Below are 41,791 nucleotides of genomic sequence, written 5' to 3'. Positions count from 1 at the left end.
CTTCCGGTAATGGCAAGGGGCAGATCTTCGTGAAGGGCGAGGTCATCAAGACCGTGCCGGAGTCGAAGATCGTGGAGACCCTGATCGAGGAAGCCCTGAAGATCGCCGAGCAGATGGAGAAGGACGGGGTGGCTTCGGGGGAGCCTTCGGTGGCGGTCGCGGGCTGAGTCCCGCCGCGTTCGTGGCAGGGCCCCTCCCTCTCCCCACCACCCGGTGCGAGGCCCCTCCCCCACCTCCACCGCACAAAAAACGAAACTAGCCCCCACCCACCGCCCCTCGCGCCCCCTGTGGATAACCGCGATTCACGCCATGCGCCCCTGCCCCTCGCTCCGAGAGGGGCAGGGGCGCATCGCATGGACGCGAGGTACAGTGCCTGGACCTGCTCTCTTACGGCCCCGGCCCCGTCACGGTGAGGCAATCCGACACGTGCTGACGACCACCACGAAGGTCCTTGAGCCCGGGGAGCTCGACGATGCCCTCGCGGTCCTGGACCGCGACCCGGTCGCCAACGCCTTCGTCGCCGCCCGGGTCCAGGTCGCCGGGCTCGACCCCTGGCGGCTCGGCGGCGAGATGTGGGGCTGGTACGACAACGGCCGGCTGGAGTCCCTCTGCTACGCGGGAGCCAACCTCGTCCCCGTCTGCGCCACCCCCGACGCCGTACGCGCCTTCGCCGAGCGCGCCCGCCGCCAGGGCCGCCGCTGCTCCTCCATCGTCGGCCCCGCGGCCCCCACGGCCGAGCTGTGGTCGCTGCTGGAGCCCGCCTGGGGCCCCGCCCGGGAGATCCGCGCCCACCAGCCGCTGATGGTCACCTCGAAGCCCGCGGCCGACGTCGCCCCCGACCCGTACGTCCGTCGCATCCGCAAGGACGAGATGGACCTGATCATGCCCGCGTGCGTGGCCATGTTCACCGAGGAGGTCGGCATCTCCCCGTTGGCGGGCGACGGCGGGCTGCTCTACCAGGCCCGGGTCGCCGAACTGGTCGGCGCCGGCCGCTCCTTCGCGCGCGTGGAGGACGGCAAGGTCGTCTTCAAGGCCGAGATCGGCGCCGCCACGCTGCGCGCCTGCCAGATCCAGGGCGTCTGGGTCGCGCCCGAGTACCGCGGCAAGGGCCTCTCCGAGACCGGCATGGCGGCCGTCCTGCGCTACGCCCTCGCCGACGTCGCGCCCATCGTGAGCCTGTACGTCAACGACTTCAACACCGCGGCGCGTGCCGCGTACCGGCGGGTCGGCTTCGAAGAGGTCGGCGCGTTCATGAGCGTGCTGTTCTGACCTGCGCGGCTCGCCCGCCAGCGGGGGACAGGCGGTCGGCACACCGGGGTGACCCGGCGTCTCCCGGCCGAGGTGTCCGGTCCGATCGTGTTCACCGCCCGGGCTGTGTACCCTCCCGACCATGGATGACGTCGTGGTCGGACCGCTCGACCTCGCTGCCCGCGTGGACGAGGCACTGGTCGTGCAGGCGCTCGCCTTCGGCCTGACCGACGACGAGATCGGGGTGCGCCGACACATCGTGCTGCGTCACCTCACCACCCCCGGAGCGCGCGCCCTGGGCGCCACCACGTCCGAGGGCCGGCTGGCCGGCTTCGTGTACGGCCTGCCCAACGACCGCTCCCACTGGTGGTCCAGCGTCGTCGAGCCGTACCTGCGCAGCACCGGGCAGGACTTCTGGCTGGACGACTCCTTCGTCATCACCGAGCTGCACGTCCACCCCGCGTACCAGAAGCGCGGCATCGGCCGGGCGCTGATCACGCGTATCACCGACGAGGCGCCGTACCCGCGCAGCATCCTCTCCGCGATCGACACCGAGAGCCCGGCCCGCGCGCTGTACCGCTCGCTCGGCTACCAGGACCTCGCCCGCCGCGTGATCTTCCCGAGCGCCCCCGCGCCGTACGCCGTGATGGGCGCCCCGCTGCCACTGGCCCGTTGAGCGGGCCCTTCGCGGGGGCTGCCGTCCGCGTCAGGCATGCCGTCCGGGCCGGGAGTGCCGCTCACGGCGAGGCCCGCTACGGGGCGCGGCGAGGCCCGCTACGGGGTGATTCGAACGCCCCTGACCCCCTGGTCGGGGGGTACCCGACTACGCTGCGTCACAATCGCCGCGATACCCATTTCCGTGGGCGAGGTCCCGCCCGATAACCTCGCCCCAGTCACCTTTCTTACGCAGGAGAATCACCATGGCCCAGGTCCAGCGCATGTCCCGATTGATGATCAAGACGCTGCGCGACGACCCGGCCGACGCCGAGACCGCCAGCCACAAGCTGCTCGTCCGCGCCGGGTACGTCCGCCGCACCTCCGCCGGCATCTGGACCTGGCTGCCGCTGGGCAAGAAGGTGCTGGAGAACGTCTCGCGCGTGGTGCGCGAGGAGATGGACGCCATCGGCGCCCAGGAGGTCCTGCTGCCCGCGCTGCTCCCCAAGGAGCCGTACGAGATCAGTGAGCGCTGGGAGGAGTACGGCGACCTGCTCTTCCGTCTGAAGGACCGCAAGGGCGCCGACTACCTCCTCGGCCCCACGCACGAGGAGATCTTCACCCTCACGGTCAAGGACCAGTGCACGTCCTACAAGGACCTGCCGGTCATGCTGTACCAGATCCAGACGAAGTACCGGGACGAGGCGCGTCCCCGCTCCGGTGTGCTGCGCGGCCGCGAGTTCCAGATGAAGGACTCGTACAGCTTCGACACCACGGACGAGGGCCTGGCGCAGTCGTACGCGCTGCACCGCGCGGCGTACCAGAAGATCTTCGCGCGGCTGGGTCTCGACTACCGCATCGTCTCGGCCGTCTCCGGCGCGATGGGCGGCTCCGCCTCCGAGGAGTTCCTGGCCCCCGCCGCGGCCGGTGAGGACACCTTCGTCGACTGCCCGCAGTGCGACTACGCGGCCAACACCGAGGCCGTCACGGTCAAGGTCGAGCCCGTGGACGCCACCGGCGTCGGCGAGCCGGAGGAGCTGGACACTCCCGACACCCCGACCATCGAGTCCCTCGCCGAGTACTTGGACGTCCCGGCCTCCGCCACGCTGAAGAACCTCCTGATCAAGGTCGACGGCGAGATCGTCGCGGTGGGCGTACCGGGCGACCGCGAGGTCGACATGGGCAAGCTCGGCGAGCACCTCGCCCCGGCCGTCGTCGAACTGGTCACCGCCGAGGACTTCACCGGCCGCGAGGACCTGGTCCGCGGCTACGTCGGCCCGCAGGGCCTGGCCGGCAAGGCCTTCCGGTACATCGCCGACCCGCGCGTCGCGCCCGGCACCTCCTGGGTCACCGGTGCCAACAAGGAGGGCAAGCACGCCCGGAACGTCGTCGCCGGCCGTGACTTCGAGGTGGACGACTACCTCGACGTGGTCGTCGTCGAGCCGGGCGACCCCTGCCCCAAGTGCGGCGCCGGGCTGGTCATCGACCGCGCCATCGAGATCGGCCACATCTTCCAGCTGGGCCGCAAGTACGCCGACGCGTTCGAGCTGGACGTGCTCGGCCAGAACGGCAAGCCGGTGCGGGTCACGATGGGCTCGTACGGCATCGGCGTCTCGCGTGCGGTGGCGGCGCTCGCCGAGCAGACCTTCGACGAGTCGGGCCTGTGCTGGCCGCGTGAGATCGCCCCGGCGGACGTGCACGTCGTCGCGGCGGGCAAGGCCAAGCAGACGGAGCTGGCGCTGGAGGTCGGCGACAAGCTGGGCGCGGCGGGGCTGCGCGTGCTGGTCGACGACCGGGCCGGGGTCTCCCCGGGCGTGAAGTTCACCGACGCGGAGCTGATCGGTGTCCCGAACATCGTCGTCGCGGGCCGCCGCGCCGCCGAGGGCGTCGTCGAGGTCAAGGACCGGCGTACGGGCGAGCGCGAGGAGATGACGGTCGAGGAGGCCGTGGCGCGGCTGAGCGCGTAGCGCGCTCGGTTTTTCCGACGGTTGTGGCGGGCCCGCGCGGTGACGTGCGGGCCCCTAGCCGCGCCCTGTGCGGGGGCCCGTGCGGTGACCGTGCGGGACCTGCCCCTCGCCCCGTGTATCGCGGCCCGGCGGGCGCTCGTCCTCAATCTCCCCCGGCTACCGCTGGGAGGTGCCCCCAGGACGGGCTGATGTCGGCGGAAGTGCGTCCTTGCCTGCCGGCCGGCCGGGCCGCATGCCCGGCACTACAGCCAGGTCGCGAATTCCAGTAGCAGCTCACCGCGGGGGCGGTCGTCCGCCGCGACGGAACGGAGGCCCGCTTCCACCGCGCCGATGAGTGTCCAGCCGCGGAGGCGGTCGCGGTCGACGTCGAGGGAGTCGGCGAGCTTGGTGACCCGGCGGCGGGCCGCTGCCGCGGCGCCGGTGCCGGCGGCCAGGTCCTCCATGCGGTCCAGGACGAGCCCGACCAGGTCGTACGCGCGTTCCCCGAGCACGGGGCGCGGGCCCACGGCGAGCCAGGGCGTGCGGTGCCCGGCCAGCACCTTGCCCTGGCGGAACGCGCCGTGCAGGAGGACTTCTTCGGGGGCGTCGGCGGGCAGTGCGCGGCGCAGTTCCACGGCCTCGTCGACCAGCGGGGCCGCGGACGGGACCGCCGCGCCGCGCTCCCGCAGGAGGTCCGCCGCGGCCTCCGTACGGGCGGCCAGCGTCTCGAAGGGATGGCCCTCGGTGGGCGGTACCCAGAGTCGGCGGACCGTCCCCGCCGCCTCCAGCAGGGCCTTCGCCTCGGGCAGCGAGCGCAGCGAGACGCCGCCGCGGAGGCGTTCGAGGAGCAGCGCGCCGCTGTCCTGGTCGGCGCGGAGCAGCCGTGCCGCGCCCCAGCCGTCCCAGCGCGTCAGGGCCGCCGCCTCGGCCTCGGCGCCGGGCCGGCCGGGCAGCGGGAACTTCAACGCGGCGGGCGTGCCGTCCTGCTGGGTGACGAGGACCAGGAGGCTGGCGCGGCCGCCGGGCTCGTGCACCCGCTCAAGGGTCAGCTCCCATGCCGCCAGCCGCTCCGCCACGCGGTCCGGGAGCGAGTCCAGCCAGGCGCGCGCGGGGCTTGCGGGGTCGTCGCCGATCGCGCGCACCAACCGTCTCGGCGGTTCGATGGGTGGCGTTGCCATGCTGGAGCTGTCCCTTTCTTCGGCGGTACCGGGGTGACCGGTGAGCCCGTGCGGCCGCGGCGCGCTCAGAGCGCGTCGGCGGATCCGGTCGCGGTGGGCGACGGGCTGCCGGCCGAGGTCCGTTCGGCGAGCCCAGGGAAGGCTACGCCGCCGCCGCGCCAGCGCACCGCACGCACCGCTGCCTCGCGGAGCGATCCGGCCGCCGCGCGCCGCCGGGCCCCGGCGGAGGCGCGTACGAGGTCCGCGTACGCGCCGGCCACCCGGTCCTCCAGTTCGGCCGCGAGCCGGACGGCCGCCGCCGCGTCGGGCACGGGGAACGGCAGGGCGTACGCCGCGGCCGCCGCCTTCGGCCGGCCGCCGAGCGCGGTCACGCGGCGGCTCAGTTCGTCCCGGCGCGCACGGTGGGCGTCGTAGCCTTTCTGCGCTTCCTCGCGCCGTCCGTCGTCGACCCGCGCCCCCACAACGCCGTACCCGTAGAGGGCGGCGTGTTCGGCGGCCAGGGCGTTCTGCAGGGCGTCCAGCTCGGCCTTCCGCTCCGGGTTCTCGTGCTTCTCCGCCGGCATCAGGCGTTCTTCCCGTCCTTCTCGTCGTGCTCGTCGCGCGCTTCGAGCAGGTGGGCGTGGGCGGCGCCGGCCGCGGCGACCGAGGCGAGCAGCCGCGCGACCTCCGGCGGGGCGCTCACCAGCGCGGCCGTCCGCAGGTCGGCGGTGTGCCGCTCGGCCTCGGCCAGCGCGGCGAGGGCCTTCTTCTCCGTGCCGGGCACCTTCGGCGCGCGCTGCTGCCGGTGCGGCGTACGGGACGGCGAGGCGGTCGCGGAGGGCGTGGCGGTGGGGGAGCCGGTGGCCTCGGGATGCTCGAACGCCGATATGTGCCGGGCGACTTCGTCCCGCAGGGGGCGCACTCGCCGTTCCAGGGCGGGGTGCGCGGTCAGCGTCGCGTCGTAGCGGGCCAGCAGCGCGCCGCTGTCGCGCGCGCCCCTGTCGAGCAGGGTGCGACCGGCCGCGCTGTCCATGTCGTCCGACGCGGCGGACTCCTCGGAGCAGCCCGCGAGCAGCGCCGCGCTTCCGAGCGCGGCGCCCGCCAGCAGGGTCCTTCTCCTCAGGTGCGTACTCGGGTGCGTACTCGGCTGCGGCACGGTCCTCTTCCCGGGGGTCTGCGGGTGGTGATCTGGTGATCACCGCAGGCGAGCGTAACCGCGCCCGCGCACGGAATCGTCAGTACCCCGCCGGAACAGATAGGCTTTGGCCAGACACGCGACCATCCCACAACAGCACACGCGGCCGAGGAGTCACCCGGATGAGCACCACCCAGAGCGAGAGGCTGCGCGGACTGCTTGAACCGCTGGTCGCCGCGCGAGACCTGGATCTGGAAGAGATCGAGGTGACCCCCGCGGGCAAGCGGCGTGTGCTGAGGATCGTGGTGGATTCCGACCAGGGCGTCCAGCTGGACGAGTGCGCCGAGCTGAGCCGCGAGATCTCGCAGGCGCTGGACGACGCGGACGCCATGGGGGACGTCGCGTACACCCTGGAGGTCACCTCGCCCGGCGCCGAACGCCCGCTCTCCGAGCCGCGGCACTACCGCCGGGCCACCGGCCGCCTGATCAAGGCCCAGTTGCACGAGGGCGGCGAGCTGGTCGCACGGATCATCGCCGTCGACGACGAGGGCCTGGACCTCGAAGTACCGGGCGTGAAGGGGCGCAAGCCCACCGCCCGCCGGGTCGCCTTCAGCGAGATCGCCAAGGCGCGCGTGGAGATCGAGTTCAACCGCAAGACCGCGCCGGGCGCCGCCGAGGACGCGGCCCCCGCGGAAGACGACACCAACGACGAGAGCCAGGAGGAGGCGTAGCCGTGGACATCGACATGAGTGCCCTGCGGGGTTTGGTGCGGGAGAAGGAAATCTCCTTCGACCTGCTGGTGGAGGCCATCGAGTCGGCCCTCCTCATCGCCTACCACCGCACCGAGGGCAGCCGCCGTCACGCGCGCGTGGAGCTGGACCGCAACACCGGTCATGTGACCGTGTGGGCGAAGGAGGACCCGGCCGATCTGGAGGAGGGCGAGGAGCCCCGCGAGTTCGACGACACACCGTCGGGTTTCGGCCGGATCGCGGCGACCACCGCCAAGCAGGTCATCCTGCAGCGGCTGCGGGACGCCGAGGAGGAAGTGACGTTCGGTGAGTACGCCGGACGTGAGGGTGACGTCGTCACCGGCGTGGTCCAGCAGGGCAAGGACCCCAAGAACATCCTGGTCGACATCGGCAAGCTGGAGGCCATCCTGCCGGTGCAGGAGCAGGTCCCCGGCGAGGACTACGCGCACGGCACGCGCCTGCGCTCGTACGTGGTCCGCGTCGTCAAGGGTGTCCGCGGCCCGTCGGTCACCCTCTCGCGCACCCACCCGAACCTGGTGAAGAAGCTCTTCGCGCTGGAGGTCCCGGAGATCGCGGACGGCTCGGTGGAGATCTCCGCCATCGCCCGCGAGGCCGGTCACCGCACGAAGATCGCCGTGCGTTCCACCCGCTCCGGGCTGAACGCCAAGGGTGCCTGCATCGGCCCGATGGGCGGCCGCGTCCGCAACGTCATGGCCGAGCTGAACGGCGAGAAGATCGACATCGTGGACTGGTCGGACGACCCGGCCGACCTGGTGGCGAACGCGCTGTCGCCGGCCCGGGTCTCCAAGGTCGAGGTCGTGGACCTGGCCGCGCGCTCCGCGCGGGTCACCGTCCCCGACTACCAGCTGTCACTGGCCATCGGCAAGGAAGGGCAGAATGCCCGGCTCGCCGCCCGGCTCACCGGGTGGCGGATCGACATCCGCCCGGACACCGAGGTGCCCGACCGGCAGGGCTGAGCCGGAGACGCCGGCGGCGGGTGCCGTCGGCGTCATGGCCGGCCACGGTCGGTTGCCGGCCATGGTCGATTGTCAGCCACGAAGGAATATGAGCGGCCGTTCGGTCCTTACCCCATAGGGGTGAGACCGCTACGGGGAGGTAGACTTAAGCAGTGTCTGGCCGGACGCATGCCCGCGCATGCCCTGAGCGATCGTGTGTGGGATGCCGGGAGCGAGCGGCCAAGGGCGATTTGCTGCGCATCGTGATGATCGATGGTGAGTGCACCCCCGATCCTCGCGGTACGCTGCCCGGCCGGGGTGCCTACGTGCACCCCACACTGGTCTGTCTCGACCTGGCGGTGCGCCGCCGGGCGTTCCCCAGGGCCTTCAGAGGACCGGGACCGCTCGACACCGCGGCCTTGCGCCAGTACGTCGAGCAGACGACACCGTAAGACAGCACGTCGCACGGAAAACCGTGCGGTCAGGTACCTCGCGAGTCGGAAGTAGGTCGAGATTGCGATGAGCACTCGATGAGTACGCGATGAGTACGCCCATGAAGTAGCGACGGTCCGGTGGACACCCGGACCTAGAAGGAGCGAAGTGGCTAAGGTCCGGGTATACGAACTCGCCAAGGAGTTCGGAGTTGAGAGCAAGGTCGTCATGGCCAAGCTCCAAGAACTTGGTGAATTCGTCCGTTCGGCGTCCTCGACGATCGAGGCGCCGGTTGTTCGCAAGCTGACCGACGCTTTCCAGGCAGGCAACGGCAACGGCCGTGCCGCCGGCAAGCCCCAGGCGCGCAAGAGCACGCCTGCCAAGCCGTCCGCGCCCTCCCCGGCGCAGGCTGGGGGTACCTCCCGCGCAGCGGGGGAACGTCCTGCTGCCCCGAAGCCGGGCGCTCCCAAGCCGGGCCCCGCGGTTCCGGCGGCCCCCGAGGCCCCGAAGGCCCCCGAGGCCCCCGAGGCGCCGAAGAGCAGCAGCACCCCCTCCGCGGCGCCCGCTCCGGGCCCGCGCCCCGCACCCGGCCCGAAGCCCGGCCCCAAGCCCGCTCCGGCCGCGCCCGCGCAGCCCGAGTTCCAGGCTCCGCCGGCCGCTCCGGCCGCGCCCAAGCCCGGCGCCACCCCCGGCCCCCGTCCGGGCGGCCGTCCCGGCCAGGACCGGCAGGACCGTGGCCAGGACCGTGGCCAGGGCCGCGGCGACCGTGGCCCGCGTCCCGGCGGTGACCGCCAGGGTGCGCCGCGTCCCGGTGGCAACCGCCCCCAGGGCCCGCGTCCGGGCAACAACCCCTTCACCTCCGGCGGCTCCACGGGCATGGCCCGTCCGCAGGCCCCCCGTCCCGGCGGCGCGCCGCGCCCCGGCGGCCAGGGCGGCCCCGGTGGCCCGCGTCCGCAGGGCGCCGGCCAGGGCGGTCCCCGTCCCCAGGCGCCGGGTGGTAACCGTCCGACGCCGGGCAGCATGCCCCGTCCGCAGGGCGGCGGCGCCGGCCAGGGCGGTCCCCGTCCCGGCGGCGGCGCGCGTCCGAACCCGGGCATGATGCCGCAGCGTCCGGCGGCCGGCCCGCGTCCGGGCCCCGGCGGCCGTGGTCCCGGCGGCGGTGGCCGTCCGGGTGGCGGCGGCGGTCGTCCCGGCGGTGGCGGCGGCTTCGCCGGCCGTCCCGGTGGTGGCGGCGGCGGTCGTCCGGGTGGCGGCGGCGGTTTCGCCGGTCGTCCCGGTGGCGGCGGTCCCGGTGGCGGCTTCGGCGGCCGTCCGGGCTTCGGCGGTCGTCCGGGTGGTCCCGGTGGCCGTGGCGGCACGCAGGGCGCCTTCGGCCGTCCCGGCGGTCCGGCGCGTCGTGGCCGTAAGTCGAAGCGGCAGAGGCGCCAGGAGTACGAGGCCATGCAGGCCCCGTCGGTGGGCGGCGTCATGCTGCCGCGCGGCAACGGTGCGACGGTTCGCCTGTCGCGCGGTGCCTCGCTGACCGACTTCGCCGAGAAGATCAACGCCAACCCGGCGTCGCTCGTCCAGGTCATGCTGAACCTGGGTGAGATGGTCACCGCGACGCAGTCCGTCTCCGACGAGACGCTCACGCTCCTCGGCGAGGAGATGAACTACGTCGTCGAGATCGTCAGCCCGGAGGAGGAGGACCGCGAGCTGCTCGAGTCCTTCGACATCGAGTTCGGCGAGAACGAGGGCGGCGAGGAGATGCTCGTCGCGCGTCCGCCGGTGGTGACCGTCATGGGTCACGTCGACCACGGTAAGACGCGACTGCTGGACGCGATCCGCAAGACGAACGTCATCGCGGGCGAGGCCGGCGGCATCACGCAGCACATCGGTGCGTACCAGGTCGCGACCGAGGTCAACGACGAAGAGCGTCGCATCACCTTCATCGACACCCCGGGTCACGAGGCGTTCACCGCCATGCGTGCCCGTGGTGCGAAGTCGACCGACATCGCGATCCTCGTGGTGGCGGCCAACGACGGCGTCATGCCGCAGACGATCGAGGCGCTGAACCACGCCAAGGCGGCCGACGTGCCGATCGTCGTCGCGGTCAACAAGATCGACGTCGAGGGTGCCGACCCGACCAAGGTGCGCGGTCAGCTGACCGAGTACGGCCTGGTGGCCGAGGAGTACGGCGGCGACACCATGTTCGTCGACATCTCCGCGCGCCAGGGCCTGCACATCGAGGAACTGCTGGAGGCCGTGGTCCTCACCGCGGACGCCTCGCTCGACCTGCGGGCCAACGCCGAGCAGGACGCGCAGGGTATTGCGATCGAGGCCCACCTCGACCGCGGCCGCGGCGCCGTGGCCACCGTGCTGGTCCAGCGCGGCACGCTGCGGGTCGGCGAGACGATGGTCGTCGGCGACGCCTACGGCCGGGTCCGCGCCATGCTCGACGACAAGGGCAACAACATCCAGGAAGCGGGTCCCTCGACCCCCGTCCTGGTGCTGGGTCTGACCAACGTGCCGGGCGCCGGCGACAACTTCCTGGTTGTCGACGAGGACCGGACCGCGCGTCAGATCGCCGAGAAGCGCGCGGCGCGCGAGCGCAACGCCGCCTTCGCCAAGCGCACCCGTCGCGTGTCCCTGGAGGACCTGGACAAGGTGCTCAAGGCCGGCGAGGTCCAGCAGCTCAACCTCATCATCAAGGGCGACGCGTCCGGTTCGGTCGAAGCCCTGGAGTCCTCGCTGCTCCAGCTCGACGTGGGGGAGGAGGTCGACATCCGCGTGCTGCACCGCGGCGTGGGTGCGGTCACCGAGTCCGACATCAACCTGGCGTCCGGCTCCGACGCGATCGTCATCGGCTTCAACGTCCGCGCCGAAGGCCGCGCGACGCAGATGGCCGAGCGCGAGGGCGTCGACGTCCGGTACTACTCGGTCATCTACCAGGCGATCGAGGAGATCGAGGCGGCCCTGAAGGGCATGCTGAAGCCGGAGTACGAGGAGGTCGAGCTCGGCACGGCGGAGATCCGCGAGGTCTTCAAGTCGTCCAAGCTGGGCAACATCGCGGGTGTTCTCATCCGGTCCGGCGAGGTCAAGCGCAACACCAAGGCGCGCCTGGTCCGCGACGGCAAGGTCATCGCGGAGAACCTCAACATCGAGGGTCTGCGCCGCTTCAAGGACGACGTCACCGAGATCCGCGAAGGCTTCGAGGGCGGTATCAACCTCGGCAACTTCAACGACATCAAGATCGACGACGTCATCGCGACGTACGAGATGCGCGAGAAGCCGCGCGTCTGATCACGCGAGCACTGCCCGCACGCGGTCCGGCCGCCAGTACGGCGGCCGGGCGGCGAGCGGGACCGGGGCCGGTCGGCGGAGGAAATCCGTCGATCGGCTCCGGCCGTTCCGTGTACGGTTCCAGTGACCGGACGCCCCCAGCTACCGCTGGGGGGACCCCCAACGCCCCCCGGGTGGCTCAACCCGAACCGCATGTACGTAGGGACGCTGTCCTTCGACCTCCTCCTCGGCGACGTACGGTCGCTGAAGGAGAAGCGCTCCGTCGTCCGCCCGATCGTCGCCGAGCTGCACCGCAAGTACGCGGTCAGCGCGGCGGAGGTCGGCGACCAGGACCTCTACCGCAGGGCCACGATCGGCCTGGCGGCGGTCTCCGGGGACGCGGGGCATCTCACAGACGTACTGGACCGCTGCGAGCGACTGGTCGCCGCGCGTCCCGAAGTGGAGCTGCTGTCGGTACGGCGGCAGTTCCACGGCGACCACGACGACTGACGCGGCGGCCGGCCGGGTATCCGGCCGGCTGTGCGGGCCGTCGGCGCCGCAAGCACCATGGTGGAAAGAAACCAGAAGGAGAAGACCAGTGGCCGACAATGCGCGGGCGAAGAGGCTGGCGGACCTCATCCGGGAGGTGGTCGCCCAGAAGCTGCAGCGCGGTGTCAAGGACCCGCGGCTCGGTTCCCACGTGACCATCACGGACACCCGGGTCACCGGCGACCTGCGGGAGGCGACGGTCTTCTACACGGTCTACGGCGACGACGAGGACCGGGCCAGCGCCGCCGCCGGACTGGAGAGCGCCAAGGGCATCCTGCGCTCCGAGGTCGGGCGTGCGGCGGGCACCAAGTTCACGCCGACGCTGACGTTCGTGGCGGACGCCCTCCCCGAGAACGCCAGGACCATCGAGGACCTGCTGGACAAGGCGCGGGCCTCCGACGCCAAGGTCCGGGAGGCGTCCTCGGGCGCCGACTACGCCGGTGAGGCCGACCCGTACCGCAAGCCGGGCGAGGACGACGACGAGGACACCGCCGCCGAATGAAGCAGAAGGTCAACGTGCCGGACGGACTTGTCATCGTCGACAAGCCGGCCGGCTTCACCTCGCACGACGTCGTGGCGAAGATGCGCGGCATGGCCCGTACCCGCCGGATCGGGCACGCGGGCACGCTGGACCCGATGGCGACCGGTGTGCTCGTCCTGGGTGTCGAGCGCGCCACGAAGCTGCTCGGCCACCTCGCGCTGACGGAGAAGGAGTACGTCGGCACGGTCCGGCTGGGCCAGTCCACCGTCACGGACGACGCCGAGGGCGAGATCACGGAGTCCGCGGGCGCCAAGGAGCTCGGCAGGGACGCCGTCCAGGAGCAGATCGACGCGCTGAGCGGCGACATCATGCAGGTGCCGTCCAAGGTCAGCGCGATCAAGATCGACGGCAAGCGGTCCTACGCCCGGGTGCGCGGCGGCGAGGACGTGGAGATACCGGCCCGCCCGGTGACCGTCTCCTCGTTCGTGCTGCACTCCGTGCACGAGACCGAGGCGGAGGACGGCACCCCCGTCACCGACCTGCTGGTCTCCGTCGAGTGCTCCTCGGGCACCTACATCCGCGCCCTCGCCCGCGACATCGGCGCCGGCCTCGGTACCGGCGGGCACCTCACGGCGCTGCGCCGCACCCGCGTCGGCCCGTACAAGCTCGACAAGGCCCGCACGCTGGAGCAGCTCCAGGCGGCCGTGGACGAGCCCGAGGGCGCCGGGCTGCCGATCATGCCGATCGGCGAGGCGGCGGCCGCGGCGTTCCCGCGCTGGGACGTCACCGTGCAGCAGGCCAAGCTGCTCGGCAACGGCGCGCGCATCCCGATGCCGGTCTTCGACACGGAAGGCCCGGTCGCGGCGTTCTCGCCGGACGGGACGTTCCTCGCCCTGCTGGAGAACAAGGGCGGCAAGGCGAAGAGCCTGGCGGTCTTCGTCTGACAGCCGGACGCCGGACGCACGACGTGTCCCGTGGGCCCACGCGGCCCACGGGACATCTCTCTTTCCGGGCGCGGCTGCGGAGTGCGGCCGGCCTGCTGTCTTTCCGGGTGCGGCCGGTCCGCTTCCTTTCCGAGTGCGGCTGGTCCGTGCGGCTGGTCCGTTCGAGTGCCCCTCCCGCCGTATCCCTCGCGCGCCGCTCTTTCATCCCTTCGGCCGGGCGCTCGGAGCGAACCGCGGGCGTGGAGAGGGGCGCTTTCGCCGTGCGCCCTGTCCAGGACGATCACCGGCTGCCTACGGTCGAAATGACCCGGTACGCGGTGGCGGGGTCGACCGGCGACAGCGGGAGGTACGGCGATGGTGGTGCAGGCGGCCGACGCGGCGGAAGCGCTGGTGCGCATCCGCGACCTGGCGGGGCGGCCGCGTGGCACGGGCTTTGTCGCCGCCCCCGACGGCACGGTGCTGACCAGCCACGAAGCCGTCGACGGCCTGGCCCGCCTGGTCCTGTACGGGGCGGGCGGCCGGAGCTGCACCGTAGGCGCCGACGCCGTCGTCCCACTCCCGGAGACCGGCCTCGCCCTCGTCCGCACCGCCGGCCTCGGCGTCCCGCCGCTGCCGGTCGCCGCCGGCCGTCCCCGGCCGGGCGCGGACGTACGGCTGTACGCGGGCCGGCACACGGAGGGGGAGCGCGGGGAGCGGTACGGCGCGGCCGACGAACTGCCGGGCCGCATCGTGGGAACCACCGCCGTCACGTACACGGCGACCGACCGCCACCACCGCCTCGCGGAGGCGGTCGAGCTGGCGGTGCGCGGCCCGGGCGGCGAAGCGCTGCGGCTGGGCGGGGCGGCCGCGGGCGGACCGGTGACCGACGCCGGGACCGGCGCCGTGCTGGCGGTGATCGGCACCGCACTGCACCGCGGCGCGCGTACGGGCGCCGGGACCGGGACCGGGACCGGGACCGGCCTGCGTACGGGGGCGGAGAGTGGCCCGCATACGGGCTCCGCGATTGGCCGACCCGCAGGTGGCGGGACCGGTCCGGACGGTTTCGCGATCCCGCTGCATGCCGCGGCCGAGGCGTTCCCGAGGGGCCCGCTCGCCGGGCTGCTGGCCCGCAACGCCGCCACGGTCCCCGCGTACGGCCCCGACCTCAACCTCGCGGGCGCGCTGACCCTCACCACGACCGCCATGGGCACGGCAGGCGGCCCCGGCCCCTGGCGCGATCCGGTCGAACGCCCCGACGTGGCGGAGGAGTTCACGGCCTTCGGCGTGCACGAGGCGGGCGGCACCCCGGCAGAGGGCGGTGGGCCCACAGGCGGTGGTGGGCCGACGGGCGGTGGCCGGCTGGCAGGCGGTGGTGGCGGGCCGGGGCCGGCGGCACGGGTTCTGGCCCTGGTCGGCGATCCCGGCACCGGGCGCAGTACGGAACTGGCGGCGCTCGCCGTCCACCGCGCGCGGGCCGCCGCTCCCGCCCCGACCGTCCGGCTGCGCGGCGCCGACCTGCGGGCCACGGACCGCGGGCTGCGGGACGCGGTGGGGCGGGCGCTGCGGTCGGCGGGGCGCGTGCTCAGCGCCTCGGGAACGGCCCCGGGCGATCCCGCAACGGCGACGCCCGACGAGGTGGCCGGGCTCGCGCGGGCGGCCGGACGCGCCCTCCTCGTCCTGCTGGACGGCCCCGAGGAACTGCCGCCCGGCCTCGCCCACCGGCTCGCGGACTGGACCCGCGACACGGCCGAGTGGCTGCACGGCACCGGGGCCCAGCTGATCGTCGCCTGCCGCCCCGAGTTCTGGGAGACGGCCGGGACCCTCTTCCCCGCCGCCGTCCTGCACCGGCCGCGCCACCCGGCGGTGACCGCGCCCGGCGCACCGGCCGGGGCGCTGCCGCCCTGCGTACGCCTGGGCGACCTGCCGCCGCGCCAGGCCGCCCGGGCCCGGGCCCGGTACGGTCTGCCGGCCGGCGCGCTGACCGCCGCCGACGCCGGGCATCCGCTGGCCCTGCGACTGCTGGCCGAGGTACGGACGTCCGTCGTGGCGGCCGGCGGTGACGCGAAGGCGCTGGGCACGCCCCACCGCCACGAGATCTTCGGCGCCTCCCTGGACCTGCTCTGCCTGCGCGTGGCGGAACGACTGGCGCATGCGGCGCCGGCGGAGGAGCGGACGGGGCCTGCGGGGAACCGGGCGGCCTCGGCGGAGGGCCGGGGCGCCTCGGCAGGGGAGCGGGCGACGCCGGGAGAGGTGCGCCGAGCGGCCGCGCGGGTCGCCGGGCGCGCCCACGAGGCGGCCCGCCGCTGTCTCGGCCTCGGCCAGGGGGAACTGGACCGGGCGTCGTTCGACGAGCTCTTCCCCTGGCGCACGGGCTGGGCGTCCGCCGTGCTCGCCGAGGGGCTGCTGGTGCCCGCGGGAGCCGGCTACCGCTTCCCGCACGAGGAGTTCGCCGACTGGCTCCAGGGCGCACACGTCTACGTGGACGACACGCTGGACGCCCTCGTGCACCGGCCGGCACGCGGCCACGCCGCGCGGCTGCCCGTCACCGCCGCGCCCGGGGCCGGAGCGGCACCGGCGGAACCGGGCACGCCCGTCGTACCGCGGCACCGCATCGGCCCGGTGGTCGAGGCCCTGCTGCTCCTCGGCCGCCGGGCCGGCCCCGAAGCGCTGGGGCGTCGCCTGGAGGGGCTGGTGGCGGTGGTCACGGGCGTGAGCGCGGGGCCCGGCGCGCGGGCCGGTGCTCCGGCCGGGGTGACGGGTGCGGGAACGGTGAGTACCGGGGTGGCGAGTGCCGGAGCAGCGGGCGCCGGAGCAGCGGGCGCCGGAGCGGCGAGCGACGCCCGGTGGTGGGCGGAGCATCTGCTCGGCGAGGTCCTGCTGCGGCTGCCCGACGCGGTTCCGTACGCGCGGGTGCTGCATCTGCTCGCGGCCCGCGTGACGGACCGCTCGGCGCTGGCGGGCGGCTTCGACCGGACGGGCCTGGACGCGTTCGGCCCCTGGTTCTGGGAACGGCTGCCACTCGACCCGGCAACCCGCCTCGACCTCGTCCGCCGCCTCCTCCCGGCGGACGGCCCGCCATCCGAGTCGGCGGCGGCCAGTACCAGTAGGGGAACGGGTACCGAGTCTCCCGTGTCGTCGGCGGCGGACGGTGGGGGAGCGGGCACCGCGTCTCCCGAGCCGGCGGCCGGCCGCGGGGGACCGGACACTGCGGCGTCGGCGCCCGCGCCCACCCTGCTCTCGGCTCCCCCCACCCAGGCGGTCTCCGACCGTCACATCACCCCCACGGCGCCCGGCGAATCCGGTGTACGTGCCACCTCCGCAGGGCCGGACGAGCCCGGTGTACGCGCCGCCTCTGCGGGGCCCGGCGAATCCGGCGTACGCACCGCCTCCGCTGTCCCGGGCGGGCCCGGCGTACGCGCCACCCCCAGGGCGCCCGTCGAGCCCGGCGTGCGCGGTGCCGCCACGGAGCCGGGTGCACAGCCCGGCGCACCGGCCGTCCCCCGCCCGCCCCGCTTTCTCGGGCTCGCGGCGGCGCTGCTGTGCGCCGATCCCCGGCGGGCGCAGCCGCTGCTGTGCCGCTGGTTCGACGACGAGCGTCCGCTGCAGCGCGGGCGGAGCGCCGTACGGGCCGGGGCCGGCGAAGCCCACGGGCCCGGTGGCGTCCCGCCGCAGGAGCCGACCGTCGCCGCTGCCGCCCAGGCGCTGCTGCACACCCATCGCCGCCGCGCGACCGACGCCCTCACGGAGGCGCTTGCCGCCGCCGCGCACCCGCGCGCCGACGAACTCCTCACCGCCCTCGCCGAGGACGAACCCGCCGCCCTCTGCCGCGCCGTGGACCGCTGGTCCCGCGACGACCGGCCCGCGCGCCGGGCGGCCGCCGCCACGTACGCGCTCGCCGTGACCGGGCACGCCGCCGCCGAGGCGGACCGCGAACTGCTGCGCCGGGCAGCCTGCACGCTGCTCGACCGGCCGGGCGACCCGGGCATGCACGGGCGCGCGCTGGCCCTGCTCGTGGCCGACCGGGCCACCCGTTCCCGGTACCTGGACCGGGCGCTGGCCCGCTTCACGGCGGGCGATCCCGGGCTGCCGCCCGCCGCCTTCGCCGCCGCCCTGACCAGCCACCCCGAACCGGTACTCGCCGCCTTCCAGACCCGCCTGCGCCGCTCGCCCACGACCGGCGGCGCGGAGGCCGACGACGCCGACGCCGCCGCCGAGGCCGTGCTGCGCACCCTCGCCGGCGTCTCGACCCCCGCACTCGCCCGGCGGGCCGCCGCCCTCGTGGACGAGTACGCCATCCGCTTCCCGTGGACGGCGGCCCGTCCCGTCGCGGACTTCGTGGCCGGCCGCCTGGAGGCGGGACCCGGCGCCCGTACGGTGCTGCGGCCGCTCGCCGTACGGCTGCTGACGGCGCACGCCGCGCCCGTACGGTGCGCGCTCGTGCCCGTACTGGCCGGTGCGGGCAGCACCGCCTCCCGCCCGCTCCGCCAGGAGTTGCTGGACGTCCTGCTGGAGCGCGAGCACAACGGTGCCGGCCGCGGCGGGTGCCCGGCCGCCGCGCCCGACCCCACCGTGCTGGACGCGCTGCTGTGCGCGGCCGCGCAGGGCGCCGCGCACCGCCCCGAAGCACGGACCCGGGACCTCGTGCACCGCACCGGCATGCTGCACGCGCGGACGACCGAGGGCGCGGCCCGCTTCGACCGGCGCCTGGTCGAGCTGGGCCGCCTGCTGCCGGAGTTCGCCGCGATGGTGCGGACGTGGCTGGCCGAAGCGCCCGCGGAGTGGGCCGCCGTCGTGGGCCCCAGCGCCCGCGCCATGCTCGGCCCCCGCCACCCGGCGGACCTGCCGCCGCCGCTCTCACCGCCGTCCGCCGCGCCGTTCCCGCCACCGCCCCGGGCACCGTCGCCGTCGCCGTTCCTGCCACCGTCCCCGTCCCCGGTATCGGCACCGGCATCAGGGCCGGGACCGGCAGCGGCACCGGCACCGAACTCGGCGGCCTCCTCCGCGCGGCCCCCCAAGGGCTGCCTCACGCGCTCCGCGGCGCACGGCGCCCTTCGTACGCCTGTCCAGGGCGCCCCGCATCCGGCCTGAGCTCCCGTCCGACATCCGCCCCCACACCCGGCCCCGCCTGCGCGCATCGGCCGCTCCCCGCGCGACCACCCGAGGTGAGCCCACCCTTCGCGCGAACCACACCCCCCGGCATGGCAGTCTTAGACCTGCGCAATGCCGTATCGGTGTAGTGAACAGACAAGAGTTCGGGCAAGGAGCGGGCACAGTGCAGCGCTGGCGTGGCTTGGAGGACATCCCCGAGGGCTGGGGGCGCAGCGTCGTCACCATCGGCTCCTACGATGGCGTACACCGCGGGCACCAGCTGATCCTGGGCAAGGCCGTGGCGCGCGCCCAGGAGCTGGGCGTACCGGCCGTGGTGGTCACCTTCGACCCGCACCCCAGCGAGGTGGTCCGGCCCGGCACCCACCCGCCGCTGCTCGCCCCGCACCACCGGCGCGCCGAGCTGATGGCCGAACTGGGCGTGGACGCCGTGCTGATCCTCCCCTTCACGAAGGAGTTCTCGAAGCTGGCTCCCGCCGACTTCGTGGTGAAGGTGCTGGTCGACAAGTTGCACGCCAAGCTCGTCGTGGAAGGCCCCAACTTCCGCTTCGGTCACAAGGCCGCGGGCAACGTCGACACCCTGGCCGAGCTCGGCCGCACCTACGACTACGACGTGGAGGTCATCGACCTCTTCGAGCGCGGCGAGGCGGGCGGCGGCGAGCCGTTCTCCTCCACGCTCACCCGCCGGCTGGTCGCGGCCGGCGACATGGCCGGCGCCGCCGAGGTGCTGGGCCGTCCGCACCGCGTCGAGGGCGTCGTCGTACGCGGTGCGCAGCGCGGCCGCGAACTGGGTTTCCCGACCGCCAACGTCGAGACCCTGCCGCACACCGCCATCCCCGCCGACGGCGTGTACGCGGGCCATCTCCACGTCGAGGGCGAGGCGATGCCCGCCGCGATCTCGGTCGGCACCAACCCGCAGTTCGATGGCAAGATCCGCACCGTCGAGGCGTACGCCATCGACCGCGTCGGGCTCGACCTGTACGGCCTGCACGTCGCCGTGGACTTCGTCGCGTACATCCGCGGCCAGGAGAAGTTCGACACCCTCGACGCGCTGCTGGAGCGGATGGCCCTGGACGTCAAACAGGCCCGCGCACTGGTGAGCCAGGACCCGCCCACGGCCCCCTGACCACACCTCGAAACCCCGCACACATACGAGTGAACCCCCTTGCCCAGCAAGGGGGTTCACTCATTTCGCAGCGCCGCGCGCCGTGACTACTGCGACTGCGACTGCAACTGCTACCGCTACTGCTGCGGGGGCTGCTGCCACGCGGGCTGCGGCCCGGGCTGCCCCGGCTGCCCCTGCGGAGCGGACTGCGGGGGCTGCCCCTGCTGGGGCGCCTGCTGGGGGTAGCCGTAGCCGTACGGCCCGCCGGACTGCGGGTTCTGCGGCGGCTGTTGCTGCGGCGGGTACTGCTGCGGAGGCTGCTGCTGCCACCCCGGCTGCGGCCCGGGCTGCCCCGGCTGACCGGGGTACTGACCCGGCTGTCCCGGCTGACCGGGGTACTGGCCGGGCTGCCCCGGCTGTCCCGGCTGACCGGGGTACTGGCCGGGCTGCCCCGGCTGTCCCGGCTGACCGGGGTGGTGGCCCGGCTGGCCCGGGGCCGCCTGGCCCGGTCCCTGCTGGTAACCGCCGGGCATCGGCGGCGCGGCGTTCGGCGGCTGGGTGCCGCCCTGCTGCTGGGTCCACAGCCCCTGTGCCTGCTGCGCCCGCGAGAAGTCCTCGGCGACCATCGCCGAGAGGTTGAAGTACGCCTCACGGGTCCGCGGCCGCATCATGTCGAGGTCGACCTCGGCACCCGCCGAAAGGTGCTCGTCGAACGGCACGACGACCACGCCGCGGCAGCGCGTCTCGAAGTGCGACACGATGTCCTCGACCTTGATCATCTTGCCGGTCTCGCGCACCCCGGAGATGACCGTGATGCTGCGCGAGACGAGGTCGGCGTAGCCGTGCGCCGAGAGCCAGTCCAGCGTCGTACTGGCGCTGCTCGCACCGTCCACCGACGGCGTGGAGATGATGATGAGCTGGTCGGCGAGGTCCAGCACCCCGCGCATCGCGCTGTAGAGCAGGCCCGTACCGGAGTCCGTCAGGATGATCGGGTACTGCTGGCCCAGGATGTCGATGACGCGGCGGTAGTCCTCGTCGTTGAAGGTCGTCGAGACGGCCGGGTCGACGTCGTTGGCCAGGATCTCCAGTCCGGACGGCGCCTGGGACGTGAACCGCCGGATGTCCATGTAGTTGTTGAGGTACGGGATCGCGGTCACCAGGTCGCGAATGGTCGCCCCGGTCTCCCGTCGCACGCGGCGCCCGAGGGTGCCGGCGTCCGGGTTCGCGTCGATCGCGATGACCTTGTCCTGCCGCTCGGTCGCCAGCGTGGCACCGAGCGCGGTGGTGGTCGTGGTCTTGCCCACGCCGCCCTTGAGGCTGATCACCGCGATGCGGTAGCAGGAGAGCACCGGCGTACGGATCAGCTCCAGCTTGCGCGCCCGCTCGGCCTCCTCCTTCTTGCCGCCGATCTTGAACCGCGAGTTGCCGGGCTGGTTGGCACCGGGCTTCCGCGCCTTCTGCTTGCCCTTGATCAGCCGTTCCGAGGACAGCTCCACGGCAGCGGTGTACCCGAGCGGCGCCCCGGCCGGGCCGTGACCGCCCTGCCCCGGGCCCTGGCCCTGCTGCTGTCCCTGGCCCGGCCCCTGGCCCTGGGCCGGCCAGCCACCGGCCCGCGGGTCGCCACCCTGCTGAGGGGCCCCCTGAGCACCGGGGTAACCCTGCGGCCCCGCCTGCTGCCCGTGCGGCGGCTGACCGGGCACACCGGCCTGACCGGGACCGCCGGGCTGACCGGGACCACCGGGCTGGCCGTACGGGTTGGGTCGAGCATTCGGCTGCGCTCCGGGCGGGCCCTGCTGAGCGTTGGGCTGACCGGGCTGACCGGGCTGACCGGGCTGGCCCTGCGCGGGCGGCTGCGGATATCCGTAACCGGACTGCTGCGGGTATCCGTACCCCGACTGCGGCCCGGGAGCACCGGGCACGGCACCGGGCTGTCCACCCGGCTGGCCGTGCGGCTGCGCGCCGGGCTGCCCCGGCTGAGCGGCGCTCGGCTGCCCGGGCTGGCCCTGCCCAGGCTGCGGGCCCGGCTGCGCGCCCGGACCGGCGGTACCGGGGGCAGCCTGCCCGCCCTGTCCCTGCCCCGGCATGGACTCCTGCCCCGGGGCCGGGTAGCCGTAACCACCCTGAGCGTTCGGCTGCCCCGGAGCCGGGTAACCGTAGCCCCCCTGCTGGGCCGGCTGCCCGGGCTGAGCCTGCGCCGGGTAGCCGTAACCACCCTGCTGCGCGGCCTGGTTCGGGAGGGGTGCCTGGTTCGGAACGGCGGCCTGAGGCGGTACGCCCGGCGCCCCGGGACCCGACGCGGGCTGGGCCCCGGGCCCTGCCTGCTGCCCCGGCACGGCCCCGGTCGCCGGCGGGAAGCCGTACCCACCCTGGGCCGCACCCGGCGCCCCGGCCGACCCCTGCCCCTGGTCCTGGCCCTGGTCCTGGCCCTGCGAGGGCCACGCACCGGCCGACGGCGTACCGGACGACGGCGCACCGGGCCCCGTGGGCGTGTTCTGTGCCTGCGGGCTCTGTGCCTGCGGGTCGGCGGGCTGGAACTCCGGCGGAAGCGGCGGCAACGAAGCCGCGGGCCCCTGCGGCGGGCCCGGCGACCACGCCCCGGCCGACGGCGCACCGTGCGGCGGCGTCGGAGGCGCGGCGTCCGCGCTCAACGGCTCGGGCTGCCCGACAACCGGCTCCGAGCCCCCCTCACGACCACCGGCACCGGCACCAGCGGCACCGTCACCCCACTCGCCCCCGGCAGCACTCTCGGCCGAGGTCTCCTTCGCCCCGCCCTGCTCCCGGTCCTGCGAGCCGCTACCGTCGCTCGCCGCAGCGAAGCCCTCCGCCCCGGCCGTACTGGTAGCCGCCCCGTCGCCCGGACCCCCGCCCGAACTCGCGGCCTCATCGCTGCCCGCGCCACGGCCCCCCGACTCGCTCGTCGGCGCCGGCGCCGGAGCCGACTCGGGCATCGACGGCGTCACCACCGGAGGGAACAGCGGCTCACCCAGCGGCGGCGGAGGCGGCGGCACCGCACCGGCACCGGCCCCACTCCCTGCACCGGCACCGGTCCCCGCACCGGCACTGGTCCCCGCACCGGTCCCGGCCCCGGCGCCCGCCCCCGAATCCGAGTTCTGCGTGTACCAAGCAGGCGGGGTGTAGTCGATGGTGAACTCACCCGTCATTTCGGGATCCGCGTCGGACTGATCCTCGCCGGGGGTGATGCCGCCCGTGCGGATCTCGTCCCGATCGCTGCTCACTACGCCTCCTGCTGTGGTCTGGTACCTCTGAATCCCGCGACGCGACACCTTTCCTGCGCATCGCCGACACGCCTGCGCCGCATCGCCGGATCCCCCTGACACGCCGGGCGTTCCCGTGGGGTCCCCTGTCGCTTGGACCCAAGCCTAAACGCCACCGCCGACAGCCCGGCAGGCCCGTCTTTGCCCGATACCTGTCTGTTGCCTCAGATTACGCACGTCCCCCGCACGCCATAACCGCGAAGAAAACAACGAGCCGCCCCCCGAAAAAACACCGCCCCTAATCCCTCACGAAATACCCCACTTATCCCGAGTCTCACAATCCCCTCGAACGCCGCACATCACGCGCGACCCACCCACATCCACCCCGAAGCACGCCCCCTCGGACCACACCCGGCCCACCGGCGGAAGCCAGCCCTGGGCCCGGCCCCCACATACTGCCGGGCCTGCTCGTCGCCGCACCACAGAATGATCCCGTCGCCGGTCGTCGACCAGGCGGATACATCCGTCCGCCACAGCCGGCTCCACCTTGTTCGTTCAACCCCATCTTGTTCGCTCAGCCCCCACCTTGTTCGTTCCCGCAAGGGGGTCGCTGCTGCCTTGGGGGCCGACGGTCACTGAACTCCTGGAAGGCTTCGACCTGTTGGTCTCTTCCTGTCCGTGCATCGCCGTAGGGGACGAGTGCATGGTGCTGCAGGGAACTGCATAGACTCCTGTGGCTGTCGGGGCGTCCGGCTGCCGTATGCCTGCCGGGCACGTGTGGGAGAGGGTATGAATCCGTTGCGCCAGGACGACCCGCGGAAACTGGGTCCGTACCACGCCGTCGCCAGGATGGATCCGGCGGACCGGGCAGCCGAGGTACCCGTCCAGCGGTTCATCGCCCGGGACGGCCAAGGCCGGACGGTGGTGCTCTGTCTGCCCCACACGCAGTTCTCCAATGATCTGTCGTACGGCGTTCGTTTCCGCGCCGAGGCCGAGAACTCGCGCAGGCTGACCGGGCCCGGTACTGCCGCCGTGGTGGACATCGCCCCGCCGGGCGGCCCGGGCACGGCGACCCCGCCCTGGTACGCGATCCCTTTCGAGGCGGCCCTGTCGCTGCCCGGCGCGGTCGCCGCGGTCGGCGGCCCGTTGCCGGAGGCGACCGTCCGCGCGGTGGGGGCCGTCCTCGCCGAGACGCTGGCCACCGCGCACGCCAACGGCCTGGTACACGCAGGCATATCGGCGGAGAACGCGCTGCTCACGCCCGAGGGACCGGAGCTGACCGGCTACGGCCTGGTACGTGCTGCCGCCGTGGACGGTGTGGCGCGCACGGCCCTGCCCGGTATTCCCGTCAGCAGCCTGCCGCCCGAGCAGCTGTCCGGAGGCCGGCCGCGCCCGCTCGGCGACGTGTTCGCCCTGGGCTCCGCCCTGGCGTACGCGGCCCTGGGGCGCGACCCCTACGGCGCGGGGACCGCCGAGGAGATCGCCGAGCGCGTCGCGAAGGGGCTCCACGATCTGGACGGGGCGCCGGATGAGCTGCGCCCGGTCCTCGCGTCGTGCCTGGCACCGGACCCGGCCGACCGCCCGCAGATGAACGCCCTGCTGGACCGCCTGCTCTCCGGGGTGACAACCCGCGGTCCGGGCACGGCAGGTGTGCCGATGCCCGCGCTCGACGCTTCCGGCGCCGGCGCGGCACCCGCCACAGCACTCGATGCGGGTGCGGGCCGGTCCGCCGGGGCTCTCGTGCCGGGCTGGCTCCCGGGCCGCGTTGTCGCAGCGATGTCCCAGCTGGCAGCGGACGTCCTGTCGGCGGAGACGGCGGCCGGCGTGCCCGCCCCGTCGACGGCGCCGCTCGGTCACGACCGCGGCATGGCGGGCGGCCCGCCCGGTGATGCCGGACAGGACACGACACGCCCCGGCGGGCCCGGCGGACAGCCGTCCGCTCCCGCGCCGGCAGCCTCCAGGCGGACACTGCTGACCGGCGTGCTGGCAGGAGCCGCCGGACTCGCCCTTGGGGCGGGCGGCACGATCGGCTGGCAGGCAGCCGCCGGTGGCGGGGCTGCCTCCCGTAAGAAGACGGATCCGCTGGCCGCGGCCGGCCGGGCGCGCATCGAGGGCGTCGCGCCTTCCCCTGTGTGGCGCTACGACATCGAGGGGGCCGCGCCGTCCCGCAACCCGGTGATCTGGCGCGAAGAGGTCGTCGTCGTACCGTGCGACGAAGCCACCGTCGGCCTCGACCTGCGGACGGGAAGGAAGCTCTGGGAGCGGAGCGAACTCTGGCCTGCCGATGACCTCCAGCTGATGCCCGGCGGGCTCGTGCTCGTCCCGTCCCTCAACCTCTCCGCGGTCGAGCCGCGCACCGGCCGGGTGCGCTGGCGTGAGAAGAAGTACGAGGACTTCTCGCTGGCGGCCGCCGAGGGCAGCACGCTCTGGTTCACCACTCCGGGCGACACCTCCACCGACCTCGTCGCTTACGACATGACCGAGCGCCGGGAGGACTGGCGCGTGCCGTTGCCCGAGAAGTTCGCAGGCGTCACGAATTTTGGCGGAGGGTTCGACATCCGCCCCGACAGTCTTCTGCTGTCGCAGGAGGGGGAGATCGGGGCGGCGAACCCTCCGGTGGATTTCCTTTCCCTGCGCCGCCGCGACGGCAGCCGGCAGTGGGAGAAGAAGTTCAAGGGCGTGAACAGCGGCATGAACTTCGCCGTCACCTCCGGAGGACGTCTGCTCTCCGCCACCCGCGAAACGCTTCGCTCCCTCGACATCGACACGGGGAAGGTGAAGTGGACATACGCGCCATCCGGCGGCGACGGCGTCGGCATCGCGCACGATCACGGCCGCACGGTCTACACCAGTGACTCCGCCGTCGTCTGCGCACTCGACGCCGACACGGGAAAGCGCAAGTGGCGGTCGGCGCCGGAGAGCATGGCCGCCGGCTCGCCGGTCATGACGGGGCTCGGCATCAGCCCCTCGGGACGCTCCGTGTTCCTCAACAACGAGGCGACGGTGGATGTGCTGGATGCCCGGAGCGGCAAGCTGCTGTGGCGTTTCGCCGATGTCATGGAAGGCGACCGAGGGATGTCCGGAGACGGACGGCAGATCATCACGGGCAAGGGCTGCATGCTCCTCCGCAACCGCGCCTCCCTCTACCTCCTGCCCCTGGACTGATCCGCCATGGCCTCTCCTCTCGCGCACGACGATCCCGCGCGCATCGGCGCGTACGAACTCATCGCCAGGCTCGGCAGCGGTGGCATGGGGACTGTCTACCTCGGCCGCTCCGCCGGCGGCCGGGTCGTCGCACTGAAGACCGTGCATGCCGAGTTCGCCGGCCAGCCCGAATTCCGTACGCGGTTCCAGCTGGAGGCGGACACCGCGCGGATCGTCGGCGGACGGTACGGCGCCACGGTGGTCGACGCCGACCCGTGGGCCGAAGTCCCCTGGCTGGCAACCGAGTACGTCATCGGCCCGCCCCTGGAGGACGCGGTGGCACTCAGCGGCCCGCTGCCGGAGCGTTCCGTGCGGGCCCTGGGCGCGGCGCTGTGCCAGGCGCTCGCTCAGCTGCACCGTTCCGACGTCGTCCACCGCGACCTCAAGCCCTCCAACGTCCTGCTCACCGCGGCGGGTCCCAAGCTGATCGACTTCGGTATCGCCCGCGCGATGGGCGACGACCGGCTGACGCACACCGGTGCCGCCGTGGGCACTCCCGCCTTCATGTCCCCCGAGCAGGCCACCGGACAGGAACACACGGCTGCGGGCGATGTGTTCGCGCTCGCCGGCGTCCTGCTCTTCGCCGCCACCGGTCACGGCCCGTTCGGTGGCGGCACGCACGCCGATCTGCTCTACCGAGTGCGGTACTCCGAGCCCGACCTCGACGGCCTCCCCGAACCCCTGCGGCCGGTACTGGACCGCTGCTTCGCCAAGGAAGCGGCGTACCGGCCCGGAGTGACGGAACTGGCGGATCTCCTGCACGACGGCGGTGGTGAGTTCGCGGATCACCTGCCGGATTCGGTACTGGCCGACATCGCCCGGCGCTCCACGGCGATCTGGCGCATCCAGCCCCAGCGGCTGCCCGACCCGTCGTATGCGGTGACTTCTCCCGCGTACCGGACGATGTCCCGCCCCTCGCGCCGGACGATGCTGTCGATGGCGGGCGGCGGTGTGCTCGCACTGGGCGCGGCAGGCGGCGGCTGGGCCTGGCTGAACCGCTCCGGCTCGTCCGGCGGGTCCGCGGCGGATGCCGAGGGCTCCACCCGGTCTCCGGGAGAGCCGCCGCGGATGGCGTGGGACCACCGCCCGGGGGAGGAGCAGAACGTACCCCTGGCGGCTGCGGGGTCCCTCGTCGCGGTGATGAGCGGCAACGGGCTGACGGCTCTGGACGCGAAGAGCGGAAAGGAACGCTGGACCAACCCCGACCTCGGGAGCACTTACAACCAGCAGCTCATCGGCGACGGCAAGAGGCTGTACGTCCTGTCGGAGGCCGAGGACTCCTCGTTCGGTATCGCGTCGGTGAACCTCACCACCGGGAATGTCGGTACACCCGTCGCCACCTTCCCCGGCATGGGAATCGGTGACACCAAGTTCCTTGCGTGTCACGGGCGCACGCTCTACTTCCTGACGCGCGACGGCCTGGAAACGAAAAAGGAGAATCACTGGTTCGTCATCGGTCTCGACCTCGCCACGGGCCGGAAGCGCTGGCAGCGAGCGGTGGCCGGTCCGGATACCTGGGGACTCGGCGACGACGCGCTCGGCTCGGCCACCGGGACCCACGTCGTGCTCACCTTCCCGGCCAGAGCGACCGCACGGGACGCACGGACCGGAAAACAGCTGTGGAGCGGTGCGCTCCCGGCACCGCGCACCACATCGGAGTGCGTCGAACCGGGCCTGCCGGCGCTCTCCGAACGGTTCGCGGTGTTCGGCTCCGGCGAACTGGTGGCGCTGCGGCTGTCCGACGGAAAGGTCGCCTGGCGTTTCGGAGCAGGACGCACGCCGGGCAAGGACGTCGAGAAGGACGACCGCTACTACGGGGACCCGACGATCCACGACGGCGTGGTGTACGTGTGCGAGATGGGCAGGCAACTGATCGCCGTCGATCTCGACACGGGCAAGCTGCTGTGGGAGGAGAAGGGCGGGGCGCCCCCGACCTACGCGGTGCGGCCCGTCGTCGGTAAGAAGTACCTCTACACCGCGCCCGAAATGGACAATGTCTGGGCCCATGCGGTGGACCGGCGGACCCACACCGCCGCCTGGAGCTTCCAGGGGCCGAACGGTGACGGCTTCTTCATCTCCGACTTCCTCAGCCACGGAGGACGGCTGATCTCCCACCGCGGCGGCGTCGTCTGCGCGATCCCGTTGGAATGACGCGCCGCGGCCCCGCCCACTCCCGTACGAGCGTTGGAAGGAACAGTCTCCCGTGAGACCTCTCGGCAGCGGCGATCCGCTGCGTCTCGGCCCGTACCGGCTGCTCGCCGTGCTGGGCACCGGCGGTATGGGCCAGGTGTTCCTCGGCCGGGACCGGGAGGGACGCCGGGCCGCGGTCAAGGTGCTGCGCCGGGAACTGGCCCATGACCCGCACATGGCCCAGCGGTTCCTGCGCGAGGCGGCGGCCGCCCAGGCCGTGCGCAGCCCCGGAGTCGCCCGGGTCCTCGACCTGGAGACCGGGACCGGGCGGCCGTGGATCGCGACGGAGTACCTCGCCGGACCGACCCTTTCCGACGCCGTCGGCCGGCACGGACCGCTCGACGAGAACGGCGTGCGCGCCCTGGGCGCGGCGCTGGCCGGCACGCTCGCCGATGTCCATGCGACAGGGCTGGTGCACCGTGATCTGAAACCGTCCAACATCGTGCTCACCTCCGGCGGCCCGCGCATCATCGACTTCGGCATCGCCCGTCCCGAGCACGGGCTCACCCTCACCACGACGGGACAGGCCCCGGCCACGCCCGGCTACGCCCCGCCCGAGCAGGTGCTGGGCCACCGCACCGGCCCGCCCGGCGACGTCTTCGCGCTGGGTGCGGTGCTCGCGTACGCGTCGAGCGGGCGCCCCGCCTTCGACGCCGCGCATGTCGCCGCCGTGCAGTACGAGGTCGTGCACGGCATACCCCGGCTCGACACCGTCCCGCCCGGCATCCGGGCCATTGTCGAGCCGTGTCTGGCCAAGGAGCCGGGACGGCGGCCGCAGCCGCACCACGTGGCGAGCCATCTCGCACCACCACGGGGGGCGGAGCGGAGCTGGACGACGGGGCCGCTGGCCGCGGACATCGCCGAGCGGGAGACCGCGGCCCGGAAGCTGGCCACACTGCCGGGGGCGGTGACCGGCCGAGGACACAGCCGCCGTCGCTTCATCGGAGCGCTGGCGGCCGGCGGCGCGGTCGTCGCCGTGGGAGGCGGCACGGCCGCCTGGTGGCTGAGCAGGGACGAGTCGGCGGACGCCGCGTCGTGGGCGGCCACCCCGCTGTCCACGTACCGGCCGGGCGTTGCCCCGAAACCGCTGTGGACCAGGCCGGGAGTCGCGGCCACGGACTCTCCCGGGCCGCTGCCGGCCGGTGACCTGGTCGTGACCGGGGCGTCGAAGGGCGGCCTGGTCGCGTTCGACGTGCGCACGGGCAGGCAGCGGTGGTCCGCCTCCGGCGTCGACGCCGCCCGGGGCTTTCTGAGAGCCGGCGACACGGTACTGGCGGCCGACGGTGACGGCGTGCTCCGCGCGCTGGGAGCCACCGACGGCAAGGAGCGGTGGCGGTACCGCGCCGCGGCGGCGGCGCTGCTCGCCACGGACGCGGAGGCTGCGTACGTCCTCACGGAGGACGGCCGGCTGCGGGCCGTGACCCTGCGGTCACGGTCGCCCCGGTGGACGGTGCCCGCCCCGGGCCGGATGACACCGAAGGCGCCGGGGTGCGCCGTGCCGGGTAGGGGCAGCCGTCTCGTGCTGTCCGGGCCGAACGGAGACGTGACCGCCCTCGACACCGCCACGGGGCGTACCGCATGGCGCGAGCCCGGACAGTCCGCGCACGCCCTGGCCCCTGCCGTACAGGACGGGACGGTCTACTTGGGAGGTCGCTCGTTGCGGGCCCTCCGGCTCACCGACGGCGACGAGCAGTGGTCGAGGAAGCCGTCGGCCGGGGACGTCTGGGGCGCGCCGGCCGCGAGCGGCTCCGACCTGTACGTGACGGTCGGTGGCGACGTGCAGCGTCGTCACGCGGACGGTCGTGACGGGTGGACCGCGTCGTACTGGAAGGACGACGACAACGACCCGCTCACCGACGCTCCCGTGATCCATCGGAATTCCGTGTGGACGCCGGTCGACAGCACCGGCGCCCAGGGGGTTTCGGTGACCCGGGCGGACAGCGGGAGCCAGGCGTGGCTGTACACACCGGGAGCGGCCGGGCGCTGGCGCACGGCCGCCGCGGACAACCGCGTCTTCCTCCTCCAAGCCGGTACCCTCACCGCCATGCCCGTCTTCTGACGTGGGGTGGCAGCGTGCTGACGTGGTGGGCACCGGTGAGCGGTGTTCCGCTACACCCGGTCACCACCACTCGCAACCCCCTGCTACCCTGGCTACGCCCAGCCGAGTAATCGAAGCTCCTCTGTGAAGCAGACCAGAGGCGCTCGGTGGGGTTCAGAGGAATCTCAAGGAGTACCGCGTGTCGCTCGACGCCGCTACGAAGAAGCAGATCATGACCGAGTTCGGCACCAAGGAGGGTGACACCGGCTCCCCCGAGGTTCAGGTCGCGCTGCTCTCCCGTCGTATCTCGGACCTGACCGAGCACCTCAAGACGCACAAGCACGACCACCACTCCCGCCGTGGTCTGCTGCTGCTGGTCGGCCAGCGTCGCCGCCTGCTGCAGTACCTGGCGAAGAAGGACATCACCCGCTTCCGCCAGCTGGTGGAGCGCCTCGGCATCCGCCGTGGTGCGGCGGGCGCCAAGTAAGACGGCGTGCAGGGAGCGGTTCCCGGGACGGGGGCCGCTCCCTTTGCCGTACGCGGGGAAAGTACGGGAAAAGTACCCGTGCGTGCCGGACACCGGAGAGTTCCGGCACCCCCTGGTGGCCAGAAGCTTTGTAGTCTGGTCCCACAACGCCATACCGACGGTGCAGCAACGACAGCGCCGTGGTCGGCGCGCCGCGCTCATCACCGACGGCGCGTGACGCAGACAACGCAATAGCGAAAGAGGTGGGGCGCCCATCAGTCGCCGGTCCTCGGTAGTGGCCTCCGGTGTCGCGCAGGCCCCAGGGCCGCCACGCACCGGGTGCTTCGATCGAAGACCGGCCCGCACAGGCGCTCCACCACCGATGATCCGCTGCCACACGGGCAGCGGGTCGCAGACGGTCCCCTGCCATACGGGCAGCGGACGCAGACGAGGAGATATTCCTGGTGGAGAACGAGACCCACTACGCCGAGGCCGTCATCGACAACGGCTCCTTCGGCACCCGCACCATCCGCTTCGAGACGGGCCGCCTGGCCAAGCAGGCCGCCGGCTCCGCCGTGGCGTACCTGGACGACGACACCATGGTGCTGTCGGCCACCACCGCTTCCAAGAACCCCAAGGACCAGCTGGACTTCTTCCCGCTGACCGTGGACGTCGAGGAGCGGATGTACTCGGCCGGGAAGATCCCCGGTTCGTTCTTCCGTCGTGAGGGCCGGCCCTCCGAGGACGCGATCCTCACCTGCCGCCTGATCGACCGGCCGCTGCGCCCCTCCTTCAAGAAGGGCCTGCGGAACGAGATCCAGATCGTCGAGACGATCATGGCGCTCAACCCCGACCACCTGTACGACGTGGTCGCGATCAACGCCGCCTCCTGCTCCACGCAGCTGGCCGGGCTGCCGTTCTCGGGCCCGATCGGTGGTACGCGTGTCGCGCTGATCAACGGCCAGTGGGTTGCTTTCCCGACCCACTCCGAGCTGGAGGACGCGGTCTTCGACATGGTCGTCGCCGGCCGTGTGCTGCCCGACGGCGACGTCGCGATCATGATGGTCGAGGCCGAGGCCACCGAGAAGACCATCCAGCTGGTCAAGGACGGCGCCGAGGCCCCGACGGAGGAGGTCGTGGCCGCTGGTCTGGAGGCCGCGAAGCCCTTCATCAAGGTGCTGTGCAAGGCCCAGTCCGACCTCGCCGCCAAGGCCGCCAAGCCCACCGGCGACTTCCCGGTCTTCCTCGACTACCAGGACGACGTCCTGGAGGCGCTGACCAAGGCCGTCAAGGGCGAGCTCTCCCAGGCGCTGACCATCGCCGGCAAGCAGGAGCGCGAGGCCGAGCTGGACCGCGTCAAGGGTCTTGCCGCGGAGAAGCTCCTGCCGGAGTTCGAGGGCCGCGAGAAGGAGATCTCCGCCGCGTACCGTTCGCTGACCAAGACCCTGGTCCGCGAGCGCGTCATCAAGGAGAAGAAGCGCATCGACGGCCGCGGTGTCACCGACATCCGCACGCTGGCCGCCGAGGTCGAGGCCATCCCGCGCGTCCACGGTTCCGCGCTGTTCGAGCGTGGCGAGACCCAGATCCTGGGTGTGACCACGCTGAACATGCTCCGCATGGAGCAGCAGCTGGACACGCTGTCGCCGGTGACGCGCAAGCGCTACATGCACAACTACAACTTCCCGCCGTACTCCGTCGGTGAGACCGGCCGCGTGGGTTCGCCCAAGCGCCGCGAGATCGGCCACGGCGCGCTCGCCGAACGCGCGATCGTGCCGGTGCTGCCGACGCGCGAGGAGTTCCCCTACGCGATCCGTCAGGTCTCCGAGGCGCTGGGCTCCAACGGCTCGACGTCCATGGGTTCGGTCTGCGCCTCCACGATGTCGCTGCTGAACGCCGGTGTGCCGCTGAAGGCCCCGGTCGCCGGTATCGCCATGGGCCTGATCTCCCAGGAGATCGACGGCGAGACGCACTACGTCGCCCTCACCGACATCCTCGGTGCGGAGGACGCGTTCGGTGACATGGACTTCAAGGTCGCCGGTACGAAGCAGTTCGTCACCGCCCTGCAGCTGGACACCAAGCTGGACGGTATTCCGGCGTCGGTGCTGGCCGCGGCCCTGAAGCAGGCCCGCGACGCGCGTCTGCACATCCTGGACGTGATGAACGAGGCGATCGACGTTCCGGACGAGATGTCCCCGAACGCGCCGCGGATCATCACCGTCAAGATCCCGGTGGACAAGATCGGTGAGGTCATCGGCCCCAAGGGCAAGATGATCAACCAGATCCAGGAGGACACCGGCGCCGACATCACGATCGAGGACGACGGCACCATCTACATCGGTGCCGCCGACGGCCCGGCCGCCGAGGCCGCCCGCACCACGATCAACGGCATCGCCAACCCGACCATGCCGGAGGTCGGCGAGCGCTACCTGGGTACGGTCGTCAAGACGACCACCTTCGGTGCGTTCGTCTCGCTGCTCCCGGGCAAGGACGGCCTGCTGCACATCTCGCAGATCCGCAAGCTCGCCGGTGGCAAGCGCGTGGAGAACGTCGAGGACGTGCTCGCGGTCGGCGCCAAGGTGCAGGTCGAGATCGCCGAGATCGACCAGCGCGGCAAGCTCTCCCTGATCCCCGTGATCGAGGGCGAGGAAGGCAACGAGGAGAAGAAGGACGACGCCGCCAAGTGACGTCCCGTACTTCCCGGACGACGGCCCGCACCTCTTCGGAGGGGCGGGCCGTCGCCCGTACCCAAACGCTTCTCAAGGGCGAGGGCGGCGCCGGCACGGTCCGCAGGACCGTCCTGCCCGGTGGCCTGCGGGTCGTCACCGAGACCCTGCCCTCCGTACGGTCGGTGACCTTCGGGATCTGGGCGAACGTCGGCTCCCGGGACGAGACGCCGGCGCTCAACGGCGCCACCCACTACCTGGAGCATCTGCTCTTCAAGGGCACGGAGCGGCGCAGCGCGCTGGACATCTCCGCCGCGATCGACGCGGTCGGCGGCGAGATGAACGCCTTCACCGCGAAGGAGTACACCTGCTACTACGCGCGGGTGCTCGACGCCGACCTGCCGCTGGCCATCGACGTGGTCTGCGACATGCTCACCGGCTCGCTGATCCGCGAGGACGACGTGGACGTCGAGCGCGGTGCGATCCTCGAAGAGATCGCCATGACGGACGACGACCCGGGCGACTGCGTGCACGACCTCTTCGCGCACACGATGCTCGGCGACAGTCCGCTCGGCCGCCCGGTGCTCGGCACCGTCGACACGGTCAACGCCCTGAATTCGAGCCGCATACGCCGCTTCTACAAGAAGCACTATGACCCGACCCGCCTGGTCGTCACCGCGGCCGGCAACGTCGACCACGCCAAGGTCGTCCGCCAGGTCCGCCGCGCCTTCGAGAAGGCCGGCGCGCTGGACCGTACGGACGCGGTGCCGATGGCCCCCCGGGGCGGTACGCGGGCGATCCGGACGGCCGGCCAGGTGGAGATGCTGGGCCGGAAGACCGAGCAGGCGCACGTCATCCTCGGCATGCCCGGCATGCCGCGCACCGACGAACGCCGCTGGGCCATGGGCGTGCTCAACACCGCACTCGGCGGCGGCATGAGCTCCCGCCTCTTCCAGGAGGTACGGGAGAAGCGCGGCCTGGCCTACAGCGTCTACTCCTACACCTCGGGCTACGCGGACTGCGGGCTGTTCGGGGTGTACGCGGGCTGCCGCCCGAGCCAGGTGCACGACGTGCTGAAGATCTGCCGCGACCAGCTGGACGAGGTCGCCGAGCACGGGCTCGCCGACGACGAGGTCGAGCGGGCCATCGGGCAGCTGCGCGGCTCCACTGTCCTCGGCCTGGAGGACACCGGCGCCCTGATGAACCGCATCGGCAAGAGCGAGCTGTGCTGGGGCGACCAGATGTCGGTGGACGACATGCTCGCCCGGATAGCGGCCGTCACCCCGGACGACGTGCGCGAGGTCGCGCGCGATGTACTGGGGCAGCGTCCTTCGCTGTCCGTCATCGGCCCGCTGAAGGACCGGCAGGCGGCACGGCTGCACGAAGTGGTCGCGTAGCGCGGAAACGGCCGCGTCCGCCCCGCAAAGCGGCGGCACGCGGCCGGAAGCGGTCGTACGAGGCCCACGTGCGGTCGTACGAGGCCGGAGAATGGCCGCGTACGACCGCGCCCCGAACCGAAGGAAGCAAGGACGATGAGCAAGCTGCGTGTGGCTGTGATCGGCGCCAAGGGCCGGATCGGCTCCGAGGCCGTCAAGGCGGTCGAGGCCGCCGAGGACATGGAGCTGGTGGCGGCGCTGGGCCGCGGCGACAAGCTGGAGAAGCTGGTCGAGGCCGGCGCCGAGGTCGCGGTCGAGCTGACCCACCCCGACGCCGTCATGGAGAACCTCGAATTCTGCGTCCGGCACGGCATCCACGGAGTGGTCGGCACCACCGGCTGGAGCGACGAGCGCCTCGCGCAGCTGCGCTCCTGGCTGGGCGGCGCGCCGCAGGTCGGCGTGCTGATCGCGCCGAACTTCTCGATCGGCGCGGTGCTGACCATGCAGTTCGCACAGCAGGCGGCCCGCTTCTTCGAGTCCGTCGAGGTCGTCGAGCTGCACCACCCGAACAAGGCGGACGCCCCGTCCGGTACGGCGGCCCGCACCGCTCAGCTCATCGCCGACGCACGTGAGAAGGCCGGCTGCGCGCCGGCGCCGGACGCCACCGCGACCGCCCTGGACGGCGCCCGCGGCGCGGACGTGGGCGGCGTGCCCGTGCACTCCGTACGGCTGCGCGGTCTGCTGGCGCACCAGGAGGTGCTGCTCGGCGGGGAGGGCGAGACCCTCACCATCCGGCACGACTCCCTGCACCACTCCAGCTTCATGCCGGGCATCCTGCTCGGCGCGCGGCGCGTGGTGAACACTCCCGGCCTGACCATGGGCCTGGAGAACTTCCTCGATCTGGCCTGACGGCCGGCAGTCAGTAGGGCAGTACGCACAGTGCGCGCAAAGATCACTTACTTCGTCCTCGCGGCGGTCCTGGTCGTCTACTTCGTCCTGGTCGGCGACCGCGGCGTGCTGCTGATCCGGCAGGGCACCCCGATCACGGTCGTCTTCGGGCTCGCCGTCCTGGTGCTGCCGGTGATCGGGGTGTGGTTCCTCTGGCACACCACGCAGTTCGCCCGGAAGGCCGGGCTGCTGGCGAAGGAGCTGGAGGCCGAGGGCGGGCTGCCCGTCGACGAGCTGCAGCGGACGCCGAGCGGCCGGATCGACCGGGACGCGGCGGACGAGGTCTTCCAGCGGCGGCGGGCCGAGGCCGAGGCGGCACCGGACGACTGGCGGGCGTGGTTCCGGCTGGCCGTTGCCTACCACGACGCGCGGGACACGCCGCGCGCCCGCAAGGCCATGCAGCGGGCCATCGCGCTGCACGACGGAAAGCCGGTACGAGCGGCCTGAGGCGGGCACGTTCGGACCGCGCGGTGGTACGGGAACGGGGCGCGAGCTTTTCGGCTCGCGCCCCGTTCCCGTATGTGCGTTCCGGCGTGGTTTCTCGGCCTCCGGCGTGGCTCTCAGCGGCTCCCCGGCTGCTCTCCGGGCGGCACCGGCCGCTTCTCAGCCGTGCTGCTCCGCCGCCCACGCGGCCACCATGTCCGCCGCGCGGTTGAACGCGCCGGGGCGGGTCAGGAAGTCGCCGTTGTGGTCGGTGACGAGCGTGCGCGGCTCGACATCGCCCGGACCGCCGATCAGCAGCGCCTGCCCCTGGACGGTCCGCGGCAGGCCGAGCCAGCGCACCGGCTGCTGGACCGTACGGACCGAGGTGACCGCGCTCCACGGGAGCGTCGTCGTGCGTACCAGTCGTACCTGGCGCAGCCCGGCGGCGCTCACCCAGATGCCGACCCGCAGCAGCCGCACCGAGACCAGGATGATCACGACCGCCACGGCCAGGCACACCCCGGCGCCGATCGGCGCCCCGGCCAGCCCGATGATCATCGCGGACAGCAGGACGAAGGACGCCAGCAGCAGAAGCACGGCCGCCGCCCCCACCCGCCACGGTCCGGGGCGGTAGGGGCGGCGCCAGTGGTCACGCTCGTTGTGCGGAAGGGGCGCCGGGTCTCCGGCGTCCCCGTCGAGGTCGCGGTCGGCCGTCAGGAAGGGCAGGGGCACGGCGGATCCTCACTCACGGCCCGCGTTACGCACGGGCACACGGTCGAAAGCTGTGACCGGTGAGGCTAGCGGCACCAGGACGGCCGGAACCAATCCTTCGCCGGTCCGCCGGGCTGCCCGCCCGAACGGCGCAACGCGCACACGGCTCAGCGGCCGTGCGCGGCCTCGGACTGATGGGTCGTATTCGGGCCGCCGACCGTGTCCTGCTGCAGGGCGGGCACGCCGAACAGCAGAGAACCGGTCAGGCCGGCGGCGACGGTGAGCCCCAGGAGCGAGCGGCCGAAGATCTGGGATCGGCTCGCCCGCTGACGCGGCGGGGGAGTGACATTGCTGCGGAACCGGTCTGCCTCGGCGACAAAGGCGAACGGGACGGGCTCTCGCCGGCGGAACATGAGCGGGCTCTCCTAGGAACCTCGAAGTGGGCAGTGTCACATGGTTCAACGTCACTGGCACTCGAAGAGTGCCCGTTTTCCGTGACTTCTGTGAAAAATATCAACTGCCGTGGACGGGGTCCGCACCGGGGGTCCCTTTTGTCGCATCGCGCCGCATCGCACCGCATTTCCGGGCTTGTCAGTGGCGGGCCGTAGGCTTGGCGCGCCCGAGCGACGAGCGGCGCGAACGCCGCGGCAGATCGGACGGGTACCCGCCGCAGCACGATGTATGAACGGAAGGAACCGCCGGTGTCCCACACCCCCGCCGAGAGCGCCGACAGCGCAGCCCCCGCATTCCGGAGCGAGGTGACGGTCGAGCTGGTCAAGCACGCCGCCGGCGACAGCGACGTCCTGTGGGCCGCGCGGGTCTCCACCGCCGGCGAGCAGTCCCTGGAGGAGCTGCAGAAGGACCCCGAGCGCTCCAAGGGCCTGATCAACTACCTGATGCGCGACCGGCACGGCAGCCCGTTCGAGCACAACAGCATGACCTTCTTCATCAGCGCCCCGATCTTCGTGTTCCGCGAGTTCATGCGGCACCGCGTGGGCTGGTCGTACAACGAGGAGTCCGGCAGGTACCGGCAGCTGGAGCCGGTCTTCTACGTCCCCGCGACCGACCGCAAGCTCGTGCAGCAGGGCCGCCCCGGCAAGTACGAGTTCGTCCAGGGCACCGAGGAGCAGCACGAGGTCACCACCCGGGCGATGGAGGACTCCTACCGCCAGGCGTACGCGGCGTACCAGGAGATGCTGGCGGCCGGCGTGGCCCGTGAGGTCGCCCGTTCGGTCCTGCCCGTGGGCCTCTTCTCCTCCATGTACGCCACCTGCAACGCCCGCTCCCTGATGCACTTCCTGGGCCTGCGCACGCAGCACGAACAGGCGAAGGTTCCGTCCTTCCCGCAGCGCGAGATCGAGATGGTCGGCGAGCAGATGGAAGCCCACTGGGCCAAGCTCATGCCGCTCACGTACGCCGCCTTCAACGCCAACGGACGGGTCGCTCCGTAAGTCGCGCGAGGGAGATCTCCGTGGCCCGACGGAAGGGCCTCGCGAGAAGGTGTCCGTATTGCGGCGTTTTGAGAAATTCCTCTACGCTGAACACACGGATCCGGCACTGCCTGAACCCCCGAGCAGGCAGTGCCGGGTCCACATCCCGGCCTCCCCAGGGGCGCAACCAGCGGTGAGCTACGAGTAGCGTGGGACCCATGGCTCCGACTTCCACACCGCAGACCCCCTTCGGGCGGGTACTGACCGCCATGGTCACGCCGTACACGGCGGATGGCGCTCTCGACCTCGACGGCGCGCAGCAGCTCGCCGCCCACCTGGTGGACGCCGGCAACGACGGTCTCGTCGTGAACGGCACCACGGGAGAGTCCCCGACCACCAGCGATGCGGAGAAAGCCCAGCTGGTCAGGGCCGTGGTCGAAGCGGTGGGAGACCGCGCCTTCGTGGTCGCCGGAGCCGGCACGAACGACACCCGCCACAGCCTGGAGCTGGCCCGCGCCGCCCAGGACGCCGGAGCGCACGGCCTGCTCGCCGTGACCCCCTACTACAGCAAGCCGCCGCAGGAAGGTCTCTTCCGGCACTTCAGCGCGATTGCCGACGCCACCGACCTGCCGGTCATGCTCTACGACATCCCCGGCCGCAGTGGCGTACCGATCAACACCGAGACCCTCGTCCGGCTGGCCGAGCACCCCCGCATCGTCGCCAACAAGGACGCCAAGGGCGACCTCGGCCGCGCCAGCTGGGCCATCGCCCGCTCCGGCCTCGCCTGGTACAGCGGCGACGACATGCTGAACCTCCCGCTGCTCTCGGTCGGTGCCATCGGCTTCGTCTCGGTCGTCGGCCATGTGGTGACCCCCGAGCTGCGCGCCCTCCTGGAAGCCCACGTGACCGGCGACGTCACGAAGGCGAAGGAGATCCACCAGAAGCTGCTGCCGGTCTTCACCGGCATGTTCCGCACCCAGGGCGTCATCACGACCAAGGCGGCGCTCAACCTCCAGGGCCTCCCCGGCGGGCCGCTGCGCCTCCCGCTGGTCGACCTTTCGCCCGAGGAGACGGAGCAGCTCAAGGTCGATCTCGCCGCCGGCGGGGTACACCTCTGACATCAGACTTCACAACTGAATACGGCTCGCGCGACCCCGACGGTCGTCACAGCTGAGACGAACAACCACAGCCACAACAGCAAGTGCACGAATGTCATGCGCGCCACGTGCCTCAAGGGCCCGTGGCGCGTGTGGTGAGGAGAGTCTTTTGAGTCATCCGCATCCCGAACTCGGCGCGCCGCCGAAGCTCCCCGAGGGCGGCCTGCGCGTCACCGCTCTGGGCGGCCTCGGAGAGATCGGCCGCAATATGACCGTCTTCGAGTACGACGGCCGGCTGCTGATCGTCGACTGCGGAGTGCTCTTCCCCGAGGAGGAGCAGCCCGGAATCGACCTGATCCTGCCGGACTTTTCGTCCATCAGGGACCGCCTCGACGACATCGAGGGCATCGTGCTCACGCACGGCCACGAGGACCACATCGGTGCCGTCCCCTATCTGCTTCGCGAGAAGCCGGACATCCCCCTGATCGGCTCCAAGCTGACCCTCGCGCTGATCGAGGCCAAGCTCCAGGAGCACCGCATCCGGCCGTACACGCTGGAGGTCGTCGAGGGCGACCGCGAGCGCCTCGGCCCCTTCGACTGCGAATTCGTCGCGGTCAACCACTCCATCCCGGACGCCCTCGCGGTCGCCATCCGCACCCCCGCGGGCATGGTCGTCCACACGGGTGACTTCAAGATGGACCAGCTCCCGCTGGACCGCCGGCTCACCGACCTCCCCACGTTCGCCAAGCTCGGCGAGGAGGGCATCGACCTCCTCCTGTCGGACTCCACGAACGCCGAGGTCCCCGGGTTCGTGCCGCCCGAGCGCGACATCTCCAACGTGCTGCGCCAGGTCTTCGCGACCGCCCAGAAGCGCATCATCGTGGCGAGCTTCGCCAGCCACGTGCACCGCATCCAGCAGATCTGCGACGCGGCGCACGAGTACGGCCGTCGCGTCGCCTTCGTCGGCCGCTCGATGGTCCGCAACATGGGCATCGCCCGTGAGCTGGGCTACCTGAACGTCCCCGCCGGACTCGTCGTGGACGTGAAGACCCTCGACGACCTGCCGGACGACGAGATCGTGCTGGTCTGCACGGGCTCGCAGGGCGAGCCGATGGCGGCCCTGTCCCGGATGGCCAACCGCGACCACCAGATCCGGATCGTCCCGGGCGACACGGTGATCCTGGCGTCCTCGCTCATCCCGGGCAACGAGAACGCCGTCTACCGCGTGATCAACGGGCTCACCCGATGGGGCGCCAACGTTGTCCACAAGGGCAACGCCAAGGTGCACGTCTCGGGCCACGCCTCGGCCGGCGAGCTGCTGTACTTCTACAACATCTGCAAGCCGAAGAACCTGATGCCGGTGCACGGCGAATGGCGCCACCTGCGGGCCAACGCCGAGCTGGGCGCGCTCACCGGCGTGCCCAAGGACCACATCGTCATCGCCGAGGACGGCGTGGTCGTCGACCTGGTCGACGGCACGGCGCGGATCACCGGCAAGGTCCAGGCGGGATACGTGTACGTCGACGGCCTCTCGGTCGGCGACGTCACGGAGAACGCCCTGAAGGACCGCCGCATCCTCGGCGACGAGGGCATCATCTCCGTCTTCGTCGTGGTCGACAGCACCTCGGGCAAGATCACCGGTGGGCCGCACATCCAGGCCCGCGGCTCCGGCATCGACGACGCCGACTTCGGCGGCGTCCTGCCGAAGATCGACGAGGTACTGGCCAAGTCCGCCCAGGACGGCGTCATGGAGCCGCACCAGGTGCAGCAGCTCGTACGCCGCACCGTGGGCAAGTGGGTGTCGGACAACTACCGCCGCCGGCCGATGATCCTGCCGGTCGTCGTGGAGGTCTGACGACCCGTCGGAAGCGCGTACGGAGCGGGGCGCCCGGATTTGCATCCAGGAGCCCCGCTCCAGTACGTTTACGGCTCCGCCTGAGGGGAACCGGGAACGCCTGGCGTTCTACGGGACTCCACGGCGACCGGCTCCGCGAGGGGCCGGGAAATCCGACCCAGAGCAATCTGATAGCGTCGGAGCCGCCGAAAGGAAGTCGAAAGACAACCGAAAGGCGAAGGCCAATCCAAAGGCCACTGGAAACAAATTCGGACCGGCTGCGACTTTCGAGAAGCAGGGAGCGAACGAGGATCTGGTAAAGTCGGAACCGCCGAAAGGGAAAGCCCGCAAGGGCCGCACCGGAAAGCAACCCCGCTCCGACAGGGGGCCGGATCACCAAAAAGGATCTGGTAAGATCGGAACCGCGAAGAAGCCGAAAGGCCGAAACGCACCGGCGAAAATCGGAACCGCAAGGATCTGATAGAGTCGGAAAC

29 protein-coding genes and 2 pseudogenes are annotated in these 41,791 nt (G+C 72.4%); 24 read left to right on the top strand and 7 right to left on the bottom strand.

Annotation, left to right across the window (positions count from 1 at the left end):
• The 4 genes and pseudogenes from ACZ6WH_RS38580 to ACZ6WH_RS38565 form a co-directional block, all read left to right on the top strand.
• Positions 1-167, top strand: a pseudogene (locus ACZ6WH_RS38580) (flavodoxin-dependent (E)-4-hydroxy-3-methylbut-2-enyl-diphosphate synthase); the annotation flags it as partial.
• 259 nt (positions 168-426) lie between these two features.
• On the top strand, positions 427-1,269 hold the full coding sequence (locus ACZ6WH_RS38575; protein ID WP_432859259.1) for a GNAT family N-acetyltransferase: 843 nt from the start codon (positions 427-429) through the stop codon (positions 1,267-1,269).
• Positions 1,270-1,390: 121 nt separating this feature from the next.
• Positions 1,391-1,924, top strand: a complete 534-nt coding sequence (locus ACZ6WH_RS38570) for a GNAT family N-acetyltransferase (protein WP_361556428.1) — start codon at positions 1,391-1,393, stop codon at positions 1,922-1,924.
• Between the two features lie 244 nt (positions 1,925-2,168).
• On the top strand, positions 2,169-3,869 hold the full coding sequence (locus tag ACZ6WH_RS38565) for a proline--tRNA ligase (RefSeq protein WP_469734782.1): 1,701 nt from the start codon (positions 2,169-2,171) through the stop codon (positions 3,867-3,869).
• A 242-nt stretch (positions 3,870-4,111) separates the two neighbouring features.
• Here the strand turns inward: ACZ6WH_RS38565 and ACZ6WH_RS38560 are convergent, their stop codons facing one another.
• The 3 genes from ACZ6WH_RS38560 to ACZ6WH_RS38550 all read right to left on the bottom strand — a co-directional run bounded on the left by ACZ6WH_RS38560 (position 4,112) and on the right by ACZ6WH_RS38550 (position 6,161).
• Positions 4,112-5,026 carry an aminoglycoside phosphotransferase family protein gene (locus ACZ6WH_RS38560; protein WP_469734780.1) on the bottom strand — a complete coding sequence of 305 codons (915 nt, stop codon included), beginning with the start codon at positions 5,024-5,026 and terminating at the stop codon, positions 4,112-4,114.
• Between the two features lie 65 nt (positions 5,027-5,091).
• Positions 5,092-5,589: a ferritin-like domain-containing protein gene (locus ACZ6WH_RS38555; protein ID WP_469734778.1), complete on the bottom strand. Its 498-nt coding sequence runs from the start codon at positions 5,587-5,589 to the stop codon at positions 5,092-5,094.
• Positions 5,589-6,161, bottom strand: coding sequence for a hypothetical protein (locus ACZ6WH_RS38550; RefSeq protein WP_469734776.1), 573 nt, complete (start codon positions 6,159-6,161; stop codon positions 5,589-5,591). Before ACZ6WH_RS38550 ends, ACZ6WH_RS38555 begins: the two co-directional genes overlap by 1 nt.
• Before the next feature lie 161 nt (positions 6,162-6,322).
• Here ACZ6WH_RS38550 and rimP point away from each other — a divergent pair, with 161 nt between their 5' ends.
• The 9 genes from rimP (at position 6,323) to ACZ6WH_RS38505 (ending at position 19,723) form a co-directional block, all read left to right on the top strand.
• On the top strand, positions 6,323-6,871 hold the full coding sequence (gene rimP / locus ACZ6WH_RS38545; RefSeq protein WP_469734774.1) for a ribosome maturation factor RimP: 549 nt from the start codon (positions 6,323-6,325) through the stop codon (positions 6,869-6,871).
• Positions 6,872-6,873: 2 nt separating this feature from the next.
• The gene (gene nusA, locus ACZ6WH_RS38540) at positions 6,874-7,866 is read left to right on the top strand and encodes a transcription termination factor NusA (RefSeq protein WP_361556446.1); all 993 of its coding nucleotides are present in this window, start codon (positions 6,874-6,876) and stop codon (positions 7,864-7,866) included.
• Positions 7,867-8,018: 152 nt separating this feature from the next.
• The gene (locus tag ACZ6WH_RS38535; protein WP_361556449.1) at positions 8,019-8,297 is read left to right on the top strand and encodes a YlxR family protein; all 279 of its coding nucleotides are present in this window, start codon (positions 8,019-8,021) and stop codon (positions 8,295-8,297) included.
• A 148-nt stretch (positions 8,298-8,445) separates the two neighbouring features.
• Positions 8,446-11,559 (top strand): translation initiation factor IF-2, encoded by a 3,114-nt coding sequence (infB, locus tag ACZ6WH_RS38530; protein WP_469734772.1) that lies wholly within the window; start codon positions 8,446-8,448, stop codon positions 11,557-11,559.
• 192 nt (positions 11,560-11,751) lie between these two features.
• Positions 11,752-12,048: a DUF503 domain-containing protein gene (locus ACZ6WH_RS38525; RefSeq protein WP_469734770.1), complete on the top strand. Its 297-nt coding sequence runs from the start codon at positions 11,752-11,754 to the stop codon at positions 12,046-12,048.
• A gap of 88 nt (positions 12,049-12,136) precedes the next feature.
• A complete protein-coding gene (rbfA, locus tag ACZ6WH_RS38520) occupies positions 12,137-12,589 on the top strand; it encodes a 30S ribosome-binding factor RbfA (protein WP_052869301.1) in 453 nt (150 codons plus the stop codon).
• Entirely contained in the window at positions 12,586-13,512 is a 927-nt protein-coding gene (gene truB, locus ACZ6WH_RS38515) for a tRNA pseudouridine(55) synthase TruB (protein ID WP_469734768.1), read from the top strand. Before rbfA ends, truB begins: the two co-directional genes overlap by 4 nt.
• Positions 13,513-13,866: 354 nt before the next feature.
• The gene (locus tag ACZ6WH_RS38510) at positions 13,867-18,579 is read left to right on the top strand and encodes a hypothetical protein (protein WP_469734766.1); all 4,713 of its coding nucleotides are present in this window, start codon (positions 13,867-13,869) and stop codon (positions 18,577-18,579) included.
• A gap of 184 nt (positions 18,580-18,763) precedes the next feature.
• A complete protein-coding gene (locus ACZ6WH_RS38505; protein WP_469734764.1) occupies positions 18,764-19,723 on the top strand; it encodes a bifunctional riboflavin kinase/FAD synthetase in 960 nt (319 codons plus the stop codon).
• 116 nt (positions 19,724-19,839) lie between these two features.
• Here ACZ6WH_RS38505 and ACZ6WH_RS38500 read toward each other — a convergent pair whose 3' ends face one another.
• Both ACZ6WH_RS38500 and ACZ6WH_RS38495 read right to left on the bottom strand, forming a co-directional pair.
• Complete coding sequence (locus tag ACZ6WH_RS38500; protein WP_469734784.1) at positions 19,840-21,786, bottom strand: MinD/ParA family ATP-binding protein; 1,947 nt, start codon at positions 21,784-21,786, stop codon at positions 19,840-19,842.
• 1,029 nt (positions 21,787-22,815) lie between these two features.
• Positions 22,816-22,938, bottom strand: a pseudogene (locus tag ACZ6WH_RS38495) (SCO5717 family growth-regulating ATPase); the annotation flags it as partial.
• Positions 22,939-23,706: 768 nt separating this feature from the next.
• Between ACZ6WH_RS38495 and ACZ6WH_RS38490 the strand changes: the two are divergent.
• The 8 genes from ACZ6WH_RS38490 to ACZ6WH_RS38455 all read left to right on the top strand — a co-directional run bounded on the left by ACZ6WH_RS38490 (position 23,707) and on the right by ACZ6WH_RS38455 (position 36,249).
• Positions 23,707-26,082: an outer membrane protein assembly factor BamB family protein gene (locus ACZ6WH_RS38490; RefSeq protein ID WP_469734762.1), complete on the top strand. Its 2,376-nt coding sequence runs from the start codon at positions 23,707-23,709 to the stop codon at positions 26,080-26,082.
• A gap of 6 nt (positions 26,083-26,088) precedes the next feature.
• Positions 26,089-28,272: a protein kinase domain-containing protein gene (locus ACZ6WH_RS38485; RefSeq protein WP_469734760.1), complete on the top strand. Its 2,184-nt coding sequence runs from the start codon at positions 26,089-26,091 to the stop codon at positions 28,270-28,272.
• Positions 28,273-28,324: 52 nt separating this feature from the next.
• The gene (locus tag ACZ6WH_RS38480; protein ID WP_469734758.1) at positions 28,325-30,370 is read left to right on the top strand and encodes a protein kinase domain-containing protein; all 2,046 of its coding nucleotides are present in this window, start codon (positions 28,325-28,327) and stop codon (positions 30,368-30,370) included.
• 178 nt (positions 30,371-30,548) lie between these two features.
• Positions 30,549-30,836, top strand: a complete 288-nt coding sequence (rpsO, locus tag ACZ6WH_RS38475; RefSeq protein WP_052869281.1) for a 30S ribosomal protein S15 — start codon at positions 30,549-30,551, stop codon at positions 30,834-30,836.
• A gap of 443 nt (positions 30,837-31,279) precedes the next feature.
• Positions 31,280-33,499, top strand: a complete 2,220-nt coding sequence (locus ACZ6WH_RS38470; protein WP_469734756.1) for a polyribonucleotide nucleotidyltransferase — start codon at positions 31,280-31,282, stop codon at positions 33,497-33,499.
• Positions 33,496-34,875: a M16 family metallopeptidase gene (locus ACZ6WH_RS38465; RefSeq protein ID WP_469734754.1), complete on the top strand. Its 1,380-nt coding sequence runs from the start codon at positions 33,496-33,498 to the stop codon at positions 34,873-34,875. The genes ACZ6WH_RS38470 and ACZ6WH_RS38465 overlap by 4 nt, the downstream gene beginning before the upstream one ends.
• Positions 34,876-35,010: 135 nt before the next feature.
• Positions 35,011-35,763 (top strand): 4-hydroxy-tetrahydrodipicolinate reductase, encoded by a 753-nt coding sequence (gene dapB, locus ACZ6WH_RS38460; protein WP_432859286.1) that lies wholly within the window; start codon positions 35,011-35,013, stop codon positions 35,761-35,763.
• A 30-nt stretch (positions 35,764-35,793) separates the two neighbouring features.
• Positions 35,794-36,249 carry a hypothetical protein gene (locus ACZ6WH_RS38455; RefSeq protein WP_469734752.1) on the top strand — a complete coding sequence of 152 codons (456 nt, stop codon included), beginning with the start codon at positions 35,794-35,796 and terminating at the stop codon, positions 36,247-36,249.
• 156 nt (positions 36,250-36,405) lie between these two features.
• On the opposite strand, the gene ACZ6WH_RS38450 is transcribed toward ACZ6WH_RS38455, so the two are convergent.
• Positions 36,406-36,957, bottom strand: a complete 552-nt coding sequence (locus ACZ6WH_RS38450) for a hypothetical protein (protein WP_469734750.1) — start codon at positions 36,955-36,957, stop codon at positions 36,406-36,408.
• Positions 36,958-37,103: 146 nt separating this feature from the next.
• Positions 37,104-37,349 carry a hypothetical protein gene (locus tag ACZ6WH_RS38445; protein WP_361556524.1) on the bottom strand — a complete coding sequence of 82 codons (246 nt, stop codon included), beginning with the start codon at positions 37,347-37,349 and terminating at the stop codon, positions 37,104-37,106.
• 288 nt (positions 37,350-37,637) lie between these two features.
• Here ACZ6WH_RS38445 and thyX point away from each other — a divergent pair, with 288 nt between their 5' ends.
• From thyX to ACZ6WH_RS38430, 3 genes are all read left to right on the top strand, one after another.
• Positions 37,638-38,387, top strand: coding sequence for an FAD-dependent thymidylate synthase (gene thyX / locus ACZ6WH_RS38440; RefSeq protein ID WP_361556527.1), 750 nt, complete (start codon positions 37,638-37,640; stop codon positions 38,385-38,387).
• Positions 38,388-38,584: 197 nt separating this feature from the next.
• Positions 38,585-39,484 carry a 4-hydroxy-tetrahydrodipicolinate synthase gene (dapA, locus tag ACZ6WH_RS38435; RefSeq protein ID WP_361556530.1) on the top strand — a complete coding sequence of 300 codons (900 nt, stop codon included), beginning with the start codon at positions 38,585-38,587 and terminating at the stop codon, positions 39,482-39,484.
• A gap of 148 nt (positions 39,485-39,632) precedes the next feature.
• Positions 39,633-41,318 (top strand): ribonuclease J, encoded by a 1,686-nt coding sequence (locus ACZ6WH_RS38430; protein WP_432859294.1) that lies wholly within the window; start codon positions 39,633-39,635, stop codon positions 41,316-41,318.
• Positions 41,319-41,791: the final 473 nt, after the last annotated feature.

Source organism: Streptomyces sp. NPDC050806 (genome assembly GCF_055586425.1).
Note: the sequence above shows the minus strand (reverse complement) of the source record. Positions and strands in the feature narration are given on the sequence as shown.

Bases quoted from the DNA above. Each gene is read 5' to 3' on its own strand.
- ACZ6WH_RS38570 (WP_361556428.1), top strand. From the start codon at position 1,391: ATGGATGACGTCGTGGTCGGACCGCTCGACCTCGCTGCCCGCGTGGAC.
- ACZ6WH_RS38565 (WP_469734782.1), top strand. From the start codon at position 2,169: ATGGCCCAGGTCCAGCGCATGTCCCGATTGATGATCAAGACGCTGCGC.
- ACZ6WH_RS38560 (WP_469734780.1), bottom strand. From the start codon at position 5,026: ATGGCAACGCCACCCATCGAACCGCCGAGACGGTTGGTGCGCGCGATC.
- ACZ6WH_RS38555 (WP_469734778.1), bottom strand. From the start codon at position 5,589: ATGCCGGCGGAGAAGCACGAGAACCCGGAGCGGAAGGCCGAGCTGGAC.
- rimP (WP_469734774.1), top strand. From the start codon at position 6,323: ATGAGCACCACCCAGAGCGAGAGGCTGCGCGGACTGCTTGAACCGCTG.
- ACZ6WH_RS38525 (WP_469734770.1), top strand. From the start codon at position 11,752: ATGTACGTAGGGACGCTGTCCTTCGACCTCCTCCTCGGCGACGTACGG.
- truB (WP_469734768.1), top strand. From the start codon at position 12,586: ATGAAGCAGAAGGTCAACGTGCCGGACGGACTTGTCATCGTCGACAAG.
- ACZ6WH_RS38510 (WP_469734766.1), top strand. From the start codon at position 13,867: ATGGTGGTGCAGGCGGCCGACGCGGCGGAAGCGCTGGTGCGCATCCGC.
- ACZ6WH_RS38500 (WP_469734784.1), bottom strand. From the start codon at position 21,786: ATGCCGGGGCAGGGACAGGGCGGGCAGGCTGCCCCCGGTACCGCCGGT.
- ACZ6WH_RS38490 (WP_469734762.1), top strand. From the start codon at position 23,707: ATGAATCCGTTGCGCCAGGACGACCCGCGGAAACTGGGTCCGTACCAC.
- ACZ6WH_RS38485 (WP_469734760.1), top strand. From the start codon at position 26,089: ATGGCCTCTCCTCTCGCGCACGACGATCCCGCGCGCATCGGCGCGTAC.
- dapB (WP_432859286.1), top strand. From the start codon at position 35,011: ATGAGCAAGCTGCGTGTGGCTGTGATCGGCGCCAAGGGCCGGATCGGC.
- ACZ6WH_RS38445 (WP_361556524.1), bottom strand. From the start codon at position 37,349: ATGTTCCGCCGGCGAGAGCCCGTCCCGTTCGCCTTTGTCGCCGAGGCA.
- dapA (WP_361556530.1), top strand. From the start codon at position 38,585: ATGGCTCCGACTTCCACACCGCAGACCCCCTTCGGGCGGGTACTGACC.